The organism is Mesorhizobium sp. CA14 (assembly GCF_020165195.1).
GTDB lineage: Bacteria > Pseudomonadota > Alphaproteobacteria > Rhizobiales > Rhizobiaceae > Mesorhizobium.
Genome location: NZ_JAIUHR010000012.1, coordinates 1 through 54,708, shown reverse-complemented (window position 1 = coordinate 54,708; position 54,708 = coordinate 1). Strand labels below are relative to the sequence as shown.

Genomic DNA, 54,708 nt, shown 5'->3' with positions numbered 1-54,708 from the left:
CACGATCGAGGTTTCGCCCACGCCGCGCACGCCATAGGGGTGGTTGGGGTTGGGTATTTCCAGGATCTGCGTGTCGATCATCGGCAGGTCGGAGCAGACCGGGATGCGGTAGTCCAGGAAGCCCGGATTCTGCAGCCGCCCGTCCTTGCCGTAGATATACTCCTCGTTGAGCGCCCAGCCGATGCCTTGCGCCGCACCGCCCTGGTACTGGCCCTCGACATAGGTCGGGTGCACCGCCTTGCCGGCATCCTGCACCACCGTGTAGCGGATCACGCGGGTCGAGCCTGTCTCGGGGTCCACCTCGACGTCGCAGATATGCGTGGCGAAGGAGACACCTGCGCCGTCGGCGACGAGCTCGCTATGGCCGGCGATCGGGCCGCCGGTCTTGCCGGAAGCGGCCGCGATGTCCTTCAGCGACAGCGGCGAGAGATTGCCGTATTTCTCGCCCTTGGCGATGGCATGGCCCTTTTCCCACGTCACGTCCTCCACCGGGATGTCCCACATCTGCGCGGCGCGATCCTTCAGGATCTTGATCGCGTTGCGGGCGGCCGAGATCGTCGCCATCGAGGAGGAGAAGGTGCCGCGGCTGCCGTCGGTCATGTCGTTATAGCCGAGGGAAGACGTGTCGGCGACGACCGCCTTGACCTGGCTGTAGTCGATGCCGAGCTCTTCCGCCGCCACCAGCGACAGCGAGGCGCGAGACCCGCCGACATCGACCGTGCCGACGGCCAGCGACACCGTACCGTCCATGCCGATGTTCAGGTCCGTGCAGGTCTGGCCGCCGAAATTGAACCAGAAGCCGCAGGCCATGCCGCGTCCCTGGTTGGCTTTCAGCGGCGCCTTCATATGCGGATGGCTCTTCACCGCCTCCAGCGTCGGCCCGATGCCGATCGGCCCGTAGACCGGGCCGTAGGACGAGCGCGTGCCTTCCTGCGCGGCGTTCTTGATGCGGAACTCCACCGCATCCATGCCGAGCTCCTTGGCGAGCTCGTCCACGACGCTTTCCACGGCAAAGGCCGCCATCGGTGCGGAGGGCGCGCGATAGGCCGCGGTCTTCGGCCGGTTGACCAGCACTTCGTAGCCGACCGTCTTGACGTTCTCGAGCTTGTAGCAGGCAAACGCTGTCATCGCGCCGATCTCGGCCCAGGAGCCGGGGTAGGGGCCGCAGCTGTAGCGCAGCGTCGCTTCCGCGGCGGTGATGGTGCCGTCCTTCTTCGCACCGATCTTGACGTCGATCGAAGTGGCGCTGGTCGGGCCCGACGCGCGGAAAACCTCGTCGCGCGTCATCACCAGCTTTACGGGACGGCCGGCCTTGCGCGACAGGGCAAGCGCCACCGGCTCGGCCCAGACATGGGTCTTGCCGCCAAAACCGCCGCCGATCTCGGAGGAGGTGACGCGCAGCTTCGAGGCCTCCAGCCCAAGCAACTGGGCGCAATGCTGGCGGTAGACGAAATGGCCTTGCGTGCAGACCCACAGGTCCGCCGTGCCGTCCGGGTTGACGCTCGCCACGCAGGCATGCGGCTCGATATAGCCCTGATGCGTCTGCTCGGTCTTGAAGGAGCGCTCGATCACGAAATCGGCCTGGGCAAAGCCCTTATGGACATCGCCATGGCCGAACTGCGTGCGCTTGGTGACGTTGGAGGGCTTGGCCGGCTTTTCCTCGAGGCCCTCGGTGAAGACCTGGTCGTTGATCAACGGCGCGTGGTGCTGGGCCGCCTCGTCGACATCGGTGACATGCGGCAGCACCTCATAGTCGACCTCGATCAGCTTCAGCGCCTGGCGGGCGGTGCGGGCATCGATCGCCGCCACCGCGGCCACCGCATGGCCGTCATAGAGCGCCTTCTTGCGCGCCATCGAATTGTCGAGGATGTCGTACATGGCGGCATCGCCGTCGGTGAGGTCCGGCAGGTCCTTCGCCGTGATCACCGCCTTCACGCCCGCGAGCTTTTCCGCCTTCGACGTGTCGATGCTCTTGATCAGCGCATGCGCGTGCGGGCTGCGCAGCACGCGGCCCACCAGCTGGCCGGCCATGTTGAAGTCGGCGCCGTAGCGGGCGCGCCCGGTCACCTTGTCGATGCCGTCGGGGCGGATCGGCCGCGTGCCGACCGAGGAGAAATTGCGTCCGGAGTAGCGCGGATCGAAATTCATGATCAGGCTCCCTTCATCACGTTAGCCGCGTCCTGGACGGCGCGCACGATCTTGTCATAGCCGGTGCAGCGGCAGAGATTGCCGGCGAGGCCAAAGCGGATTTCCTCCTCGGTGGGCGAGGGGTTCTTCTCCAGCAGGTCCTTCGCCGCGATCAGGAAACCTGGCGTGCAGATGCCGCATTGCAAGGCCGCATGCTCCAGGAATTTCTGCTGCAGTGGGTGCAGCTGGTCGCCATGCGCCATGCCTTCGATGGTTTCGACCTTCCGGCCCTCGGCTTCCGCGCCAAGCACGAGGCACGAGCAGACCAGCCTTCCGTCGACGATGACGCTGCAGGCGCCGCAGTCGCCGGTGCCGCAGCCTTCCTTGGCGCCGGTCAGGCCCAGCCGATCGCGCAGCACGTCCAGCAGCGTCTCGTCGGGCTGGCACAGATATTCGACGGCATCGCCGTTAATCGTGGTTGATACAGCTACACCGGCCATTATTTGCCTCCCGCACGCTTGTAAGCGGTCGTTGCGGCTCTCTGTGCCAGCACGCCCGCGACTTTCCGTCTGAATTCGATGGTGCCGCGCTTGTCGTCGATCGGGCGGCAGGCGCCGGAGCAGATCTTCGCCAGCCGCTCCAGCGTCGCTTCGTCGAGCTTCGAGCCGACCAGCACTTGCCCGGCTTCCTCGACCAGAAGCACCGTCGGCGCCGCGGCACCCAGCGCCACGCGCGCGGTCTTGATCGCGCCCTTCTCGTCCAGCGTCAGGTTGACGCCGGCGCTCACCACCGCGATGTCCATCTCGGTGCGCGGAATGAAGCGCAGATAGGCGTCGCCCGCATGGTCAGGCCGCTTGTCGAGCAGGATCGCCTCGATGATCTCGCCCTTGGCCAGAGATGTGCGACCGGGTCCGGTCGGTACGGCTTCCACGGCAATGGTGCGCTTGCCCGAAGGCCCAGCGACAACCGCCCTGGCGCCGGCCGCCGCCAGCGCCGGCACGCTGTCGGCGGCGGGCGAGGCGTTGCACAGATTGCCGGTAATGGTGCAGCGGCCCTGCACCTGCTTGGAGCCGATCAGGTTGGCCGCCTCGACGACGCCAGGCCATGCCTTGCGGAGCGCCTTGTTCTCGCCCAGCACCGCGCAGGGCACCGCGGCGCCGATGCGAAAACCGTCGGCCGTTTCGGTGATGTCGGCCAGGCCGCCGATTGCCTTGATATCGACGATCAGCTCGGGCTCGATGAAGCCGCCCTTCATCCGGACCAGAAGGTCGCTGCCCCCAGCCAGAATCGCGGCCGGGCCTACCGCCTTGGCGAGTTCGCCAACGGCATCTTCTATTGAAAGCGGACGTATGTAACGCATCGTCTCCCCTTGGTGATCGCTTTGTCAGCGACCGTTATAAAGCGTCTGGTTATAATGGCCATCCCGTTCGTGCATTGCACCATCCAAGTCAGGTAGGTTGGCCCTAATTCCTGGCCCAATTTTCCAGACCTGGGCCCGGAACCACTCGCCTGCGTTGAGCCGGGCGTCCGCGCCACTACAGAGGAGCTTCAAATTCAGTGATCAGTACCGGTCAAGCCAACAGCGAGGATCTGGTCCGCCGCGCCGTCGCCGCCTTCAACTCCGGCGACCACGCCCAGGCGATGGACCTGTGCGAGCTTGGCCTGAAGCGGCACCCTGACGATTCCGCGCTTTCCCATCTTCTGGCGGCCATATTGTTCGCCAGGGCGGACTTGCCGGCAGCCCGGGCGCGCATCGAGGCGAGCCTCGCTACGCGCCCGGGCAATGTTCCCGCCCTGATCCTGGCAGGCAGGATCGCCCGTGCCGAGGGACGGTTCGACGCCGCGTTGCAGTTCCTGGATCACGCCGCGAGGCGGTCGTCCCATCCGGAAATCCTTCTCGAGCGGGCGCGCACCCTCGATCAGGCGGGCGATGCTTCCGCCGCGGGCGCAGCCTGGACAAAAATCCTGCAAAGCGATCCGAAATCCGTGGAGGCGATGGCGCGGCTCGGACGCCTGGCCTGGCAACGCGGCGCGCCTGCCGAAGCGGAAGGCTTCCTCGAACGCGCCGTCGCCGGCGGCGGGCATCCGGCGCAATGGTTCGACCTCGGGCTGGTGCGCCAGGACATGCGCAAGTTCGACGCCGCCGCCGAGGCCTACCGGCATGTGCTGGAGATGAGCCCGGATGCTGCGGAAGCCGCGGTCAATCTCGGCGTCGTCCTGCAGGAGACGGGCGATCTCGAGGGGGCGATGGCGGCCTATTCGCGAGCCTATCGTCTCGCCCCGTCCACCTTCGGCGTCATCGCCATGGCGCTCACCTCCGCGCCATGCGGCCGGCTCTGGCTCGACGAGAATGCGCTGCGTCTTTCACTCGCCGGTGGAGCGTCCGCGCCTGGCGCGGAACCGCTTGCGGTAGACGCCCGGCGTTGACAGGACATCCGCGACCGTCCGCGCATAGGCGGCCTGGCGTTTTTCGTCGAACACTTCGTATTCCAGCCGCGGCGCGGCCCGCGGAACCGCGAAGCATTGCGCGACCGGAGTTCCTTTGCGGAGCACGCCGCAGAATTCGGGCTCCTTCCAGATCGCCGGGAAATTGATGCCGCTATCGCTGAACCGGTCCGAATCCACCAGGCCGGTCACCAGCCTGAAGGGAAGGTCCTCGCGATTGACCGGGTGCGTCGCGTAAAGCGACCAGCCATCCTCGACCTCAATGGTCCAGAAGCTGTTGAATTTGAGCGCGGCCTGGCCAGCCCCGGCGAACGGGCTGCCGGCGAGCTGCCCCGGCGTGTGGAAGCTCAGCGGCGCTCGCGGGTGGTTTCCGGTGGCGGGTTCCGGAACCTTCCAGTCCCAGGAAAATTTGCCCCGGTCGACGATGACGTCGCAGGGCAGCAGGATCATGAAGCCGTAGGTCATCGCGTCGACCACCGGCGGGCATTGCTTGAGCGTGCGAATATCGCGGCCGTGGATCGCCGAATAGGCGGTGGCGGGCATCGCGCGCAGCCAGTCCGGCAACACGCCGCGCGCCGGCACCGGGCGCGGCAAATGCTCCGCCAGCATCGGATCACATCGGAAAATCACACGCATCGCCGCCTCCCGGCATTGCGATACCATGCCTGCCCGCCGCGCTCCAAGCAGGGCCTGGTCAATCAGGTGTCAACCTGCCGTGACCGATGACGACGCCGTGCCGGATTGCGACGCCTGGGGGTCGCCGAAAGCGCGCACGAGGAATCATGCAACGGTTCAAAACGCTATTCAAGGCCACGCTATCCAGTTCGCTCGCCGGTAGATAAACCTCACGGCCGGCGCTCCAGTGTGGCGCCTGGTTCGGAAAGGTCGGCTCGCGAATGGCCAAGAAGTTCGCATTTCTTTTGGTGCGCGATTTCACTTTGTCGCCGCTGTCGCTGTTCATCGACACGCTCAGGCTGGCGGGCGACGAGGGCGACCGCAGCCGCAGGATCGAGTTCGACTGGGAGATCGTCGGCGAGCGCGGCTTGCCGATCCGCGCCAGCTGCGGCGTCGAATTGCTGCCGACCCGGGCGATGGGCAATCCGGAGGATTTCGACAATGTCGTGGTGGTCGGCGGCCTGCTCGATACCAACCGCAAGCTGAGCTCGGAAAAGGAAGCGTTCCTTTTGCGCGCGGCCGAAAAGGGCGTGCCGCTCACCGCGCTCTGCACCGGCAGCTTCGTGCTGGCGCGTTATGGCCTGCTCGACGGCTACAGTGCCGCGGTCAGCTGGTTCCACATCAAGGATTTCCGCGCCGAGTTCCCCGATGTGAACGCCCATGCCGACAGCCTCTATTCCGTCGACCGCAGCCGCGCCACCTGTGCCGGCGGCACGGGCGCGGCCGATCTCGCCGGCTATTTCGTCTCGCAATTCATCGGCCAGAAGGCGGCGGAGAAGGCGGCCAAGATCCTGGTGCTCGACCGTATCCGCTCCAGCCGCGACGTGCAGCCGGTCGGCGACCTTTTTCCCGCGGCCGCCAGCCGCGCGGTGAAGCGGGCGCTGCTCCTGATGGAAAGCAATCTTCAGGAGACGCTCTCGGTCGCCGAGATCGCCGCCAGGCAGAACTGCTCGCGCCGCCAGCTGGAGCGCCTGTTCGGCGCCGAGCTCGGCATCGGCCCGATGGCCGCCTATCTGGCGCTGAGGGTGCATTACGCCAAGTCGCTGCTGGAAGGCAGTGACCTGGCCATTGGCGAGATCGCCTATCGCTGCGGCTTCCCCAATGCCGGCCATTTCAGCCGCGTCTTCCGCCAGCAGACCGGCATCACGCCGACCCATCTCAGGCACCCGAATCGGGTTTTGGCGAATGACGTTGCAAAGGAGCGGTCCCTGGACACGGCTCGGTAAGCTGGGACCTGTGTACAGGCCAATGACAGCCGGCTGCTACGTTACAGCGATGACCTTTCCCGTCGCACCGAGGCGACACAGGACTTTCGCTTGTCGCACTTGGATGCGACCTCGAAGCGCATAGTTTATTCGCACCTCGATCGGCGCCGCCGGACCGGCTTTGCGTTGGCGCATCGGGCCGGCGCTGACCGCGTCTACGCGCACAGCCCCAAGCGGCGTCGCCGCCGACATGATCGCCGCGCGGCATGCGCTCACGACTTTGCGCGGGGTGCCCGGCTTCGATTTCAGCGACAAAAGGGGCGCAAAAGGATAGCCCGCTCTAAACCGCCCGAACTCCCCGCCACCTGTGCTGGAAGGTTTGAGAATGGATGGTATGCTGATCGCGGTTCTTGCGCTTTTGGCAGAGGAAACGGGCGGGTTGTCAGGGGGCGCGGTGCCCACGGTGCCGGACGTTGCCGTGCCGGTACTTGTCGAAACGCCCGCGCTTGCGCTGTCCGGAGCGTCACCAGCCGAAACGCCCGCGCCGACTGACCCGGTGCCGGCGTTCGCGGACGCGCCAATACTTGCCCCACCTGCGCCTACTGAAGCGCCAACGCCGACGCCGCCCGCGCCCGCTGATGTCCCAACGTTTGCGCCGACCGAGCCGCCGACACTTGCCCCCACGCCCGCGGAAACGCCTTTTGATCCTGCGCTCACTCCAGCGGCAACGCCAAGGCCGCCGACTTTGCCGCCACCACCGACATCAAGCGCCGCCGCTGGCCCGGTGGCGGCAGCGATCATCAAGGCGACCGCCAGGTATTTGCCCATTTCAGGACCCCTCCTGCGGCATGCGTCCGTGCCAATCCAAATGCACTCCTGGCCATCATCATCGAGGCGGGGACGGAAGCAAGGCGTCGGGGAGAGTGATCGTCGTCGCCACCAGAACCCGTTTCGGTGATCTTGAAACCTTCGCTCTGTTTTTGTCCTGCAAGCCTCGTTGGCGGACAGCTTGGCCATTCTGGCTGGCAAGTGAAACTGCGGCGGGACGCGCCCTGGCTGCGCGCTCCATCTGCGCTGTGCGGCGCGCGCTTTGCGCCTTGACCAGGTCGATCGCCTTTCGCGCAGCGGTAAGGGACACGGACATGTCGGTCAGCTTTTGACGCTCTTGCTCCAACGCTGCGCTCAAGTCGGCAGATGCCTGCTTTGCCGCATCTCTTTCCCGACGGGCGCCATCGGCATCGCTTGCGGCCGAAACCGCGCGCGCACGTTCCAGATCCAATGCTTCGTTGGCATGCTTTGCGGCAGCAACCGCCAGCTGGAGGTCCTTTAGGGCGGTGGCCCGCTCGGCCGCAGCCAGATCTGCGCGTTTCTCATCGGCCTCGCCGGCCTGGCGGGCCATCGCGAGTTCGTGCTCGGATTGTTCGACCTTGAGCCGCTCTTCGGCAAGCGATTGATTTGCCTCGGCCAATGACGCTTCCCCAGCGTTGCGTGCTTCGTTCGAAGAAATCAATTGTGCCTTCAAGCCTTTGATGGCGCGCTGCGCCGCCTCCAGGTCGAGTTTGAGGGCTTCCTCGCTTTGGTTCGCCTCTCTCAGGGCCTTTATTTGCTCTGCGGAGGTGCTGGCCAACAGCTTTGCCTGCGCGCTTGCCGTGTGCTCGGCATCCTGACTCAGGCCCAGTTGCGCTTTTGTCGACGCCAGTTCACCTCGCGCCGCCGCGATCTGTTGCTGCATTTCGGCGCCATTGTCTGCTGGAGATATCAGCGCCAAGAGGAGGATGCATATGGGAACAGCGCTCCACCTCCAGTGGCGCATGCCGAAGCGTACCCATGCCGGGCGCGGCTCGCCCTCGAACTCCTCGTAGGATTCATGCATGAATGTCACTGGCCACGGTCCTCTGTCTGACGGCATCCTTCGCGATGCTCAAGAAACACGTCGTAGCGGCTGCGCGTGCGCAAAATTAAGATTCTCGGTCTTAGCGGTTCGCTCCGTGTTGAATTTTATCTACAGCTTGGACAACTTGTATTTTGGACAGTTGACGGGCTGCTTATACCAGGTACGCCTTTAGGCGCAGGATGCATCATTCAAATGGACTAGATGTCATGACTGATCGTCTCGGAGCAGAACTTCTCGATGACGGCTGACCAATGTCGGGCGGTCTAAGCGCGCGGTTGCTGCCGCCGCGAAATGATGATGACCGGAATGAACCCTGGTCGGGTCGCATGGCCGGTCTGGCCGATTGTGCCGGCACGCAAACGAACCGTAGCTTCGTGACGAGCGGCTCGCCGCTGTTTCAACAGTCGAATTCGCCTTCGGAGAGCCATGCCGCATTATCCCGACGCCATGCCTGGATCGAAAACCCTGTTCGAGCGCGCCAGGAAGGTGATGCCGGGCGGCAACACGCGTACCACGGTCTTTGTCGATCCGTTTCCGATCTACGCCGCGCGCGGCGAGGGGTGCAGGGTCTGGGACGTCGACGGCAATGCCTATTACGACTGCATCAACAATTTCACCGCGATGATCCACGGCTATGCGCATCCCGATGTCACCGCGGCGGTGGTCGAGCAGCTGCCCTTCGGCACCGCTTTCGGCGCCCCGACGCTGAGCGAGATCGAGCTTGCCGAGCTGCTGGTCGAGCGGCTGCCCTCGGTCGACCAGATCCGCTTCACCAACTCCGGCACCGAGGGCGTGATGATGGCGATCAAGGCCGCGCGCGCCTTCACCGCGCGGCCGAAGATCGTCAAGATCGAGGGCGCCTATCACGGATCCTACGATTTCGCCGAAGTGAGCCTGGACTCCTCACCGGCGAACTGGGGCGACCTGCCCAGGTCGACGCCCTACGCCAAGGGCACGCCGCGCGGCGTGCTGCAGGACGTGATCGCCGTGCCCTTCAACGACACCGAGGCGCTGCGCGCCGTCTTCGCCGCCGAGGGCGACAATATCGCGGCCGTGCTGATCGACCCGATGCCCAACCGTGCCGGCCTTATACCGGCGCGCCGGGATTACCTCCACGCCATGGTTGACATCGCCCATGCCGTAGATGCGCTCGTCATCTTCGACGAGGTGATCTCGTTTCGGCTGGGCTGGTCTGGCGCGCAAGGCCTGTGGGGCATCGAGCCCGACCTGACGGCGCTGGGCAAGATCATCGGCGGCGGCTTTCCGGTCGGCGCCGTCGGCGGGCGCGCCGATATCATGGCGGTGTTCGATCCGACCGGAGGCAAGCCCGCGCTGCCGCATGGCGGCACATTCACGGCCAATCCGGTGACCATGCGCGCCGGCCTTGCCTCGATGCGGGCGCTGACGAAAGAAAGCTTTGCCCATCTCGATCGGCTCGGCGCATCCTTGCGCGAAGGGATTACCGCCTCATTCGAAAAGCATGGACTAGCCGGCCAATGCGTCGGCCTCGGCTCGCTGTTCAAGATTCATTTCACGTCGCATCCGGTGACGGATTACCGCTCGATCTATCCAGGTCCGGCCGAGCACAGGAAATTCGATACCTTCCACAAGGGTTTGCTTGGCCGCGGCGTCCTGTCCGCCAGCTACGGCCTGTTCGCGCTGTCGACGCCGATGACCAAGGAAGATGCCAGCGCCATTCTTCAAGCGATCGACGAGACCTTGGGCGACGTCGCCGCGCAGTCGTGAAAGCAGGCGGACCACAGATGACGGCTTCTCCTCATGTCGTGGTGATCGGCGCGGGCACGCTGGGCATGTGCACCGCGCTCAACCTCGTCGAGCAGGGCGCGCGCGTCACCGTGCTCGAAGCGCACTCGATTGCCTCGGGGTCGAGCGGCCGGTCCGTCGGCGTCGTCGGATCGCAACTGACCGACCCGTTCGAGATCATGCTGCGCGTCCATTCGCTGCGCCGGTTCCGCCAATGGGAAGGCGAGGGGCTTCGTTTCAATCATATCGGCTACCTGCGGCTGGCCCGCACGCCCGCCCAGATGGAGCTCTTCGCCAAATCGGTCGAGATCCAGGGCGAGGCGGGGCTGAGATCGCGCCTGATCCGCGCCAACGAGCTCAGGGATCTTATTCCGCACATCAACCCGGACGGGTTCGAAGGCGGATTGTTCGGGCCCGACAACGGCTTCCTCGATCCGCACGAGATGTGCAATTTCCTGGCCGGCATCGTCCGCGCCAAGGGCGGCGAGATCCGTCAGTACCGCAAACTGGTCGGGGTGCAACGGCGCCCGGGCGGCTATACGCTGGAAACCAATGGCGGCCCGATCGATCGCGAGCGACGACTGATCGACTGCGATGCCGTGGTCAATGCGGGCGGCGCCTGGGCGCCGCAGGTCGCCGCGCTTTTCGGCCAGCGCCTGCACATCTGGCCCGAGCGCCACGAGGCCGTCGTCATCCATCTTGACGAGCCGCTCGGCTACACGATGCCGATGGTGATGGACCTCGTGAACGGCGAAGGCAGCGGGCTCAACTTCCGCCACGAAAAGCCAGGCGAGCTGATCGCCGAAATCCACAAGGTGAATTCGATCGCGCCGGAGGACCCCGACAATTACAACGACCAGTGCGAGGAGCAGTCGAAGGTCGATCTGGCGGAGCTGCTTTTGGAACGCCTGCCCGACCTGCCGGGCGCGCGGCTCGGCCGGGGCTGGGCGGGCCTTTATCCCGCCACCGCCGACCATCGCCCCTTCGTCGGACCGATCGATGCCTCGGAACCCACGCTGATCATCGCCGCCGGCGCCGGCGGTTACGGCATCCAGCTCGCCCCGGTGATCGGCCAGATCGCAGCCGACTGGGTGCTTCAGGGTGCGCCGGTTTCGGTGCATGGTTCGCGAAGCCTGGCGCCGTCGGCCGAACGCAACGTCCTCGGTCGCTGACGGATGCGTCAAGCCGGCCCCGGACGCGTAAGATTCGAACGTTCCCGTTAACCATCAATTAACTATCCGGTCGCCTTTAATACGGTTCTGGAGGATACTGATTTTGGTCGCGGGCGAAGAGTTCACGACGGCCGAAATGAGAAAAGAAGCGACTGACACCGTCGCCATTCTGCCGGGGAGGCGCCCAGCATCTTTTGATGAGGAGCGCCGGAATGAATATCGAGGAAGCAGTCACTGCAGCAACGGCAGGGTCAGGCGCGCTCCTGTCCTGTCTCGGCCAGCCTGTCGTCGCCTATCACGTCACGGTCATCCTGCGCGAAACCGACAAAAGGCACGCGCGCCAAATGCAGCTTGCCTTGCTGCGGCGAAGCATTGAGGCTCTTGTCGATGAGGGCCTCGAAGAGATTGAGGCCGAACGCTGCGCATCGCAGTTCCACGGTCGCGTCGGCTCGGCATGGGATCTTTTGCATGTGGCCGGCGACACGTCGCATTGATCCCTGCCGAGTGGGCTTTGCCGGGCCAACTATGTAACGCCCCCGTCATGAGGTAGACTGTCGGCTGCGACTGGGCTGATCTTCATGAAGCGGGGGAACATGCGATGCAGGCGATACCGATAGCGCATCCGGCGGAAGCGCCGGCCGCCCGGGCGATACCGTCGCTGGCTGGTTATCCCGCCGCCGTGCTGTGCTGGCTGCTTTCGGCCGGCGTCTACATCGCGGCAAAGTGGGTGGCGCCGGAAATGCCGCCCTGGGGGCTGTGCTTCTGGCGGCTCTTGCTCGCCTGCGGCATCCTGTTGCCGATCGTGCACCGCCATCACGGCGCCATGCTGGCGCTTCTCAAATCCCGGCCGCTGGAGATCGTCGCCGTTGGCGCCATCGGCCTGACGCTTTGCCAGGGCATGATCTACCATGGCCTGAACGATACCGATGCGACCACGGCCGGCATCATCATGGCAATGTCGCCGATCATGACCATGGTGCTCGCGCGCCTCGTGCTGGGCGAACCGCTCGGCCTCTGGAAGTCGCTCGGCGCGGTTTCGGCACTTGCCGGCATGCTGATCATCGTCGCCCATGGCAAGCTGGACGCGCTGGTGCAACTGCGCTTCAACATCGGAGAATTGTGGATCGTCGGCAGTGCCTTCTGCTGGGCGCTCTATACCGTGCTGCTGCGCCGCTCCAAATTCGGCCTCGATCCCCTGCCGCTGGTGGTCCTTCTGCTTGGCGCCGGCGCGCTGGTGGCGCTGCCGTTCGATCTGTGGGAAATCGTCAACGACGAGCGCTCCGCCCTGAACGGCAACGGCCTGCTCGCGCTCGCCTATCTGGCCGGCCCCGGCGGCGCGCTGATGTATTATCTCTACAACAAAAGTGTCGAGACGCTGGGCGCAAGCCGGGCAAGCATGCTGCTCTATCTTCAGACTTTGTTCGTCGCCGTGCTCGCCTATCTGCTGCTTGGCGAGAGCCTGCATGACTACGATCTGCTCGGCGCAGCCTTCATTGTGGCCGGGGTCGTTCTGGCTACAGCGGTCAAGTCGCGGCCGGTTCCGGCAAAGGCGTGACGAGCGGCCAATTGCCTTGATTGACAGTGTAATGATCGATTTCAGAACGGGCGATACCCAAGTCGCGATCTTCAGGAAATCCGCCGACCGGCCTCGTCCAACAAGACGCAATCGTCCGCGTCGAAGCCGAGCTCGATCACTTCGCCTTCGCGCAGAACGCGGCCGGCGATCGGGGCGTTGGCGCGGATGTTCGCCTTGTCGCCTATGTCGACCTCATAGATCGCGCTGCCGCCGAGATAGGAGGCCGACACGATCCGGCCGGGCAACCGGTTGGCGCTCGCTCCACCGATCGACAGTTTCTGCGGCCGCACCACGACGGTGACGGGGCTTCCCTGCGGCAACGCCTTGGGTGAAAGCACATTGATCGTCTGGCCGCCGGCGAGCGTGACAATGGTCGGCCCGTCGGACCTGCTCACCGCGCCCGAAAGCATGTTGGCCTTGCCGAGGAAGTCGGCGACGAAGGCGGTGGCCGGCCGCTCATAGACCTCTTCCGGCGTGCCGATCTGCTCGGCCGAGCCGGCATTCATCACCACGATGCGATCCGACATCGACAGCGCTTCTTCCTGGTCGTGCGTGACGAAGATGGCGGTGATGCCTGTTTCCTTCTGGATCTTCTTGATCTCGACGCGCATCTCCTCGCGCATATTGGCGTCGAGGGCCGAGAGCGGCTCGTCGAGTAGAAGCACCTGCGGCTCGAAGACGATGGCGCGCGCTAGCGCGATGCGCTGCTGCTGGCCGCCGGACAATTGCGAGGGCAGTTTCTTCTCGCTGCCCGGCAGCCGCACCATGTCCAGCGCCTGGCCGACCTTGCGCTTGATCTCGGGCTTGGCGACGTTGCGATATTTCAGGCCGAAGGCGACATTGTCGAACACGCTCTTGTGGGGAAAGAGCGCATAGCTCTGGAACACCAGCCCGATGTTGCGCTTGTAGATCGGCACGTCGTCGACCCGCCGGCCGCCGATCATGATCTGGCCGGCCGAAATGTCGACCAGGCCGGCGATGGAGCGCAGGATCGTCGTCTTGCCGCAGCCCGAAGGGCCGAGCAGCGTGACGAAGCTGCCCTTGCCGATCGACAGCGAGAAATCGCGCACCGCGACGAACTTGCCATAGGCGATGTCGATGTTGCGGAACTCGACCGCGGGGCTGTTCGCCGCGGCGGCCGCGCTCACGCCTTCTGCCCCGGCCGAGGCCGGCCGGGGATTGAGTGTCGTGCCCTGGCTGTCAGGCACCTTTCGATATCCTGTTCCACTGCTTGGTCCAGGCGTCCTCGTTGGTCGCCCAATAGACCGGATCGGCAAAGGTCAATGACTTCATGGTGCCCGTTTTATCGAAGGCCGGCAGCTTCTCGATCTTCTCGGTGAGCTTGACCTTGTTCGGGTCGAGCGACGGCGGATAGCTCTGGCCCTCGGCCACCGCGATCGAGGTCGCCGGGTCGAGCATGAAGTTGATCAATTCCTCGCATTCGGCCATCGGCGACCCTTTCAGGATCAGCATATCCTCCATCCAGGCATAGGAGCCGGCCGGATCGAGATAGCCGATCGGATGACCCTGGTCCTGCAGCGCCGCGACGCGGCCCGACCAGGCGTCGGTCACCACGATCTCTCCCTTGGAGAGCAGGTCCATCAGCTCCGCGCCGGAGCTCCAGAACTTCTTGGCGAGGTCGCGCGTCTCGCGCACCTTGGCCCAGATCGTGTCCATGTCCTTGAGGTTGTTGGGATCCTGGCCGGTGGCGAGAGCTGCGTACCAGACGCGCGTGGTCATGTCCGAATAGCCGCCGACCTTGCCGGCATATTTCTTGTCGAGCAGAAGTGCGGCGCCCTTTTCCTTGGCCTCTTCCGGTGAGATCACCTTGGTGTTGTAGGCGATGCCGGTGGTGCCATAGTCGTAGGGCACGGCCGAGAGCTTCGGCGTCAGCTTGCGGAACGGCTCGATCATCGGCTGCAGCACATTCACCATGTTGGGAATGTTGGCCTCGTTGATCTCCGAGGTCAGGCCGCCATTGACGTATTTGATGTAGTAGTTGACGCCCGAGGAATGGATCACCTGGTAGTCGCCTGGCTTGGCGGTCTTGATCTTGGTGATGATCTCGTCCTCGTCGCCGAACGTGCCCTGGACCACCTTGATCTTTGTCTTGGCCGTGTAGGGCTGGAAGGCGAACTTGTCGATCGCGTCCTGCACCGTGCCGCCCCAGCCGTCGAAGCGGACCTGCTCGACCGCGGCGAGCGCTCGTCCCATCCACGGCATCGAGAGGCCGGCCGAGGCCGCGGCAGCCGCTGTCAGGCTCAGGAACGTCCGTCGGTTGAGATCGCCGTTGATATAGCGGTCGTGCAGCCGCTCCAGCCGCTTGGTGGTGGTCAGTTTCATCGTGCTTCCTCCTTGGGTTCGCCACGTTTTCTCAGTTTTGTCAGGCTTTGCAGGATCAGGCCGCCAACAAGCGGAATGCCGACGGTCACCAGGATCATCACGGTGCCGAGCGCATTGATTTCCGGGCTGATCGAAATCTTGAGCATGGAAAGGATCTGGGTGGGCATGGTCTCCACGCCCGCCGGCCGCCAGAACAGGCTGGCCGAGGTGTTGTCGAACGAAATGGTGAAGGCGAGCAGCGCGCCGCCGACGACCGCCGGGATGAGCAGCGGCAGCGTGATCTCGCGGAAGGACGAGAAGCGCGAGGCGCCCAGCGAGAGCGCCGCCTCCTCATAGACGCGCCTTATGCCGACCATACGCGCCTGCGCGATCAGCACCACATAGGGCACCGCAAGCAGGATGTGGCCGAGCACCAGAAGCAGCATGGTGCGCGGCTGGTCGATCGCCTTGATCAGCACCAGAAGGCCGACGCCGAGAATGGTTTCCGGCACCAGCGCCGGCAGGATCACCAGCGTGCTCAGCGCCTGCTTGCCGCGGAAGTCGAAGCGCGTAAGCGCGAATGCCGTGACGACGCCGATGGCCGTGGTGACGGCCGCCGTCACCAGCGCGATCCACAGCGAGGTGCGGAAGGCCGTCAGCACCGCGTCATTGTTCATCAGCTTGGCGTACCATTGCAGCGAAAAGCCGGTCATCGGGAAGCCGCCGAACATCGAGGCGTTGAACGACAGGATGACGGTCGCAGCGATCGGCGCGAACATGAAGACGTAGACGCAGAGCGTGACGAAGCCGGTCAGCCGCCAGGCCCATTTGCCTTCCTTGTTCGGCCGCACGGCCTTCATCCGCCCAACCCCTTCACGATCTGCGACATACCCATGTAGCGGGTGTAGATGGCGGCGAAGAAGCCGAGCACGAGGAACAGCACGATCGACAGCGTTGCGCCCATCGGCCAGTTCAATTCGCTCATGATGGTGTCGTAGATCAAATTGCCGAACAGCGCGTCGCGGCCCGAGCCGAGCAGCTGCGGCGTCACATAGCTGCCGGCCGCCAGCACGAAGCACAGCAGCAGCCCGGCCGCCAGGCCCGGCAGCGACAGCGGCAGGGTCACCTCGCGGAACGCCTGCGCGCTGGTGCAGCCCATCGAGCGGGCCGCCGAGATCAGCGTGCGGTCGATGCCCTCGAGGCTCACATAAACGTTGAGGATCATGTACGGCAGGAGGAAGTGCAGCAGCCCGAGGATCACCGCGCCCTCGTTATAAAGCATCGGCAGCGGCTCGTTGATGATGCCTATCTTGAGCAGCGTGACGTTGATGACGCCCTGTTCGCCCAGGATGTTGATCCACGAAAAGGTGCGGATGGTGAAGCTGATCCAGAACGGCACGATGAGCAGGAGCAAGAGCAGCCATTTGTGCCTGAAGCTCGTCGCCCAGATGAAATAGGCCGGGAAATAGCCGAGCACACCGCATAGCAGCGCGGTGATCGCGCCGACCCTCAGCGTCTTCAGCAGGAAGCCGGAATAATAGCTGTCGGTGAAGAATTCCTGCCAGTTGGCGGTGGTCAGCGCGCTGGTTTCGACGCCTGCGGTGACGAAGGTGAAGAACGTATAGGCCGCCATCACCGCGATCGGCAGCACCAGGAAGAGGATCAGCAGCAGAAGCACCGGTGCAACGAGCATCCAGGCCAGGCGCGGATCGTACAAAGTCCAGCGATTGTTCATGCGCACCCGAAGGTAGGCGCCTTCTTCGTGGCGCTTATGTTCCCGCAATGAAGATTGTTTCATCGCCGCCGCGATGTCTACAGGCGCTGGCCCAAATTCGATTCAGCCAGGGAAGGGGGACGCATTTCCAGTTCAGTCATCGGTCCGCATTGCCGTTACCTTCCACGAGCTGGAGCCCACCATCACGCCGCCGGACGCCCGAAACGGCGCGAATTCAGCCTTAGCGCTTGACTATTGGTGCGCTTGCGGGCGGCTCCATTTCTGCCTCCATGAGGACTTGGCTAGCCGTTCCAAGCGCAAGCTGAGTGGTTCTCGGTCGATTGCCTGGAGTGCGAGCCGGCGTTTGGCACCGGCTCGATCCGAATTGATCTTCGAAGATGCGCGATCAGTTCTTGGCCGGCTTCGGTTCAGCGACGAAAGCGAGCGTCAGGTAAGCGATGTGGCCGTCCCGGACTACGAAGGTGTCGGCACCGAAGGGATAACGGTCGGATGGCGTGTCGCCTTGCCAGAGGAAATAGGCCACGGAGCCGTTTGCCGTGAACTGGCCGGGCGTGAACGTCGCGCCCGGCGCCGAGAAGCTCTTCACGAAAGCCGTCAGCAGTCCACGCAGGTTTTGCGTCCCGCTGATCGGCGCCTGGGCGGGCAGTATCACGACGGCGTCGTCGGTGAATGTCTTTAGCATCGCCTCGACGTCGCGGGCATCCCAGGCCTTCAGATACTGCCTGACCGGCGCTTCGCTGGCGGCTTCATCCGCCATCGCACGGCTGGCACACCAGCAGCCGTTGCGACGAGCACGGTGGCGGCGACAAGCATTTGCTTCAATCTGGTCATCGTTCTTCTCCTTGCGTAGTGAATTTGCTTCTTGGATATTGCCGTGGCAGGAGCGATTGCCGCGGTTTCAGGGGCGCGCCTCGAGGATCATGTTGAAAGGCGTCTCGGTGGCGCGGCGCAAATGGCTGAAGCCGGCGGCCTTCGCCACCTCGCGCAGCCTTGCCTCGCCGGCCTGGGCACCGAGCGCGAGGCCGACTTCCTGGTCGAGCGACGTCGGCGTGCAGACCATGGTCGAGCCGGCGTAGTAAATGCGGCCGACCGGGTTGAGGTTGTCCTCCAGCCGATCGCCGGCGAACGGCTCGATGATCATCAGGGAGCCGTCCGGCGCGATCGTCTTGCGCACATGCTTCAAGGCGCCAACGGGATCGCCCATGTCGTGCAGGCAATCGAAGAAGCAGACGAGATCGTAGCCATCGCCGGTGAAGGATTTGGCGCTCTGAACTTCGAACGTCGCACGGTCGGCGACACCGGCCGCGTCGGCGGCCTTGCGTGCAGCTTCGATCGAGCCGGGATGGGCGTCGAAGCCGAAGAAGCGCGAGTTGGGAAAGGCTTCCGCCATCAGCAATGTCGAGACGCCGTGCCCGCAGCCGACATCGGCAACGATCGCTCCGCGTTCGAGCTTCTCAACGACGCCGTCGAGCGCCGGCAGCCATTCCTGCACCAGGTGATGCAGATAGCTGGTACGGAAGAAGCGCGCAGTGCCGCAGAACAGGCAAGGATGGCGCTTGTTCCAGGCGACGCCGCGGCCGGTGCGGAAGGCGTCCTCGACCTTATCGCAGTCGAGCACCGTAGCGGCGACGATGTCGCCGAGCGCGGCCATGAAGACAGGGCTGTCGTCGTCGGCGAAAACGGTTGCCTGTTCCGGCGCCATCGAAAACCTGCCGGAGGCGGCGTCGTATGTGACGTATCCTGACGCCGCCTGGGCCGCCAGCCACTCGCGGATGTAGCGTTCGGCGGTGCCCGTCCGTCCGGCGAGTTCCGACGGGGTCATCGGCCCGCCGGCGGCGAGCGCCTTGTAGAGACCGAGCTTGTCGCCCAATTGCACCAGCGACGCGTTCATCGCGGCGCCGATGTCGTCAAGCATCTTGCCGAGGAAGGCGTTGAGTTTGTCCTGATCGATTTGCATTTTCATCCTCCTTGGTGAGTCAGCCGGTGATCGCTGGCGTCTTGGGAGGATGGTTTAGCGGGGTGCCGTCAAAGAACGTCGCGGCGAGCGTCAAAGCTTCGTCAAAAAAGAAAACTGCCATCTTTTGTCCGCCCGTTGGCGCCTCTATCCTGCACCAGTGGGGCGAAGCGCGATGGCGAAGATCCGGCTCAGCACCTTCGGAGGTCTTCAGGTCTTCTCACCGGAAGGCCGGCAGATCGCGGTTGCCTCGCGCAAGGCGCAAGCGCTGCTCGTGTACCTCGCCATGGCTGGAGGTCGCCCGCAGTCGCGCGACAAGCTGGCCGCGTTGCTGTGGGAGGATCGTGGCGAGGTCCAGGCGCGGGCGAGCCTGCGCCAGGAACTTCTCGTGCTGCGCAAGGTCCTCGGATTGAAAGGGTCGGAATTGGCGGGAGCCTCGGGGGAGGGGATCGTTCTCGCCCCTGATTGCCTCGACGTCGACGCGCTCCAGTTCGAGCAACTGATGGCGGCCCGAACACCGCAAGCGGACGGTCAGGCAGCAGCGCTCTACCAGGGGCCGTTCATGGAAGCCTTCAATCCGAAGGCGCCGGCTTTCGAAAATTGGCTCGCGGCTACGCGCCAGCATCTGAACGAAATGGCCGTCAAGGCGCTGACGGCTTTATTGAGAAACCAGATGGCGTCCGGCTCGTCCGCAACGGCGCTCGAACTGGCGCTCCGCCTGCTGCCGCTCGACCCGCTGCAGGAAAATGTCCATCGGGCGTTGATGCAGCTTTATGTCCGTCAGGGCCGGATCGGCGCGGCTCTTCGGCAGTTTCACGTCTGTCGCGAGATCCTGCAGCGCGAGCTCGGCGTGCTGCCCGAACCGGAAACCGAGCAGATCTATCAAGAGATTCAGCAAAGGCGGCGCGAGCGGGACCGGCCCGTCGCTGCCGCCCCTGCCGAAGCGGCAAGGTCTTCACATCAGGAGCCTCAGACCCCCGGCCCGAAATCTGCCACCGGGCCGGAGCCGACCGGACCGGCATCGGAGCTGCGTCAGCTCGTCGTCATGTTCGTCGAGATGGGCGACTTGTCGGTTCTCGCCGACGAAGACGATCCTGAGCGAGAGCGGGACCTCTCTGCTCGCTTCGCAGACATCGTTCACAGGGCCGTCGTGGACCACGCGGGGATGGTCGACAGGCAGCTCGGCGGCACCACGATTGCCTTCTTCGGTTTGCCGGTTGCCCACAGCAACGATGCGCAACGCGCATTGCAGGCTGGTCTCGAGATCGTGAGGGCGGTTCGGGCGGAAGACCGCATCCCCCCGGCCCGGATTGGATTGGCGAGCGGCCGAATGCTGGTCACGAGGCTCGATCGAGATGGCGCGGGCGCGTTCAACGTAACCGGCGTTGCCATCCATCTGGCCGGCGCACTCGCCGGAGCGGCGGATGCTGGGGAGGTACTGCTCTCGGACGCTGTGCACCGGTCGGTCGCGCACCTCGTAGACCGCGCCGAACTCCGCACAATCGTCGCCCGGGGCTCGGAAAAGCCGATCGGGGCTTGGCGGCCTGCTGGCCTCTCCTTCGAGGGTGTCGCCAGAACCGCCTTCGTCGGCCGGCAGGTCGAACTGGCGCAGTTTGCCGGCGCTCTGAAGACGTGCCTCGATACCGGGCGGGGGCTCGTCGTGCATGTCCGCGGCGAAGCCGGAATCGGCAAGACCCGCCTGGTCGAGGAATTTCAGAAGCTCGCCGTCGAGCAGGGATTCGAGTGCCACACCGGCCTCGTTCTCGACTTCGGCGCGGGCGCCAAGCGCAATGCAATCCGGGCTCTCGTCGAAGGTCTCGCGATCGAGCCGCGCATCGGCGTTGACAGCGGCCTCGTCGACGCCGATCTGGAAATCCACCTTCACCGATTGATGCAGCATTCCTTGCCCGAGGACCAGCGGGCGCTCTATGACGCGATGGATAATGCGACGCGCGCCAAGGGGCTGGAACAGACGCTGTTGCAACTGGTCGGGCGCGCAAGCGCCCGCCGGCCGCTCGTCCTGATCGTTGAGGACGTGCAGTGGGCGGACGCCGAGACATTGGCGCAGGTGGATGCGCTTGCCGCCTCGGCAACCACGGGTCCGGTACTCGTCGTCACTACTGCCCGAACAGAAGAGGAACGTTCCGACCCGCCCCGGCAAATGCGAGCCGGCGATGGGCCGAGGCTTACGCTGGATCTCGCACCGCTTTACCGCCAGGAGGCCTTGGCCATGGCGGGCAAGTTCCTTGCGCCAACCGATGTCTTCGCCATTAATTGCGTCGAGCGCGCTGGAGGCAATCCTCTCTTTCTCGAACAACTGCTTCGCGGCGGCGACCGGGGGCCGGACCGGTTGCCCGACACCATCCACAGCGTCGTGCTTGCCCGGCTGGACATGCTGCCGCCCGGCGACCGCCAGATGCTGCGCATTGCCGCTGTGCTCGGCCAGCTTTTTGCCCCCGATGCCCTCGGTCATCTGCTGGAAAATCCCGGGCAAGACTGCAACGCCCTGATCCGGCGCGGATTTCTGAAACCCGCCGGCAACGACCTTCTGTTCGCGCATGCGCTCGTGCGCGATGGCGCATACCTGTCCTTGCCGCGGATGGAACGCCAAGCGCTGCACCGCCGCGCCGCGCAGTGGTTTGCCGAGCGCGATCCGATCATGCGCGCCGAGCATCTGGAACGGGCCGAAGACCAGGCCGCACCTCGGGCTTTCCTCGACGCTGCCTGCCGCGAGAACCGCGCGTACCGCTATGGGCGAGCGTTGGAGATGGTGGAGCGCGGCCTGCGGCTTGCCGGGAATGACGAAACCCGCTCCGCGCTCTTCTCATGTCGCGGCGACATTTTGCTAAGCCTCGGTCGCACCGGCGAAGCCGGCGCCGCATACAGCGAGGCGCTGGCCCTGGCGGATGGCGAGCGCGGACGCTGCCGGGCGCTGCTCGGTGCTGCAGCGGTCAAGCGCATAGCCGACGATGTTGACGGTGCCTTGGCGGACGTGCGGGCCGTGGAAGACATTTCCGAACGTTCCGGACTGGACGAGGAAGCCGCCCGCGCCCACTTCCTCCATGGCAATCTGCTATTTCCGCGCGGGGACATCGACGGCTGCCTGGAACAACATCGGTCGAGCCTAAAACTCGCGCGACGGGTAGGGCTTACCGAGATCGAGGCTGCATCGTTGGGCGGCATCGGCGACGCCCAATATATGCGCGGCCGGATGGTCAGCGCGCATCGGCAGTATCGGTCATGCGTAGAAATTGCCGAACGCAATGGCTTCGGCCGAATCGCGGTAGCGAACCGCTCGATGGTCGTGGCGACCAGCCTCTACATCGGCGACATCAACAGCCTGCTCAGTGAGGCGCTGGCGGCAATCGAAGCGTCGAGGAAGATCGTCCACCAACGCGCCGAACTGATCGCGCATATGAACGCCTACCTCGCCTGGTCATCGTTGACGGAGTTCGATAGGGCGTTGGAAAGCGCTGAAGCGTCCCTCCGCCTCGCCCGCGAGATCCAGGCGCCGCGTTTCGAGGCGGAGGCTCTGGCGTTTCGTGGCGACGTGCACCGGCTGGCCGGCCGAAAGGGGCAAGGCGTCGCCGACCTGGAAGAAGCGTTGCGCGTCAGCCGCCGCACCGGGATGGCCTATCTCGGCCCTTGGTATCTCGGCCTCCTAGCCGTGGCCACTGACGATCCCGAGATACGCGCCGCTGCCCTGGAGGAGGGCGAAGCGATCCTGGCTTCAAATGCGGTGAGCCACAATCATCTCCAGTTCCGCCGTTACGCGATCGATGCTTGCCTCGCCTGCGAGAACTGGGCGGGAGCCAGCCGTCACGTGGATCGCCTCGAGGCGTTCACCGCAGCCGAACCCTTGCCCTGGGCAAATTTTTTTACGGCACGCGGCCGTGCGCTGGTAGCATTTGGCTTGAAGCAAATTTCTCCTTCCTTGCAAACGGAGCTTCGAAGGTTGTCCGGAGCGGGACGGCGGCTCGGCTTTATCGAAGCTATCCGACCGATAAATGCCGCCGTCGAAGCGTCCGACTGACTGCGTGGCGAGAAGCGGGACGCGGCTTGCCGCCCGCAATAGTTGCCTGAAGCCTCCCTCTCAAACGGCGGCAGGCAGGCTTGCGGTCAGGAAGCGATGCCAGGCGCCGCCGAGCACAAGGGAGGTTTGCGCCTTGTCGAAGCCCGCCCAAAGGAGGCCTTCGGAAAGGCTGGCCCTGCCGCCGGGAAATTGTCGGGCTGGAAGAGCCGGGTGTGGAACTCACCCCTTGGTTGGCTCTTCGTAGATGCCGACGATGAGGAGCCATGCGCCCGAAATGAGGAAGGCGAACAAAACGATGGTTCCAATCGCTGCGATGTAAAGTCCTACGCCGCGCCCGAGAATAAGCAAGACAGCGCCTAGAACCTCGGCAAGGTAACACAATGTGCCGCCCGCAAGCCGCGGCGCGGTCAATCCGATGGAGCTCATCCCCGATATGATGGCCACGACATAACCCCTAACAAAAATGAATGTTGCTATGAGCCAGAGGAAAAGCCATTCGAAGCCGAGCGCCGGAAGATACTGGTTTCCCAGCAGCGCAAGGCCGCATGCCATGAAGATTGCGCTGAAGCCCGACAACATATTGATCGCCCGGTTCTTATGTGTCGTGTTTCGGACGATGCGTTCGGGATTGATCGAGATCGCGACGAAGATCAATCCGGCAAGACCTGCCGCGCCGCCGCCTACCATGACAAAGAAATTATCCCATTGCTCCAACATGATTTGCCCCTCGGGTCCCGAGCTTCGGCCGGCTCGATGGACGCTTGGGCCAAGCTAGCATAGCTGCGTTCCCGAACTCCACGGGGCCAGACAAGCGATCGTGCAACACCTTCCCTTCGAGACGGCCCAGTGTCTCCACCCGCAACGTTCCAATACTCGAAAAGCCGAGCCCTTGGCGGGCGATGCCCTACCTTTCCCGGAACGCCCGTGCGAACGAATCCAACATCGGGCGCACCAGATATTCGAAAAAGGTCCGGTTGCCGGTGCTGATGAAGGTGTCGACCGGGGTGCCGGGATAGAGCTGGTCCGCCTTCACGCCGGGGGGCAGGGCATCAGTGATCTTCAGCCTAGCGCGGAAATAGGGTTCGTGGGTGGCTTGGTCGATCAGCCGGTCGGCGGAAATCTCGCTCACCGTGGCCGGCACTTCCGGCGTGAGTCGCGTGTTGAGCGCCGACAGCCTGAGCTTTGCCGGCTGTCCGACATGCACCTGGTCGATGTCCTTCGGCCGCAGCCTGGCGTCAACCACCAGGCCCGAGGTCGTGGGCAGGATCTCCATGATCTTTTCACCGGGCGCGACCACGCTGCCTTGCGAATTGTACATCGAGGAGATGACGATGCCCGTCGCCGGCGCGATGATCGTCGTGCGCGTGAGCACCGCTTGCGCGGCGCGCATCCGCTCCTCGGTGTCGGCGAGATTGGTGCGCACGTCATCGAGCTTCGTCAGCGCCTCCTCGACCCGCTGCGTGGTCGCGCGCTCGGTCTGCGCCTCCGCTTCCACGATCTGCGTGTTGGCCGAGGCGAGGTCCGCCTCCAGCGCCCCGGCCTGGCCGACGAGGTCGGCCTCGGAGCGCAAGAGCTGCGAATATTCGGTGCGATTGGTGAGGCCCTTGTCGAGGAGGTCGGTCTTGATGCCGAGTTCCTTCTTCACCACCTCGGCCTGCTGTTCGATTGCCGTCTTCTGCGCGTTCAGCCCTTTGACAGACTCGCGATGCATGGCGACGCGCTGCGCCAGGATCGACTGCTCCGAGCGGAACCGTGCAAGCCTGGCGTCGAACTCCTTCTGCTGTTCGCGGATGAGGTTTTCGAATTCCTGCTGGAACGGCGCCGGCGCGGGCTCGGCGATCGGCGCCAGCGTGGCGAGGCCGTCGCGCTCGGCCTCCAGCCGCGCCGCGCTGGCCTTGAGCGCGATCCATTGTCTTGTCAGCCGGTTGAGATCGGCTTCCGCCGCGGTCCGGTCGAGCAGGATGAGGTCCTGGCCTTCCTGAACGCGGTCGCCTTCATGCACCAGCAATTGCCTGATGATGCCGCCCTCGCGATGCTGGATCAGGATGTTGCCGCCGGTCGCCGCGATCGTGCCTTGCGTGATCACCGCGCCCGCCAGCGGCGCACTCGCCGCCCAATAGCCGAAGCCGCCGACCATCAGCGCGATCGCCGCGTAGCCGGCGAAGGCGGTGCGCCGGAAGTCGGTGCGCGGGCGGCCTTCGAAAGTGAGACTCTGCGTCATCATTCAGGACCCATGGCGGATGGTCGGCGCGGCACGGATGGTCGGCGCGAACGATCCGGTTACCACCGTGCTCCGCTGCGCGGCTTTACCCGGCTGCCGCAGCACTTCCGCGCTCGGCCCGAACGCCTCGATGACGCCCCCGCGCAAGACCATCACGCGGTCGCAAGCCGAGGCGATCGAAGGGCGATGCGTGATCACGATCGTGGTGGCGCCCGCAGCGCGGGCCGCCGCGAGCACCGCTTCCAGTGCCGTCTCTCCGGCGCCGTCGAGATGCGTGCTCGGCTCATCCAGCACCAGGATGCGCGGATTGCCGTAGAAGGCGCGCGCCAGCCCGATCCGCTGCCGCTCGCCGCCCGACAGCGTGCCGGCGATCGTCGTCTGATAGCCGTCGCGCAGCGAAAGGATCAGTTCATGCGCTTCGGCGCGCTTTGCCGCTTCGACGATCGCGGCGTCGTTGGCCTGCGCGTCGAAGCGGGCGATGTTGTCGGCAATCGAGCCGGGGAAAAGCTCGACCTCCTGCGCCAGATAGCCGATATGCCGGCCGAGCTGGTTTTCGTCCCAGGTCCTGAGTTCGGCGCCGTCGATCCTGACCGAGCCGCCGCTCGGTTGCGCGGCGCCGACAAGCAGCCTCGCCAGCGTCGATTTGCCGGCACCGCTCGGGCCGACGATCGCCACCGCTTCGCCAGCGGCTATCGCGAAACTCAACCGCTTCAGGATCGGCTCGGCGCCGAAAGTGGCATTCGGCGCGATGAAGAAAAGATCCTGCGCGGAGATCGCGCCCGTCGGGTCGGGCAAGATGAACTTGTGTGCTTCTCCCGGTTGCGCCGCAAGTGCGGTTCCCAGCCGCGTCCAGGCACGCCTCGCCTCACCGAGCTGCCGCCAGGAGCCGATCAACTGGTCGAGCGGCTGCAGCGCGCGCGACGACACCAGCGAAGAAGCGAAGATCATGCCGGCCGTCATCTGGCCCTTGAGCACCAGCCAGGCGCCGCTGCCGAGGATCGCCAGCTGCAGCATCATGCGCAGCGCCCTGGAAGCGCCGCTGAAGATGGCGTTGGCGCCGGCCGAACGGTCATGCAGGACAAGTGCCTCCGATACATGCCGGCCCCATGCGCGCGCAGCGTTCTCCACCATGCCCATAGCGTGCAGCGTGTCGGCATTGCGGGCAAAGGCCTGCTCGGCCCGGCTGGCCAAAGCCGAACGCTCCGCCGACAGCGCATCGTTCCTGCCGATCGCGAGCTGGTTGGCGAAGACCAGCACGACGAGCAGCGCCGCGCCGCCGAGCGTGACCCAGAACAGCAGCGGATGGATCAGGTAGAGCAGGCCGAGGAAGACCGGCGCGAAGGGCAGGTCGAACAGCACCGAAACACCGCGCGAGCGGATGAAGGCGCAGACCGAGGCAAGGTCGGTGAGCGGCGACGGCGCGTTCCTGGAACCGAGCGAAGCGGCGAAAATTCTTGCGCCCAGCCTCTCATTGACCGTCGCCGCGACGCGCTGCGTGTAGACGGCGCGGACGGCGTCGAGGAAGCCGAGGAAGCCAAGCGCCGCGACCGCGATGACCGACAGATAGACAAGCGTCTCGAGACTGGAGGAGGGCAGCACCCGGTCATAGACCTGGAGCAGGTAGAGCGGGATCACCAGCAGCAGGAGATTGATGAGCAGCGAGAACAACCCGACATCGGCGATGGCGCGACGCAGGACGGGCCGCAGTCCCGATTGTCCAGTCATTCCCGCACTCCCTCTCGAAGCCCGATCATGGGCCGCCGCCTAAACGTCCGAGTCAGGCATGCTCGTTTGTCGTATCGAGATGGTGCTGCGTGCTGCTTGTAGTGTGACTGGACAGCGCCAGCGCCTGGCTTGGCAGGTCGTTCAGCGTATAGGCCCGGATATAGTCGATCTTCATCTCGGCCGGCGTGGCGAGATGGTCCGGCGGCGCGCCGGCCTGGCCGCCGATCGCGAGGTCCACCAGCATGTACATCGGCTTGTTCATGTCGGACGGTGTCGCCGCTTCGGCGACCTGCACGCCGTCATAGGTCCACACCAGCTTGTCCGGGGTCCACAGCAGGCCATAGGTATGGAAGCCGGCGGTGTCCATGACGTTCACCGTGGATCCGACCGTCGTGTGCTGGCCCGTCTGGTTGGTGTGCGCGGTCATCAGCAGCGAATTCGGTTTCTGTCCGTACATCTCCACCACGTCCAGCTCCGGCGGCCAGGAGCCGTCTTCCGGCAGCAGCCAGAAGGCCGGCCAGGCGCCGGCGTGTTCCGGCAAGTCGGCCTTCATTTCGAAATAGCCATAGGTCTGCGAGAAGGAGTCATGCGTGGTCAGGATGCCGGAGGTGTATTCGTAATTGTTGATCAGCGGCTTGATGTCGGCCGGCGCCTGCGCCGCGGTGATGGTGAGGACCCCGTTCTGCACGCTGAACGGATGCACCGAGCTGGTCGGGGCGTAATTGGCGTCGATATACCACTGCAACTCGCCATTGCGGGTGAGCGTGCTGCCGTTCGGCGCACCCCACCAGAAGTTGGTGTCCCAAGTGCCGCCCTGGCTGTTGTGCAGGTTCAGCGTGTTGAACTCGTCGCTGAAGGACAGCGTCATGCCGGACTTGTCGATCGGCAGCTGGAAATTGTTGGGCTGCAGTTTGTCGATCGTGGTGTTCTTGAATTCGAGGATTTCGCCCGATCCGAGGTTCAGCACCACATTAGGCCCCGCCTGGATCATGGCGTTGTGGACGGCGGCGAACGACGTGAATCCGTAGCCGTCGAGCCGCACGGCATCGTTCGAGGCGAAATTGACGATCGAGTCGCTGCCGTTGCCCTTGGCGATGATGAAAATATCGGCGCCGCCGCCGCCATCGATCAGCACATCGTTGCCCGCCCCGCCGTCGATCGTCTGGCCGCCCGCCGTGGCGGTGATGATGTTGTCCAGCGCGTTGCCGAAGGCGTAGTTGTGGGCGTTGGTGACGACGAGGTTCTCGACATTGTCCGGCAGCGTGTAGCTCATCCATGTGTTGATCGTGTCGATGCCCTGTCCGGCGTACTCGACCACCTTGTTGCCCGCCGAATAGAGGTAATAGATGTCGTCGCCTTGGCCGCCATACATGGTGACGTTGACGCCGCTGGAGGCCCAGATTGAGTCGTTGCCGCTGCTGCCGTTAAATGTCGGTCCGGACGTTGCCGAAAACCAATGGTTGGAAGCGCCGCTATAATAAAGAGGAACGCCTACCGCGTTGACGACGAAACTCATCGGACACTCCTTCCGCGCTGCCCCGCCCGGATGGCTTGTTGCAAGTTCAAGTGCCTGATCCGAACCAACTTGCAGCACGGGCTATCGTTCCCGAAAATAAGCATTTAGTACAGAGAAAATTACCGCTATTTTTGTCGATATTTTATGCCGATAGAATAAGTGAGGACTAATACAATTATGGCGCGAGCCATTCTCAATTTTACTTAATTTTGCAAGGTTTTCTTCCGCTCACGTCTCGCCCATAGCCGCCGCGCAAAAAATTTGACAGCCTCTGTCGGATAGGCTGGGGGCCCGTCCTTGGGTCATCGATCAACAAAGGAAGGATATCGAGATATGCCGAGCACCATCCAACTGCACCGCGTCCTGGCGACCAAGCCGGAGAAGGTCTACCGCGCGTTCGTCGAAGCCGATGCGCTGGCGAAGTGGCTGCCGCCGAACGGCTTCACCTGCACGGTGCACCAGTTCGAGGGCAAGGTCGGCGGCACCTACAAGATGTCCTTCCGCAACTTCACCACCGGCGACAGCCACGCCTTTGGCGGCGAATTTGTCGAGTTGGTTCCGAGCGAGCGCCTGCGCTACACCGACCGCTTCGACGATCCCAACCTGCCGGGCCAGATCGAGGTGACCGTGATCCTGAAGAAGGTTTCGGTGGGCACCGAGATCAACATCACCCAGGCCGGCATTCCGGACGCCATCCCCGCCGAGGCCTGCTATCTCGGCTGGCAGGAATCGCTGCGCAACCTGGCCAAGCTCGTCGAGCCCGAGATCAACCAGTAAGCCGGAGCATTCCAGGAAAAGTGCGTAGCGGTTAGGTTCGGCGCCTTCGCCGCAACCCTTCTCTGGAATTGCGTCAGGATAAGAGCAGGCGGCGGCCGATCATCCGGCCGCCGTCTTACCCAAGGTAAGCAAAATTTCACCAAGCGCTGTTAAAAGCCCCTTCCCATGGATCGCAACAAGAACAACGACCTCGTTGTCCTGATGGCGGCGCTCGCTGCGCTGGCGATCTACAACATTGCCTGCGGCATCCAGACAGGCGAAGTCCGGGGCAAGTTGCATTGGGTCGCTCTGGCGGACGATCCGACACGCTTTTGGAACATCGTGGTCGGCAATTCGATCGTCCTGGTCGCCTCGATAGCCTTTTTGTGGGTGCTCAATTCCCGCAGGCCCGGATGATCTGGGGCGGCGTCCTCTTTGCCTCACACCGCTCCTTTCACACCGCCCTTGTGATGCCGCCGTCGACGCGGATGTTCTGTCCGGTGATGTAGGCGGCCCCGTCCGAAGCCAGGAACGAGATCGTCGCGGCGATCTCTTCCGACGTGCCGTAGCGCTTCAGCGGCACGCTGTCGCGACGCTCGTTCGTCGTCGGCAGGCTATCGATCCAGCCGGGCAGCACATTGTTCATGCGGATGTTATCGGCGGCATAAGTGTCGGCGAAGATCTTGGTGTAGGCGGCAAGCCCGGCGCGCGCCACGGCCGAGGTCGGGAACATCGCGCTCGGCTCGAACGCCCAGGCGGTCGAGATGTTGATGATGACGCCGCCCTTCTGCTTCTGCATCACCGGCGTCACCAGCCGGGTCGGGCGCACGGCGTTGAGGAAATAAGTGTCGATGCCCTTGTGCCAGTCCTCGTCGCTGATCTCGATGATCTGCGCGCGCGGCCCATGGCCGGCGCTGTTGACCAGCACGTCGATGCGGCCCCAGCGTTCCACCGCGCCATCGGTAAGGCGCTTCAGATCCTCATTCGACTGGTTGGAGCCGGTGACGCCGAAGCCGCCGAGCTCCTTGCCCAGCGCCTCGCCCTTGCCCGAGGAGGAGAGCACGCCGACTTTGAACCCATCCACCGCCAGGCGCTTGGCTGCCGCGGCCCCCATACCGCTGCCGCCCGCCGTCACCAAAGCTACTTTTTCTATCGCCATGCCGCTGTCCATCCCGGGTGTTCAGGTTGAAAGCGATCCTGTTAGCATGCGGAGCGCCCGGGATGAACCGGATTGGATTGCGCCAACGGCATCGGCGGTTAACGAAGCTGCCAATCCCCCAACGGCGGAAATCAGCAGCTTCGGCGGCCTACGGCCCTTCCACCACGTGCCTTCTCTCCTCCCACGCAATCCGCGTCGGCGCGGATCGCCGAAGCAGCCCACCGCGACCGCCTCCGGCTTGCGCTCCGGCTCGCCTTTCTACAGCTCCTTCTCCGCCAGCTCCCTGAACCCGTCAGGCACCGAGCGCGTACCTTCCAGCGCCACCGTGCCATAGCCGACGGCCTCCTTGCCGAAGCGCTGGCGGATCTTATCGATGGCGCGGTCGGCGCCGAAGCGGGCGAGGCCCTTGCGGCTGCCGGGTTTCAGCTTCTCGTCGGCAAGGCCGAGCGGCAGTTCGAGCTGCAGCTCGGCTCCTTCCTCCAGATGCGTGACCGAGATCGCCAGCAGCGAGATGTCCCTCTCGCCCGGGTGGGCGGCAAGCACGCCGCGAACCAGCTCCTCGGCGATCTCGGCGAGCATCGTGGTGGCCTGGATCGGTTGCTCCAGCGTGACGGAGCGGGTGACGGCGCGCATGTCGGCAAAGCGCACACGCACCGTGACCGTGCGCCCGGGCCGGTCCTTGGCGCGCAAACGGCTGGCGACGCGGTCGGCCAGATGCAAGAGCGTCGGTACGAAGACGCGCGGCAGCGCGGGCCTGCGGCCAAGCGCCGATTGCGCGCCGGCCGAATGCGCGCGGCGCTGCGTCTCGAGCTTGCGCGGGTCTTGGTTCCAGGCGAGCGCGGCGAGCTTCTGGCCGGCGGCATGGCCGATCAGCCGCTCCAGCGCGCCGCCATGGGTGCGCGCCAGCTGCCCGATCGTCTCGACGCCGATTTCGGCGAGCCTGGCCTTGGTCGCGGGGCCGACACCCCACATCAGCGTGACGGGCAGGTCGTGCAGGAAGGTGAGCTCGGTGCCGGGCTGGACCACCACCAGCCCGTCCGGCTTGGCCACCTGCGAGGCGATCTTGGCGAGGTGCTTTGTGCGCGCCACACCGATCGAGATCGGCAGGCCGAGCTCGGCCTTCACCCGCTCGCGGATTTTTCGCGCGATCTCTTGCGGCGATCCGAACAGATGCGTGCAGCCGGCGACATCGGCAAAAGCCTCGTCGATCGAGATGCGCTCGACCAGCGGGGTGAAATCGCCGAGCACCTTGATCGCCGCGTCGCCGAGGCGCTGATACTCGCTGAAACGGCCACCCACGAAGATAAGCTGCGGGCAGAGCTCGTGCGCCTTGCGGCCGGGCATGCCGCCGCGCACGCCGAAGATCTTGGCCTCATAGGAAGCCGCCAGCACCACGCCGCCGCCGACGGCGATCGGCTTGCCGCGCAATGATGGATCGAGCAGCTGCTCGACGGAGGCGTAGAAGGCGTCGAGATCGGCATGCAGGATGGTGGCGGCCGCAGCGGCGTTCGTGGCGAGCATCCTGCGCTCTCATGGTCATTTGTGTGGCGTTGCAGCATTAGCTGCGTCTGTTGCAAGGGGAATTGGTAGAACATAAAGAGAACAAAAGCAGATTCTTGTCAAGCCTCCACGCCGTAACATGCAAGTTTCAACAACCTGACGATACAGCCAGAGATAGAGCGCAGGTGGCGCGGCAATTCTCAGCTCTGAGGGGATGTCATGGGCCACAGAGGAGGCGCCTGGCATGAAGTGGCGACGACCGTTCTTCGCGTTGCAAGCCGTCGCGCTCCACGCGCCAGAACCTCCTCTGCGCCTTCGGCCACATTTCCCCTTGAGGGGCGATCGCTTGCGCTATGCCGGCTTGGCGTATTGCTCGGCGCTCAAGACCTCAATGCATTGGAACGGCTGGTTGCCTTCCACCCAGGCGTCGTGGCCGGGCGGGATGGTGTAGGAAGAGCCGGCCTCGAAGGTCTTTTGCGTGCCGTCGGTCATCCGCACGGTGATCGAGCCGGACACGACATAGCCGACATGCGAGACCTGGCAGCTCTCGGTCTTGACCACCGGCTTGACGCATTCGGACCATTTCCAGCCCGGCTGCATGTTCATGCGCGCCAGCGAGTAACCCGGCAGTCGCACGATCTCGACACGCGTCTTGGCGGGCGCGCGGACCTCGTCTGGATTGTTGTGCGATTTGGATTCGAGTTTCGTCACCTTCATTGCAACTTCGGCCATGGTAATCCTCCCATGCGTGAAGCGGCGCCTGACGTTGCGATCGTCGGCGACCGCCGTCTCATTCATACGCCTTAGTATAATGGATTGCTAATGTAATCGGGACGACCGGGAGCCCGGCCAAGCGCCTGGCGCGTTGTCGTGGAAGGGTGTTCCAGGTCTCCGGCCGACGGTCCGAGGCCATGTTAGGACCGAAGTCTCACCGCACGAACGCAGAGGCCCGAGGTGGCAATTTCCAGGAAACAACAGCAGCCCCATTTCATTGGCTAGCAAGCCGCCGGACAAAGTCCCTTCATCGGCGGTTGACCACGGAGTGTCCGCCATTCCTGCGATATGGCGGGCACTCCTTCGTGGGGGCCGCTTTGGAGTTGCTGGCCATGCAACCCGGCAAGATCATTGCGAACCTGTTTGCTACGCTGCTTTTCGCCGGCCTGGTCGGCAGCGTCTTCCTCCTCTTCGGAAGACCGCTCTGGCCACAACGCCATGCCCAGATGGTGGTCCGTCTTCCAATCGACATGATGGCCACCGGATCGGTGCGCAGGGCCTGTGTCGAGCCATGCCTGCCCGCCCGCTTCGATCTCAAGCTCGCGCCCGTCAGGCCACCGGATGAAAGCACGCGGGGGAACCAGTCCGCGGCTCATGCCGTTGAATGAGCGAAGGGATGGCGCTGGCGGAGGCCGCCATGGATAATTTCGAACTCATCGATCTTCTGTGCGTCATCGACGCTTGCGCGAGCGATCGTTTGGCCGGGCGTGTCGTACCGATGTCGAAGGCAGTCGAGGAATTGCGCGTCCTGACCGGCGATTTCGTCTCGTCTGATGAGGACGCGACCAACGCCTTGACACAGGTCGCGCTCGAGCGCGGCTGCGCGGTGCTCTTCGACGAGCAAGCGGGCGCGGATATCGTGGCCTAGGCTAATCTCCTCCTGGAGGAGGAGACTGGTGTTCATTTCGCCAGGGTGATCATCCGGCCCGCATACGCCGCCCGGCCCCCGAGTTCAGCCGTGCAATCCGACTTTACGGCTGAGTTCCCTATCATCGCGACAGTATCGCCGACCAGCCGCAAGCAGCTGCCCTGGGCGTTCATGTCCGAATTTCCGGTGTAGGTGATGGCGGCGTCGGGGGCGTAGATGAAACCGCTGACCACCGATCCGGATCCGCCGTTGAGCGTCAGCGGCTGGGTGTTGCCATGGGCCTGGAAGATGGTGATGCCGGCGTAAGGGCCGCTCCCCGGCGGCGAGAGGCTCACCTGCTCGTTGGCGTTGATGATAAGCTGCGAGTTCTCCATCAGGAAGATCGTCACGCCCTGGCCGCTCAGGCTGCCGTTGCCGCCCGGCTTTATGGTGACGTTGCGCATGATGTAGGTGCCCGGATTGAGGGTGATCTTTCCGGACAAGCTCTTGTCGCAATAGGTGCCCGGCGAGAGCGTCACCGTTTTGCCATTGGGCACCGGCAGGCAGAGCGTGTAGGCAGGCGGAACGACATCGGCCAGCGGATCGAACGAAGCATACTGGTTCTCCAGCGGCGCGCCGCAGGAAAGCGTGGCGTTTGGCGGAGTGAGCCCTTGCGTGCCGCCGACCGTCGACACGCAGCCGGCGCTGACGATCGCCGAGCCGCCGCGATTGACGGCGTCGGGCGCGTCCGAATTGGCCGCGATCACGCAGCCGTTCATCGTCACATTGGTCGAGCCCTGCAGGCTGACCGCGCTGTCGGCGTGCTGATCGAGCGCGAGCACGCAGGCTTGCGCACCGGGTTTGAGCTTGACCGAGGCGGTGCGCGTCGCCTGCCAGGCCGGCATGCCGCTGATGAAGGCCGGCCGGCTGATGCTCGACGACAGCGAAATGAAATAGGCGCCCGGATCGCGGCTTGCACTGGCCTGAAAGGCGGCGAGGCTGCCCGATAGTTCCTGCGTGTCGGCCGCGCTCATATTGGCCGCGAAGAAGGTCTGGCCGAGTTGCTGCACGTCGCTTGCGGACATGCTCGGCAGGTATTTCGTGCCGATCGCCAAGCCAGCCGCGTCCAGCGAGTTCTGCAACTGCGCGGCGTCGTCGCTCGTGCCTATCAGATCGACGGATGCCGCCACGCCAAGCATAAGCGGCACCATGGCGACCGCGGTCGCAATCGCAAAGTTGCCGCGCCTCGATGCCAAAAAACGTCCCAACATGGAGCCCATCCTCGCAGACCTGCCAGATGTGATATGCGCGCCGTCTCAACGAGCGATTTGCAAAAAAGGTAAAATGCAAGAGATGCTAAAATAGCATATTTTCCCGGTACTTATGCCTTAAGTCCTAAGGGAGTTAGGCCTTAGGTCTTAGTCGGTGCGGCGCAAGGTGGGGACGGCGGCGCTCTGGGGTCCCACCGGCGCAAATCGAGCGAAATAATTAGGCCTTCGTTCATATCGCAATGATGACGTGACGGCTGGGATAGCTTAGGCGCGCTTGGCCATGGCCTTTTCGGCTCGTTTCTTCGGACATTTTTTTTCTCGACTTTTTTTTCGACGCTTTTGCGAAGGCAAGGGCGGCAATGTCGCGACCATCTTCGCGCTCACCCTGCCGGTCGTCGTCGGCGGAGCGGGGCTCGGCGTCGAGACCTCCTACTGGTATTATTCGAGCCTGAAGCTGCAGGCGATCGCCGACGCCGCCGCTTATGCCGGCGCGTTGGAGAAGATCGCCGGATCCAACACGGATGCCATCACCACCGCCGCCACGTCATCGGCCGCTTCGAATGGCCTTGGTGCGGGCACCATCGTCGTCAATACGCCGCCCACTTCGGGACCGAACACGGCCAAGAAGGCGGTGGAGGTCATCCTCAACCAGGATCTCGACCGGATCTTCACCTCCATCTTCACGCAGACAAAGGTGCCGGAGCGGGCGAGGGCGGTGGCGCTGATCACCGATGCCTCCAAAGCTTGCATCGAGGCGCTCAATCCCTCGGCCTCCCAAGCAGCACTTTTTTCAGGCAGCACCAGCGTCAAACTGACCGGCTGCGTCATCATGGCGAATTCGATCGCCAACGACGCCATCAAGGTGCAGGGATCGGCGGGTCTTCAGGCTGATTGCCTAATCTCGGGGGGAGGCGTCGTGCTGAACAATCCGGTGCCGATGGTCTGCAAGGCCCCGATCACTCAGGCGCTGCCGGCGGCCGACCCGTTCGCCAGCTTGCCGGCCCCCGCGACCTCGAACTCATGCCAGAAGATCAATGGCAACAAGACGACGCAGACGATCCAGCCCGGGACCTACTGCAGCGGCATGAACCTAAACGGCAATATCACGCTTTCTCCCGGTGTCTATGTCGTCCAGGGCGATTTAAAGATCAATGCGGGTGCCGTCATCCAAGGCAGCGACGTCACGATCTACATGGCCGGCAGCAACACTGTCAGTATGAATGGCAACGCCACAGTGACGCTGGCCGCCCCCACCACGGGCACCTATTCCGGCGTGCTGTTCTACGGCGACCGGACCGGGACGGCGGCGCAAAGCACATTCAACGGCACCGCGACCTCGCTTTTGACCGGCGCCATCTATTTTCCCAGGCAGCAGGTCAACTATCTCGGCAATTTTTCGGGTAAGAACGGCTGCACGCAGATCGTTGCCGATACCATCCAGTGGTCGGGCAATTCGACCATCAACCAGGACTGCTCGAGCCTTGGGATGAAGGACATCCCGGCCGCCCAGTCAGTCGCGGTGGTCGAGTGAAATCCGCTGCCCGCCGATTGATGCCGGCCATTCGCGATGAAGCGGGCATCGCCGCGGTGGAACTCGCGCTTGTCTTGCCTGTCCTATGCGCTGTGTTGCTCGGAATCATGGACGGTTGGTCCTATGTCACGGGTTCGCTGTCGATGCGCGCCGGCGTGAAAACGGCGGCCAACCTCGTGATGGCTGGCTCCGCTGACGACGGCGCGATCCAGGCTGCCGCCCTGGCGAGCTGGGAAAACAAGCCTTCCGACGCGCAAGTCGCGATTAGCCGCATCTACCAATGTGGAACCACCATAGTCGACGCTTCGACCTTATGCAGCGGGCCGAAAGCGCCATCCGTCTATGTCCAGATCCAGGCATCTGGCACCTGGATTCCGCCCTTCACCTTCGGCCCCTACCCGGACAACACCGCTCTCGGTCTGCTGCAGGTGATCCGTGTTCGCTAAAGGAAGATCCGGGGCATTTGAGCTTAGGGCATTTGGGGCCAATGTCTCGGGCGGCGCCGGTCTCGAATTCGCGCTGGTCGTGCCTTTTCTCATCATGCTCCTGTTCGGCATCTTCGCCTTTGGCTGGTCGATGAACAGCATATCCAGCGTGCGCTACGCGCTCGAAGCCTCGGCGCGCTCCCTGCAGCTCAACAACACGCTGACGCAAGCCGACATCCAGGCGGTCGCGACGCAGAAGCTGCAGGCGCTGGGCCTGCAGAATGTGAATGTCACAATCACCACCGACCCGGCGAGCGGTGGCTTTCGCATGGCGCATGTCAACGCCAGCTATGCTTTCGTCATCAGCTTCCCCTATTTCAGCAATTTCCCGATCAGCTACACCACCTCGGTGACCGTGCCGTTGGTCGGCAGCTAGGCAGTGCTCGCTCTATCAATGGCGACCGCGTGCCACGAAGCTCGCGCCCATCATGACCGACAACGAGAACGTTGACCCCGACATGGTGGAGTGGATCATCCGCAAGTAGCTACCTCCCGTTTCGCCGTTTCTGTGGCAACGGAGGTAGTAGCTGATCGCTCAGGGCTAGCAGCCTTGCATTGTCGTTTTCATCTGGCCGGGAGCGTTCGATTTGGCGCTGGTGTCCTGCTGGCCGGGCGCGGCCTGCTTTGCGCTGCCGGTTTGCTGCCCAGGCGCGCAATCCTTCGCGGAATTCGAGTTGGTTGAATTCGTCGTGGTCTGATCCGTGTCCTGGCTGCTGGGCATCGTCGTCGTGGCCGACGACGATGAAGAGGCGCCCGACGACGTGCCCGATTGGGCCGTGGCCAGACCACAGGACAAAGCAACAAAGGCGGCAGTGAGAAGAATTCGGTTCATGATGACTGTCCTTGTTAGGCAATGTCCCCTCGCTTGTTTAACCTTGACCTCCCGACAGGGTTCCGATGGTCCACATATTCCCGATTGCGGGCGATTTTCGCGGCCGCAATTACCTCTTGGGACCATGGTCTGGCACGACAAGGGCCCTCATTGTTCCAAACGGCCCTAGCAGGTTCGGCCCTTTGTATTTGCATTAAATTTCAATGGGTTAAAGGGAATTTTCGCGAGAATGGCCGGGCGGCGGCGGCCATGCTCTCATTTCGCGACCGCAATTGCTTAAAGTTTATCCGACGCCATTAGGAAATTCTCATATGAGGCTGTCTAGCGGTTGGGCCAAGCGACGATTCATCTGCGGAGAAGCACAATGACATTGCGAAAGACACTCCTGGCATCCCTTGCCATTCTTGCGCTCGCGGCCGCCCCCGCGCTTGCCGGCGCCGGCGGTAACGGCGGCGGCCACGGCAATGGCGGCAGCCATGGCGGCGGCAACGGAAACGGCGGCGGCAACGGAAACGGTGGCGGCAATGGAAATGGCGGGGGCAACGGCAAGAGCGGCGCCTCGCACGGCAAGTCGGCTTCGGGCCACAACAAGAGCGCCGACGCCAGCGCGTCGGATGACAGCTCGACCGATGACACCACGACAGACGATACGACCACGTCTGCCACGCCCAAGGACAAGAACATTCACGCCAAGCTCGGCCGGCTGAACTCACTGCAGCGCAACATCAACGCCTATATGAATTCCAAGAGCAAGAAGTTCGCCGGCATTCAGGCCTATGTGACGCAGGCCGCGGCGGCGCAGAATGCGCAGGCCGCGCTCGACGCGGCAAACGCCCAACTGGCCGCCGATCAGAGCAAGCTCACCGGCCTCACTCAGCAGCTCGCTGATCTCAATGCGACCGACACAACGGGCTTCACGCCCGAACAGCAGGCGGCTCTCGATGCGCAGATTGCTGACGTTCAGGGGCAGATCGACGCCCAGAACGCGGCAATCACGGCCGACAACCAGGCGGTCACCGATGCCCAGACTGCGGCTGACAACGCGCCCGCCCCCACTGATGCCTCGTTGGATGCAGCCCTTGGCGACATGGCCAACAAGCCGGTCGACGCCGATGTCACCGCCTGGGCCAAGGATACGCTGGCGGGCAAGATCGACGCCGCTGCTGCCGCCACGGCGACGACGACCACATCGACGACAACCACCCCATAAGGCCGGCCGAACCGACCAGAGGGCGAACGAAGACGCCGCCGGGCCTCGCCCGGCGGCTTTTCGTTTGGGAGCGATGGCAACTCGTTCGCGGTCTCGGAAGAAAATGGTTCGCCTCGGAGTTTTCGCTCCTATCGGCTTTGGTTTGGTGAGGCGGGCCAAATGCGGCGGCCCGTCGGACCTCAGTCACCTGTATCGGTGAGACGAGCCCGCCCCTGGTTCAGGCGCCAGTAGGCGGGCTTTCGATGATCGGCCTAATCGGCGTGATTGAGCAGGCGGGTGGCGTCAGGGCGATCCCGGCCCTGCTTGACCCCGGCGTGATCTATACCTTCCACGGTGATCGCGAATGTTCCGTTCTCGGTTCTGCCGATGAAGCCCTTCGCCTTGAGATACCACAGATGGAATTCCAGGTGCTCGCGAGGGCAGCCTGACAGGCGCTCGAGCTCCTCGTCGCCGATGCCTGGATTGTTGACGTCGCGCCGGCGCCTCACATAGAGAAGCGACAGCAGATTGGCCTGGATGACGCTATCCCTCTCCATGCCGCCGCCATCGCGCGCTTCTTCCGTGAGCTCGTGACGAAGACCGAGATGTTGGCGATAAAGGATGTCGTACTGTGCCCGTTTGACCGGATCGCGAAGCGTATTGTGGGCTTCCACGATCTCGCTGAAACGCGATTCATTGCCGGTTTCCCGATTGTCGGGATGGTAGCGCATGGCAAAGTAGCGGAAGATCCGCTCGATGGTCTCCGAATTGGCGTTCGGGCTTATTTCCAGAAGTTCGTAGTAGTCGATGAACATGTAATCGTGCTTCCGAAATTACGGAAACCACTCCCCCGAGCCGAAGCATTGCGCAAACGCCGCGCGCTTGCAAGGTGCCAGGCTGGTCTCGAACCGCCATGGCCGGCGCGAATGCCCGCCATACGAAAATGTAAGAGTGCGGCCACAATTGCGGGAACTTTCGAGCCGAATTCGGCCAACCTCATTTCAACTATTAAGCAACGTGAAGGCGTGGGGCGCCTTGTACTCAGGGGAATGCAATGGAAACCAGACGTGGATATTCAATTTTTCAGATCGGCCTGCATTGGTTGATCGCAGTGCTGGTGTTATTTCAGCTCTTCTTCGGTGAGAGCATGACGGCTGTCGTGGACGCTGCTGAAGGCGGACAGCCGGTATCGGCGACGGACCAGGCGCTCGGCTCCGCTCACTACTGGGTCGGCCTGGCCATCCTTGCGCTTGTGCTTGTTCGATTGATCGTCAGACTGGTATCCGGCGCGCCGGCTCCCGCCGGCCGGGCACCGAAATGGATGCAGCTTGCCGCGCATGCATCCCACGGTCTGTTCTATGTGCTGTTGCTGGTGGTGCCCGCAATAGGCCTTCTTGCGTTCTATCTGGGCGACCCTTGGGGTGACATCCACTCGCTTGCCAAGCCGGCGTTCATCGCGCTGATCGCAATCCACGCCGTGGCGGCGCTCTACCATCAGTTCTGGCTGAAGGACGGGACGCTGAAGCGCATGCTTTCGCCCGCCGGCTAGAAGGGAAGGGACGCCCCCGGTTGGCGAAAGGCTTTCTCCGCCACCGGGAAGCTTACCGGATCAACCCGCTATCGCGGTGGAATAAATCCTGCATTCTGCTACGTTGGCCATCTTCGAAATTCAGGTGGCAACCTGGATGGAGCCGACCTCAAGCCCGGCTCTTTTTTCGGCTCGCCTCGAAAGAGGCGAGCCTTTTTTTGCGGGGCCCTCTGCCGGATGACCGAACCAACCTCGCTGCTCTCGCCCGATGGCCACACCGACCTAAGTGTGTGATGGCTAGCTAATATGACTTAAGCGATGTAGACTGGGCTCGGGTTCACAGAGGCATTGGGAGGAAAACAAAATGCCACGGGTTTCGGAGCTTTTCTTCAAGACGGCCATCATCTTTCTCATCCTGGGCATCGCCGCCGGGCTGCAGATGGCGATTTCGGGCGATCACGGCGCCTTTCCGGCGCATGCCCACATCAACCTTCTCGGCTGGGTAACCAGCGCCATCTTCGGCGGCTATTATGCGCTCAACCCGGCCAAGGCCGAGCGCCGCATCGCCATGATCCATTACGGCCTCTATACGGTCGGTATCGTGATCATGCTGCCGGCCCTCTACTGGATGCTGGCGGCAGGCCATCCTGAGATCGAGCCCGTCGTGGCAATCGGTTCGCTGATCGTCGCCGCCGCAGTCCTGGTCTTTGGCTTCGTCGTCTTCTCGTCGACAGAAACGGTGCGCTCGGCCTCACCGGCCACCGCGCGCTAGCTGGGCGAATCGAGCAGGGATTTCGGCGGGCGCAGGCTGCGGCTCCGATCAAGGAGGGCCGCAGCCGGCGTTTGGTTGCGCCGCATCGACTTTGTTGATGACGGCCCATTGGCGCCGATGCAAAGTGAATGGCGGTCTATCGGCTCCGATGCAATTGATGGCGCCTCGGCCCTGCCGAGGGTGCAGCCCGGCCCCTGCATTCGAACTGAGGAAGCAGCGAGCCGGGCTATTGCGGCGTGGATGCCTGTCGACCAGGAATAGATGATCGGTCTGCGGCCCGATCGAGCGCAAAGCGATTAGGGAAGCAGTTTCGGGAACAGCCGCAAGATGAGAGCGTGGATGATGCCGTCGCGCTCGAACGGGCCGGGGATCTTGGCGGGTGCCGCGCTTGCGTCCGCTTTGCCTTCGTCGGTTACGCGGGTCTCACCATGCACGAGCCAGAGCACCGCCACGAAATAGCCGGCCTGCAGAACCACGGCCGCCAGGAATGTCCAGCCGATCGCCGTCCAGACAGATCCCGTGGACATGAAGGTCCAGCCGAGGATGACCAGAAGCGTGCCCACCATTCCCACAAGAAACTGCGGAAAATACATTTGCCCAACCGAGCGCCGCGACCACATTCGACCATCAGCGATCTCGCCCATATCTCTACCCATCGTGACCCATGCACCTTTTCCGGGTGGACCGCAAGCTTGAACGATTTGCCGGCGGCCCCATTGCCCTTTCGTCCGGCCCTGACAGGGACGACGGACGCAGGACTTCCGTCGTGACAACTGGCAATTGCGCCGGATCGTTCCCGAGGCGGCGACATTCAAGTCCTGCCTAATGGACCGCGATGCATGCGGGCGACTGCCTGCCGGGTTTAGATGCCTCTCCACGCAAAAAGGCCCGCCACGTGGCGGGCCCTTATCCGCTATGCTGACCGGATCAGCTCAGGATCACTACGATCTTGTAGGTGTCCGGGTCGACGATGACGATGCGTCCATCGGCCAAGACGAAATACTCATAGTTCTCATAAGCCGGAACGATCTTGACGATCCGGGCCGGCAGACGGTGCAGCCGCACCTTGTGGCGCGGCACCTCGACGCCGACCGAGATGTCGAAGCTGACGTCGCGAACCGGCTCGACATGGCTCTCATGAATGACCTGCGTGATCTGCGTCTTCTGTTCCACCGTCACGTTGTTGATCGACGCTGTCTTGTTCTGGTCGGTCTCGACGTTGGTGTTGCCCTGGGCATTTTGCTCTGTGGTGGTGCCGGTCTTGCCCTGGGCGTTCTGCTCGGTCTTCATCTTGGTGTTGCCGCCCTGAGCGTTCTGCTCGGTGGTTGTGCCAGTCTTACCCTGAGCCTGCTGATCGGTCTGGATCTTCGTCTTGTTCTGGGCATTCTGCTGGGTGGTCGTACCGGTCTTGCCCTGCGCGTTCTGCTCAGTCTGCATCTTGGTGGTGCCTTGAGCGTTCTGCTCGGTGCTGGTACCGGTCTTGCCCTGTGCCTGCTGCTTCTTCTTCAGCTGTGTGTTGTCCTGGGCGTTCTGGTCGGTATTGGCGCCTGACTGACCCTGGGCCTGCTCGTCCGTCTTCATCTTGGTCTTGCCTTGAGCCTGCTCTTCGGTGTTGGCGCCGGCCTTGCCCTGGGCGTTCTGCTGTGTCTTCGACTTCATCTCGCCCTGGGCCTGGCCGCCGGCCTTACCGCCCTTTTGGCAATCGGCCGTGCCGGCCGCGCAATTGTTGTTGTCGCCGCTCGGCTGTGCGGATTCGGTCTGCGCCATCGCGGCGCCGCAACCGACGCCAAGCGCGATCATGCTTGTGATCAGCAGATGTTTCATTGGATTTTCTCCTCGGAAAGTCGGTCCCTTCGTATGGGTAACCCCACCCGAAACGCATTGTTCCGAAATTGTTGCGACCGGTCGGAGGCGATGGTTCGCGGAATATGGCGGCAGTTGTTTTTGCAGGCGCCGGTCCAATTTTTGCAGGAACAAGGGTAGGCAAACGGCGTTACGACAATGCCGACCCGCTGTGGAAAATCGCAGGCGCAGCATCAAGGCGTTCAAATCCACATAGGAGAGACCACCAATGAAAATGCACCTCACCTCCGCCGCCGCTGGCTTCCTGCTGCTTGCTGGTATTGGCGCGGCTGCCGCGCAGGATGTCGTGATCGCGCCGGAGCAGGAAACCGTCATCAAGGAATATGTGCATAAGCAGCCGCTGGCCTCGGTTAAGATTCCGGGCGTCGAGCTGAATATCGGCAGCACGCTTCCCGACACGGTCGAATTACACGAAGTGCCGAACGTCAAATACCGTTACGTCGTCGTCGATAACCGGACGGTGATCGTCGATCCCAGCACCCGCAAGATCGTCAAAGTCCTCGATTGATCGATAGCGCGCCAAATCGGATGGCCCGCCGCCCGGTTACGGCGGCGGGCCGTTAACCGATTATTATTTTGTTACCATATGCTAACGGAACCTTCCTCCTGCGCTTGAGTTAGCGGCTCTGGTTCACGCTGTCTCATAGACAACACAAACCGATGGCAGGGTGAAGATTCGGGCGGTGGCGACAGATACGGGCGGGGCGAGGAGGAGTTTACCAACATGTCGAAACGAGAAATCGGAACATCCCGTTCGCTCGGGCTGCGTGTCGCCGATCTCAAGGCTAGGATACGGGACGCCCGGATCACCGAACATGAGATGAAGGCCTTCCAGAAGGTCGCGGCCATCATGGGGGGCGGCGAGGGCTCCCTACGTATTGAGGCGGACGATCTGATCGCCGCGTCCTTCGTCACCGAGGCGCTGGGCGAATCGACGCCGACCTGACAGCGGCTACCCAGCCCGAAAATCCCGGCAGTCGAGTCAGCCGGCGAGACGCCGGTTTGCAAGCGAACAGCTGCGCAGCGTGCGGTTTGGGTGCTGCCCCAACCCGCATGGCTACCCCGCGCGTGCAATCCAACTGGGCTCGGCCTGTGCCGAGCCGGTGTCGAAGCGGCCTTGCGCCGCCTCGCCACCCGGGCCTACCCAGGCACGTGGCGGTTCTGCGCCCGGCTTTCGCGCGCCCGGCTGCGCCTGATCTTTGCTTCGCGCAGCACCGCGACCGGATCGGCGCCGGTCCACTCGATCCTCGCCTTCTTCGCAAACATCAGGAATGCCTGCCGCGCCTTGTCGAGGTCGATCTCTCCGCCCCGCGCCGCCTCGCAGGAGCGCAGCGCCGTGACGTAGCTAGCGTCCCGCGCAGCCGGCGGCCACTCTTTGAGGAAATTCTGCATCGCGGTCAGTGAGGTGATCTCGCGCTTGAAGCCGGCGCCGACGGCGATCGCCACCGGGGCCCGAAGTTCGATGTCGCTTCTGATGGAACCTTCTCGCATACCTCCGCCCTATGAATTTCAAAGTCTTGGGGAGTTTCAATACCTTCCAATGCGGGGCAGATGCGAAGGTTCCGCCAAACCAATTAGTCGTCGCTGACGGAACAACACCTTGCCGAGGGCGTTGCCCCGGGAGCTCCAACGTTCGATCTGCCGGTGTTTCCGCTCCCGCGGAGGCAGAGCGGAGCTCGCCAACGCAACAGGAGAGAAACGATGAAAACCACCCTCATTCCCGCTGTCGCCGGCCTGGCTCTGATGGCCGGCATCGGCATCGCGGCCGCGGACGACGTGATCGTCACCCCCGAGCAGCAGACCGTGGTCAAGGAATATGTCCACAAGCATCCGATCGCCTCGGTCAACGTGCTTGGCCTCGAGCTTGGTGTCGGTTCCACGGTACCTGACACTGTCGAGCTGCAGCAGGTACCGGACGTCCGGTACCGCTATGCGGTCGTCAATGACCATACGGTGCTGATCGATCCGGGCACGCGCCGCGTTGTTCAGGTGATCGAGTAGATCAGCCCTGAAAGAGCCCGATCCCTCACCATTGGGGAAGGCTCGGGCTCTTTTCGCATCCGGGCATAAGGCCTAAGATAGCAGCGGTTTGGGAGGCAACGAAGCGCGGAAGGAGTCGTTGCCATGCACCATCCACACGTCGAATCACCTGACATCGCACGCCAAGTCGACAAGCTTTTGGCCGAGCATAGGACTGGCCTGCTGTCGATGCGTGAAGCAATTACCCTGTTGCGGAAACGCACGGGAACCGACCGTTCTGATGCGGATTTGGCCGGATTGATTACAAAGAAGGCAGCGCATCTGGGCATCGCGGTCGTCACCGACGGGCACTGAGCGAAATTGCCGCTCAAGTCGGTCGCTTATTTCGTGATACCGAAGACGCCACGCGAAAATTCGGCTAATGTTCGCGCCGGGGAACCGTCCCAACATCAGGAGGCGACAGTGACGGACGACAGGCACGAACGCATTCGCCAGCGGGCACATGAGATCTGGGAGCAGGCCGGCCGGCCCGAAGGCGCTCACATGGAGCACTGGGACCAGGCGGTTGCCGAGGTAGACGGGGCCAGCAAGTCGGCGGCAAAAAGCCCGAAGAAGGCTGCCGCCAAGGCCGACAAGCCGAAAGCCGCCAAGGCGGAGAAGCCGGCCAAGGGCCCTGCCAAGGCGAAGTCTCCCGCCAAGAAGACCAAGGGCTGACCGCCAGCCAAGGCCTGTACCCTTTCCACCGGGTCATGTGACGGTGCGCTCGACGCCCCGTGCGAGACCTGTGTCCGAAGGCTATGCGCATGCGAAAAGTCGTCTTGATCATGACCATGCCGATCGACGGATATGTCGTAGGGCCGGTAGGAATGTCGACGGGCGGTTTTCCTGAACCGACAGAGCTCAAGCGTTGGAAACTCGATCGCATCAGTCGCGCTGGCACACACATCATGGCCGCGTGAGCTACGAGGAAATGGGGCCGTACTGGCAAAAATCCGAGGATGCCTATGCCGCGCCGATGAACGACATCCCTAAGGTCGTGTTTTCGAAAACGCTGAAGGAGGCGACTTGGCCAGAGTCCTCCATAGCGAAAGGTGATCTACACGAGGAAATCGCCAAATTGAAAAAACAAGCCGGCGGCGAAATCATTGCTTGGGGCGGCGCGGGATTCGCCTAGTCGTTGTCGAAGGCAGGGCTGATTGATGAGTACGTCATCCTGACTCGGCCGATCGCCTATGGCAGCGGCAAACCCCTATTCAGCGGTTTGGCGGACGCGCTCAAGCTAAACGTCCTCGTCACGGCGGCTTACGATAACGGCACCATGCTTCGCATCTACGCCCCCCGCTGAACCAGCGCGGACTTCTTCGGCGCGGCGCTGGCAACCTTGTTCAAGATGCGGGCGAAGTTCGGTGCCGACTTCTCTTAAAGCCATGGCAAATTGACCCCGCATCAGCGCTGAAATCGCAAGACCTGGAAGCAAATCTCCGACCGAGTGTGGGTCGCCCCTTCGTTCCCGGCAAGACGGCGTTGGCCGCCCACGTCGACGACGTCGACAACCGCATCACCCGCGCCTTTGAGAACGCCTCGATCTCGGCCGCGCCCCAACCTCGTTCACGGCGAGCATTTCGGCCTGCGCCTCAACGGGGCAATGCCGGCGATGCCCAATGCCTTCGGCATCACCGCAGTGCTGAGCGAAGGCTTCGAGCATGGCGGCCGACTGACCGGCGCGCTCGGCATTGCTTTTGTTGAGACAACGCGCGGCTGCAGTTCAACTGATAGGGGAGGCTACCGCCTCCCTTGATTTCCGGCGTATCGCGCGACTGCGCAGAGGAAGGCAAGCGCGGCCGTATCGCAAGCGGCCCGCGACGGCGACGGACCCTTGGCGAAAAGGACCGCGTCCGCGACGGGGATCGTCAGGCCGTGCTTCCGGGCGAATGAGGTGACTTCGTAGGGCTGATCGTCGGGTTGTATGCTGATGTCGATGCGCTGGTCCATCAAAACGAATTCCTCCCTGATATGCAGGCTTACCCTCCTTCGCCTGAGAGGAATTAACCACCGGCCGCTCACGCGCGTCCACCAATTGGCAATTGTGTGAAACGATGCATTTTTCGAGCCGCAGAGCCAAGGGTTGCAGCGACATGATTGTTCGCTTCTCGGGCGGTTCTTTCCCTTCTCCAAAACGGAAGAGGTGAGAACGCTCCTCACCACGCGTCGCTCGACCGGGCAAACCTTACCCCCGCCGTGATCATCGCGCTTTCGCATTCGCTGATCAGCCTGAGATTCCGCAGATACCGCGCCACTGTCTCCGGCAGCCAGGCCGCACAGGCCTCGACATAGGCGCTGCCGTGCAGCAGCGTGCCGGTCGAAAGCCGCTCGTCCTTCTCGGCGATCACTTTCAGATATTGCCGGATGAAGCGGATGTCGTCGGCGATGTCCTGGCTGGCCATGCGCCAGGCGCCGGCAAGGCGTTCGCGCTCGGCGAGCGGCAGTGGCGACAACAAGGGGCGGGAGAGGTCGGCGAAAGCGGCGTGGTTCGCGGTATCCAAGCAAATTCCCTCAAAAGAAGGAAATATCGTACTTTATGTACGAAAAGCAATCAAGCGGGATTCGTACAGTTTGAACGATAAAGCGGCTATAGGAAATCGGGAAAATCTTTATAACCAGGTGGCGCTCGACTGGGCGGTCAACACCACGTTCAACTATCCGCCTTTTTCCTGCTGAACAGCCTTCTCAGCCACATCAGTGGCACCAGCAAGATGAAAGCGCCCTTCTTCAGCACCACGAGGGCGAGCGCGATCAGGCCGGCGCTGGCAGCCCCGCCATATTTGACGCCGAGCGTTGCCGCCAGCACGCCCAGCGCACCGTAGCCGTTCATCTTGTCGCCGCTGGAGAATTCAAAATAGGACGAGCCGGCCTGCGGCTTGTAGGCGGCCGCCGATGCCGCGACGATCTTGTGCACGTCATCGCTGGTGACGTTGCCGTTCACCGGCACGATCTTGATCGGGACATAGCCCTGACGGTCGAAGATCGAGACCGAGATGTTGATCGTCCTCTCGCCGCTCCAGTTCAGGATGTTGGCGTAGTAGAGAATGTTCTTGCCCTTGTCGATTTGCGGATAGACGAGCCAGCCGTCGAAGCGGATTTCCTGTCCGGACCGCTCCGATTGCGCTTTCACCGATTCCTTGAAGCTGTCCTCGATCGAGCTGATTTCCTGGTTGCGGTCACTGGAATCCCAGTCCGCCAGGCTCACATAGCCGTCCGACACCGGCTTCTCGATGGTCAGATTGTCGATCTCCGGGGTCAAGCCGAAGATCAATTGATCGATCGTGCCGCACTGGTCGTGGTCCCAGCCAAACTCCTTCACCACCAGATTGCAGCGGTCCTCCGGCTTCAGATAGAAAGCCCCGCCGCCAGCCGGACTGATCGTGCCTCTTGCTACACTCAAAGGCTGGGCAAAATTCTGCGGATGATAGTTCGCGTCTTCGGCATGCGCGATGACCGGCTGACCGACAGAGCAGACAAACGCCAGCAGAATGGAAACCAGATCTTCCCTGACAGATTTGCGCACAACCCCTCCCACTAATGAGACCCCAACCTCACGCAGCCACGATCTAACGGGATTTCAACGACAGGCACAAGACGGGAAGGTTCTTTTTTTGTTCTTGATGCCGGAGAATATTCCGTAATCCTTCTGCCAGTTCTTATCTGACCTGCAAGTCCGGCTTTCACTCGGATATCTGCCTGTAAGCGGCCGGAGCCGCCGACGGTTTTCGCGGTACACCGCGCGCCAGACCTTCCATCACACGATCAGTGCAGCGCCTTGTCACCGGCACCTAATTCTTCACGATGGCATAGAGCAGGGCGGTTTTGACATGTCGTCCAGATTCGCCCGGCAGCGACAGGGCCGCCCCATACAGTTTCGCCATTGCGGGGCACAGGCCCGCGAAATCCTGGTTGGCGTTCGCTATGGCGTCCATCTCTGCCGGCGTGCCGCCGCTTTTGGTGAAGGCGTCGGCGAGCAGCGACCAGTCCTGATCCTCAGGTTCGGCAGCCGGCAAACCGCTTCTTTTGGCAGCGCCAAAGGCACGGAAAAGTGTTGCGCCCACCTTGTCCAGATGCGCCAGAAATTCACTGTCGGGCGCGCTGACTGCGTCCGGCCCATTGCGCAGGTAATTGTTGCAGATGTCTGGCGTTTCTCGCGCCATCAGATGGTCGAGCATGGCAAGCTGGGCCGAGAGCGCCTGCGAGGCTTCGTTATCCGGAGCGGAAGGCAAAAGCGGCGCTACCTGCGCCGCAGTTCGGCGACCGCAACCCGGCTGGTGTTTCGCACCGCCTGTTTGCCACTCAAGCGGGCCACGACCATGACCTTATCGATCAACGCGCTGTAGTCGTCCGGGAACTCCTCGGCGATTGCCTTCAATATCTGCGAGTCCTGCTTCTGAACCTCGGCGTTGATGTCGGCACTGGTCAACGCTTGGGGCGCGGGCGTCTGCTTGCCGGCTTGACTGGCGAGCTTGCCTGACGTCTTCGAGGCAAGAGCCTTTTTCTTGGCAGCTATTGCCAATTTTCGACCCGGACGGGCCATGTCGGATTTAGGATCGAGCTTGAGCGCCCGGTCGAGATCGGCGGTCGCGCGGTCGAACTCGCCCATGGAGTACCAAGTGCTGCCGCGTCCGAAATAAAACGGGGCATAGTCCGGCTTCATTTCGATCGCACGGTCGAGATCGGCGATGGCCTTTTCCGGCTCGCGCTTCTTCGCCAGTATAAGAGCGCGGGCGTGATAGCCTGTAATATAGGATGGATCGATCTCAAGCGCTCGGTTGACGTCGGCCAAAGCCCCGTCATAGTCGCCCTGTCGCATGCGTGCCCTGGCGCGCGCCGAATAAGTCGACGGTTCGTTTGGCGCGAGCGTCAGGGCGCGGCTGTACTCAGCCTCAGCGCGGTCGTATTTGCGTTTTGCATAGAAGGCATCGCCGCGTTTCAACAGTGGCATGACAGCCCGCAGGTCCGCCCCATCGGCAGCATCGGCCCCATCGCTTTGTCCGTTCGCCGCCACCGCAGCCTTGCGGGCAATGGCATAGTCACCATTGCCGGGATCGAGCTTGAGCGCCTGGTCGAAATCGGCGATGGCGCCGGCGTAGTCTTTCCGATCCGCTCGGGCCATGCCGCGCGCGTAATAGCTGGCGTCGTGCTTGGCATCGATCCCGATCGCCATCGTGTATGCGGCGATCGCGCGACCGGCGTTCCCCTTGGCGTGCCAGGCCATGCCTTTGCAATAGTGGGCGTCGCGCGCCTTGGGCTCGAGTGTCGCTGCTCGCTCGCAGTCGGCAAGGGCGCCCTCGACATCGCCGGACGTCACCTTGGCGAGGCCCCGGCGAGAATATGCCGGAGCAAAATTGGGGGCGAGCTGAATGACCCTGTCGAAATCGGCGATCGCTTGGCTGTAGTCGCGTTTGGCGGCCCTAGCCCTGCCGCGGCCGAAATAGCCGAAGCGGTTGTCGGGATCGAGAACGATCACTTGGTCATAAGCGCCGATCGCCTCGTCGTATTTGCCCATGTCCAGCCAGGCATCGCCGCCCAGGATAGCTTCCAGGGCGCGCGGATCTTTTGTCTCCAGCAACTTTGCAGCCAGCGTGTCGTCCGTCGCCGTCAAATTCGGACGAACGGCTTGCGGCTTTGAAACGGCGGTTGCCGGTTTAGACTGCTCCAAGTCCGGTGCCGGCGCAGGGTTGCCCTCATTGCCGGCCACCTGTTCGCTACAGCTTCCCGACCGCGCGGGATCGAGTTCGACGGCATGCCGGCAATCCGCCGCCGCGCCGGCCTGGTCGCCCTTGAGCGTCCTGGCGCGGCTGCGGCCCAGATAGGCGTCGGCATTTTTGGGATCGAGGCTGATTGCCTTGTCGAAATCGAGCAGCGCGCCGTCCACACCGTATTTCGCCAGACGCGCGCCTGCGCGTTCGACCAATATTCTGGCGGCGACCTGATCCTGTGTCTCGGCGGCCTGAACAGGTTGCTGGCCGGCCGTGAGCGCGGCGCACGTGCCGGCGCGTTGCGGATCGAGTTCGACGGCGCGCCGACAGTCGCTGGCGGCAAGGGCGTCATCCCCGTTTGAGGCAGCTGCCACCGCTCTGTCGTAAACCGCGTCGGCGTTGTCAGGGTCCTCTCCGATAGCCATGCTGAAGGAGTTGATCGCCCCTGCAACGTCGCCCCGTATCTGCTGCTCCAGCCCTTGTTCGATGTACTGGGCAACAAGCTTTGACCGAATTTCATTGGCTTTTGCCTGCAGCATCGCGTTCGAAGGGGGCTGCGCTAGCCCGGCGGCCTGCGTTGCGGCCGGCGCTTTGGCGCTGGCATCTCTCGTTTCGCAATCACCTGTCTTTTTGGGGTCGATCTCGATGGCTTTGCGGCAGTCGGCGGCCGCGCCGGCGCTGTCTCCTTTGCGTGCCCGCGTCAGCGACCGGCCGAACCACGCCCTGGCATCGGTTGCATCGAGTGCGATCGCCTTGTCGAAATCGGCGACGGCGCGATCATTGTCGCCTTTGTTGGTCCAAGCGACGCCTCGCGCGTAGTAACCGTCGACGATCCCGGCATCGAGCTCGATCGCCTTGCTGGCGTCGGCGATGGCGCGGGCCCAATCGTTCTCGCCGAGCCAGGCGGCGCTGCGATTGACATAGGCGTCGGCGCTCCCGGGATCGATGCCCAGCGCGGCGTCGTAATCGGCAATGGCGCGATCGAATTCGTTCTTGGCAGCGTAGGCGATCCCGCGATTCACCAGCGCAATGAAATCGGCCGAATCGATGCGGATTGCCTTGTCATACTCCGCGATCGCCCTTTCCCTTTCGCCAATCTTGCTCAAGGCGGTGCCGAGGCCCGTATGGGCGTTGCCATTTTGCGGATCGGCCTCGATCGCTTGCTGGAAATCAAGCATGGCCGCCTCGATCTTGCCCTTGCGAAGGAAGGCCGAGCCACGGCTGGAATAGGCGTCGCTGGCGGACGGCTCGAGGCTGATCACGATGTTGAAGTCCGCGATCGCCCGGTCGTGGTCGCCCTTGTTGAACCAGTCGGTGCCGCGGTTGAAATGGGCCGAAGTCCGCTTGGGATCGAGCGCGATTGCCTCGCCGTAGTCGGCAATCGCACCGTCCCAGTCTTGCTTGTCGTCCCGGGCGGCGCCCCGATAGAAATAGGCTTTGATGCGCAGGCGCAAGGCCTCCGCATTGTCCTCGACAATCACCGTGCAGGCAGCGATGCGTTGCTCGACTGCCAACTTGTCGAGGCTCGCTCCCTTTTTGTTGTCACTATCCAAGCCTTGGCCGTGGCTTTCGTCGCCGAAGCAAAGAGCATAGTCCTTCGCAACGGCGGACGCGGGCGTGGCCAGAGTGCCAAGCACCACCATCCCACCCAGCGCAAGGAGAGGCCCGCGCGGAAGCCAGACAACAAACGCACGCGTCAGCGCGCCGGTGCGGCGTGACATGATTGATCCTCCCCCGGAGTTATCGCGGCAGCCGCCGCGGCTGCTTATATAGTTCCTCTTTTGTTCCGGAATGCAAGCAGAAATTGCAATGCCTGCATAGCCTTTCCCTAGGAGGAAGATTGTCCCTCACATATCGATCATCGACCGCTTCACCCGCCCGATGATGGTGATCGCGCCCTCCAGCTCCGGCGGCGGGATGTCCAGATAGGATGCCGGCTGGAACGGCGGATTGTCGTTCGGGCGGTAGCGCTTGTAGGTGGCGCGCCCCGTCTCGTCGGCGATCACGTAGCAGCCATTGGTCACCAGCCGCTTGTCGCGCAGGTTGACGAAGATGATCGAATCCGGCGGCGAGATCTTGTTCATCGACGGACCGTCGACGCGCAGCGCGATCCATTCGCCTTCCTCGAGATCGGCGGTGGGGATGGTCGGATAGTCGGAGAGGTTGACCACGCTGTCCTGGCTGCCGAGCTCGCCGGCGCTGATCCAGGACACGATCGGCACGTCGACGGTGACGGGTGAAGAGGCAAGGCTGACCGGCGCCGCTTCCGCGCCATCAGCGTTGAACAGCAGCCAGCCGGGATCGACGCCGAACAGCCGGCCGTACTTCTCCGCCGCTTTCCGCGACAATGGCCGGTTGCCGTTCTCGTGGCTGATCAGCGTGTTCTTGTTGATGTCGCGCAAGGCGCGGGCCGCATCGCTGGGCGAGGCATAGCCGGCCTGGGCGCGCGCCTGCTGCAATCTGTGCCGGGAATCCATCATCGTACAAAATGCCTGAAAATAATCGTCCAATATGTACGATTCCGCTTGCGCGGCATTCGTACATAACGTACGCTTAGCGCATGAATGAACATCCCGCAAGCATTTCCGCACTGCCGGTGATTCCGGCGCCGCCCACGAGCATCTCAGGGCTTGTGCAGCGCATCGACGCTTTCGCCGCCGAGCAAGGGGAGGCGGCATGAACGCGTTGCCCCCGTCTTTCCAGTTCGAACCGTCTTGCCCGTTCGAATCGCCTGTCGAATTCCAATCGTCCGGACTGTCCCCGGTCCGGACGCATTCCGGGGCGCTTGCCCCGGATCCGGTCGAACCGCCCGCACCCCGGTTCACCGGAACGGCCGGAGCCGCTCCTCCCCCGGCTCCGGCCCCCATTTCGGGCACAAGCTGCATCCGCACCGAGGACGGCACCGTCATCCTGTTCGACAGGGTGACGGGCCGGGCGGTGTCGGGCCTGACGCGGACCGCCGCCGAGGCTGCGCTCCTTCGCTTGAACGCTCCAGGCGCCGTCTGACCTTCAACGCTTTCGCTGACCTGATCCCCAGACGGCCTTTCGGCCGAAACCCTGGCGCTTGGCCTGAAGCCTGGCGCTTCGCACTAGCGCTTCGCAATCAATGGAATGAGACTATGGCAGCCACCTACACCGAAAAGGAAATCGACGAGATCGCCGCGTTGCTGAAGGAGGGGCTGTCGGCCTCGCGCATCGCCGGCCGCTTCAGCGCGCTGCGCGGCAGCCCGGTCTCGCGCAACGCCATCATCGGCATCGTCCACCGCAACGCCGGCCTGAGCGCCATCGGCTTCGCCAATCCCAAAGGTGGCCGCGCCGGCGGCAGACCGAGAAAGCACGCCCGGCCCGATCGTCCTGGCCGGCGGGGCAGGGCGGTGGCCGCAGGGATGGCACTGTCGGAGCCGGCCGTGCTTTCGAGATACGCCGAGCTGGCAGAGGGCGCCGCCGCGGAAGCTGCCAATCTCCCCCCAAGCGGGGGAGATGGCCGGCAGGCCAGAGGGGCGCGCAGTCCCGCCGACGTGTCGGTCTATTCGGTTCCCGTGAAACCGGACGCCATTAGCGCCCGCACCAACCGCGCCCCCAAAAAGACTAAGCTGCGCAAACCCGCGCGCACGCTTCCGCCCGCCTGGCTCGCACCTGGCACCCGCGAAAAATCAGAAGCGCATCTCTATAAGCTGCCGGCGCCGCCGCCTCCGGTGAATCCCGGCCGCCAGCCGCATGTCGCGGCCATGCGCTTCCTCGACTGCCTGTTCGGCCGCTGCCGCGCACCGCTCGATCTCGCGCTGCGCGAGGATGCGGAAGCGGACCCGCAAGGCGCGCGCCCAGGACTGGACATGCTCTGCTGCGGTCTACCGACATCCGCCACGCGCTCCTACTGCGCCCATCACCATGCAAGGTTTCACGGTCGTCGCGGGGGCGGGGTGTGAGAGGCGTCCCGGCAAGATCAAGGTTCCTCGCCCCACGAAGTGGGGAGAGGTGGCTCGGCGAAGCCGAGACGGAGAGGGGAGCGCCCTAAAGGCCCCCCGCTCCGTCCGCTTCGCGGACACCTCTCCCCCGCTTTTGGCGGGCGAGAGGAACCCAGGTTCTGACACGTCCCACCCAACCCAAGGA

At 63.4% G+C, this 54,708-nt stretch carries 56 protein-coding genes (1 of these 56 only partly in view); 25 read left to right on the top strand and 31 right to left on the bottom strand.

The genetic code is table 11. The features are described 5' to 3' along the window. The 3 genes in view from LB565_RS15000 to LB565_RS14990 are tightly spaced (at most 2 nt apart) and all read right to left on the bottom strand, a layout consistent with a single transcriptional unit that may run on beyond the window. Nucleotides 1-2,148, bottom strand: the 5' portion of a protein-coding gene (locus tag LB565_RS15000; RefSeq protein ID WP_224585237.1) for a xanthine dehydrogenase family protein molybdopterin-binding subunit. It extends 117 nt beyond the left edge of the window; 2,148 of the gene's 2,265 nt are visible here — the first part of the coding sequence; it begins with the start codon at nt 2,146-2,148; its stop codon lies beyond the left edge, outside the window. A 2-nt stretch (nt 2,149-2,150) separates the two neighbouring features. Continuing rightward, a complete protein-coding gene (locus LB565_RS14995) occupies nt 2,151-2,627 on the bottom strand; it encodes a (2Fe-2S)-binding protein (protein ID WP_224513363.1) in 477 nt (158 codons plus the stop codon). Then, entirely contained in the window at nt 2,627-3,487 is an 861-nt protein-coding gene (locus LB565_RS14990) for an FAD binding domain-containing protein (RefSeq protein WP_224585235.1), read from the bottom strand. Before LB565_RS14990 ends, LB565_RS14995 begins: the two co-directional genes overlap by 1 nt. 197 nt (nt 3,488-3,684) lie before the next feature. Between LB565_RS14990 and LB565_RS14985 the strand changes: the two genes are divergently transcribed. After that, complete coding sequence (locus LB565_RS14985) at nt 3,685-4,554, top strand: tetratricopeptide repeat protein (RefSeq protein ID WP_224585233.1); 870 nt, start codon at nt 3,685-3,687, stop codon at nt 4,552-4,554. Here the strand turns inward: LB565_RS14985 and LB565_RS14980 are convergent. Then, nucleotides 4,492-5,208, bottom strand: a complete 717-nt coding sequence (locus LB565_RS14980) for a hypothetical protein (RefSeq protein ID WP_224585231.1) — start codon at nt 5,206-5,208, stop codon at nt 4,492-4,494. The two genes, LB565_RS14985 and LB565_RS14980, sit on opposite strands and share 63 nt — an antisense overlap. Nucleotides 5,209-5,468: 260 nt before the next feature. Here LB565_RS14980 and LB565_RS14975 point away from each other — a divergent pair, with 260 nt between their 5' ends. After that, nucleotides 5,469-6,473, top strand: coding sequence for a GlxA family transcriptional regulator (locus LB565_RS14975; protein ID WP_224585230.1), 1,005 nt, complete (start codon nt 5,469-5,471; stop codon nt 6,471-6,473). Nucleotides 6,474-6,509: 36 nt separating this feature from the next. Here the strand turns inward: LB565_RS14975 and LB565_RS14970 are convergent, their stop codons facing one another. After that, nucleotides 6,510-7,280, bottom strand: a complete 771-nt coding sequence (locus tag LB565_RS14970; RefSeq protein ID WP_224585228.1) for a hypothetical protein — start codon at nt 7,278-7,280, stop codon at nt 6,510-6,512. Between the two features lie 58 nt (nt 7,281-7,338). Then, nucleotides 7,339-8,325, bottom strand: a complete 987-nt coding sequence (locus LB565_RS14965) for a hypothetical protein (protein WP_224585226.1) — start codon at nt 8,323-8,325, stop codon at nt 7,339-7,341. Between the two features lie 447 nt (nt 8,326-8,772). On the opposite strand from LB565_RS14965, the gene LB565_RS14960 reads away from it, so the two are divergent. The 4 genes from LB565_RS14960 to LB565_RS14945 all read left to right on the top strand — a co-directional run bounded on the left by LB565_RS14960 (nt 8,773) and on the right by LB565_RS14945 (nt 12,837). Beyond that, nucleotides 8,773-10,092 carry an aspartate aminotransferase family protein gene (locus LB565_RS14960; protein ID WP_224585224.1) on the top strand — a complete coding sequence of 440 codons (1,320 nt, stop codon included), beginning with the start codon at nt 8,773-8,775 and terminating at the stop codon, nt 10,090-10,092. A gap of 17 nt (nt 10,093-10,109) precedes the next feature. After that, on the top strand, nt 10,110-11,282 hold the full coding sequence (locus tag LB565_RS14955) for an NAD(P)/FAD-dependent oxidoreductase (RefSeq protein ID WP_224585222.1): 1,173 nt from the start codon (nt 10,110-10,112) through the stop codon (nt 11,280-11,282). A gap of 212 nt (nt 11,283-11,494) precedes the next feature. Next, a complete protein-coding gene (locus tag LB565_RS14950) occupies nt 11,495-11,776 on the top strand; it encodes a hypothetical protein (RefSeq protein ID WP_224585220.1) in 282 nt (93 codons plus the stop codon). 104 nt (nt 11,777-11,880) lie between these two features. Further along, nucleotides 11,881-12,837 (top strand): DMT family transporter, encoded by a 957-nt coding sequence (locus LB565_RS14945; RefSeq protein ID WP_224585217.1) that lies wholly within the window; start codon nt 11,881-11,883, stop codon nt 12,835-12,837. Nucleotides 12,838-12,908: 71 nt separating this feature from the next. Here LB565_RS14945 and LB565_RS14940 read toward each other — a convergent pair whose 3' ends face one another. The 6 genes from LB565_RS14940 to LB565_RS14915 form a co-directional block, all read right to left on the bottom strand. Then, nucleotides 12,909-14,066 carry an ABC transporter ATP-binding protein gene (locus LB565_RS14940; protein WP_224585216.1) on the bottom strand — a complete coding sequence of 386 codons (1,158 nt, stop codon included), beginning with the start codon at nt 14,064-14,066 and terminating at the stop codon, nt 12,909-12,911. After that, nucleotides 14,059-15,201 (bottom strand): ABC transporter substrate-binding protein, encoded by a 1,143-nt coding sequence (locus LB565_RS14935; protein ID WP_224585213.1) that lies wholly within the window; start codon nt 15,199-15,201, stop codon nt 14,059-14,061. Before LB565_RS14935 ends, LB565_RS14940 begins: the two co-directional genes overlap by 8 nt. After that, nucleotides 15,198-16,040, bottom strand: coding sequence for an ABC transporter permease (locus LB565_RS14930; protein ID WP_224585211.1), 843 nt, complete (start codon nt 16,038-16,040; stop codon nt 15,198-15,200). Before LB565_RS14930 ends, LB565_RS14935 begins: the two co-directional genes overlap by 4 nt. After that, nucleotides 16,037-16,915, bottom strand: a complete 879-nt coding sequence (locus LB565_RS14925; RefSeq protein WP_224585459.1) for an ABC transporter permease — start codon at nt 16,913-16,915, stop codon at nt 16,037-16,039. Before LB565_RS14925 ends, LB565_RS14930 begins: the two co-directional genes overlap by 4 nt. Before the next feature lie 385 nt (nt 16,916-17,300). After that, a complete protein-coding gene (locus tag LB565_RS14920; protein WP_224585210.1) occupies nt 17,301-17,672 on the bottom strand; it encodes a nuclear transport factor 2 family protein in 372 nt (123 codons plus the stop codon). Nucleotides 17,673-17,813: 141 nt separating this feature from the next. After that, nucleotides 17,814-18,872: a class I SAM-dependent methyltransferase gene (locus LB565_RS14915; RefSeq protein WP_224585207.1), complete on the bottom strand. Its 1,059-nt coding sequence runs from the start codon at nt 18,870-18,872 to the stop codon at nt 17,814-17,816. Between the two features lie 172 nt (nt 18,873-19,044). On the opposite strand from LB565_RS14915, the gene LB565_RS14910 reads away from it, so the two are divergent. Beyond that, entirely contained in the window at nt 19,045-22,902 is a 3,858-nt protein-coding gene (locus LB565_RS14910; protein ID WP_224585206.1) for a BTAD domain-containing putative transcriptional regulator, read from the top strand. Between the two features lie 219 nt (nt 22,903-23,121). Here the strand turns inward: LB565_RS14910 and LB565_RS14905 are convergent, their stop codons facing one another. The 4 genes from LB565_RS14905 to LB565_RS14890 form a co-directional block, all read right to left on the bottom strand. Next, nucleotides 23,122-23,619 (bottom strand): hypothetical protein, encoded by a 498-nt coding sequence (locus LB565_RS14905; RefSeq protein WP_224585195.1) that lies wholly within the window; start codon nt 23,617-23,619, stop codon nt 23,122-23,124. A 187-nt stretch (nt 23,620-23,806) separates the two neighbouring features. Next, nucleotides 23,807-25,123 (bottom strand): HlyD family type I secretion periplasmic adaptor subunit, encoded by a 1,317-nt coding sequence (locus tag LB565_RS14900; protein WP_224585192.1) that lies wholly within the window; start codon nt 25,121-25,123, stop codon nt 23,807-23,809. A 3-nt stretch (nt 25,124-25,126) separates the two neighbouring features. After that, entirely contained in the window at nt 25,127-26,848 is a 1,722-nt protein-coding gene (locus LB565_RS14895) for a type I secretion system permease/ATPase (RefSeq protein WP_224585189.1), read from the bottom strand. 52 nt (nt 26,849-26,900) lie between these two features. Further along, nucleotides 26,901-28,364 carry a family 16 glycosylhydrolase gene (locus LB565_RS14890; RefSeq protein ID WP_224585187.1) on the bottom strand — a complete coding sequence of 488 codons (1,464 nt, stop codon included), beginning with the start codon at nt 28,362-28,364 and terminating at the stop codon, nt 26,901-26,903. 333 nt (nt 28,365-28,697) lie between these two features. On the opposite strand from LB565_RS14890, the gene LB565_RS14885 reads away from it, so the two are divergent. Both LB565_RS14885 and LB565_RS14880 read left to right on the top strand, forming a co-directional pair. Further along, nucleotides 28,698-29,141, top strand: coding sequence for an SRPBCC family protein (locus tag LB565_RS14885; protein ID WP_224513399.1), 444 nt, complete (start codon nt 28,698-28,700; stop codon nt 29,139-29,141). Nucleotides 29,142-29,306: 165 nt separating this feature from the next. Next, entirely contained in the window at nt 29,307-29,537 is a 231-nt protein-coding gene (locus LB565_RS14880; protein ID WP_224585185.1) for a hypothetical protein, read from the top strand. Nucleotides 29,538-29,574: 37 nt separating this feature from the next. On the opposite strand, the gene LB565_RS14875 is transcribed toward LB565_RS14880, so the two are convergent. The 3 genes from LB565_RS14875 to LB565_RS14865 form a co-directional block, all read right to left on the bottom strand. After that, the gene (locus LB565_RS14875) at nt 29,575-30,279 is read right to left on the bottom strand and encodes an SDR family oxidoreductase (protein WP_224585184.1); all 705 of its coding nucleotides are present in this window, start codon (nt 30,277-30,279) and stop codon (nt 29,575-29,577) included. Between the two features lie 258 nt (nt 30,280-30,537). Next, nucleotides 30,538-31,800, bottom strand: coding sequence for a DNA polymerase IV (dinB, locus tag LB565_RS14870; protein ID WP_224585181.1), 1,263 nt, complete (start codon nt 31,798-31,800; stop codon nt 30,538-30,540). Nucleotides 31,801-32,130: 330 nt separating this feature from the next. After that, nucleotides 32,131-32,511 (bottom strand): cupin domain-containing protein, encoded by a 381-nt coding sequence (locus LB565_RS14865; protein WP_224585179.1) that lies wholly within the window; start codon nt 32,509-32,511, stop codon nt 32,131-32,133. A 374-nt stretch (nt 32,512-32,885) separates the two neighbouring features. Here LB565_RS14865 and LB565_RS14860 point away from each other — a divergent pair, with 374 nt between their 5' ends. Beyond that, complete coding sequence (locus tag LB565_RS14860) at nt 32,886-33,161, top strand: polymerase (RefSeq protein WP_224585178.1); 276 nt, start codon at nt 32,886-32,888, stop codon at nt 33,159-33,161. Nucleotides 33,162-33,190: 29 nt separating this feature from the next. Then, nucleotides 33,191-33,421, top strand: a complete 231-nt coding sequence (locus LB565_RS14855; protein ID WP_224513409.1) for a hypothetical protein — start codon at nt 33,191-33,193, stop codon at nt 33,419-33,421. A gap of 32 nt (nt 33,422-33,453) precedes the next feature. On the opposite strand, the gene LB565_RS14850 is transcribed toward LB565_RS14855, so the two are convergent. Continuing rightward, a complete protein-coding gene (locus tag LB565_RS14850; protein WP_318012158.1) occupies nt 33,454-34,671 on the bottom strand; it encodes a TadE/TadG family type IV pilus assembly protein in 1,218 nt (405 codons plus the stop codon). Between the two features lie 280 nt (nt 34,672-34,951). Here LB565_RS14850 and LB565_RS14845 point away from each other — a divergent pair, with 280 nt between their 5' ends. The 3 genes from LB565_RS14845 to LB565_RS14835 are packed head-to-tail and all read left to right on the top strand — an operon-like array spanning nt 34,952 to nt 37,063. After that, nucleotides 34,952-36,202 (top strand): pilus assembly protein TadG-related protein, encoded by a 1,251-nt coding sequence (locus LB565_RS14845; protein ID WP_224585176.1) that lies wholly within the window; start codon nt 34,952-34,954, stop codon nt 36,200-36,202. Then, entirely contained in the window at nt 36,199-36,648 is a 450-nt protein-coding gene (locus LB565_RS14840) for a TadE/TadG family type IV pilus assembly protein (RefSeq protein ID WP_224585175.1), read from the top strand. Before LB565_RS14845 ends, LB565_RS14840 begins: the two co-directional genes overlap by 4 nt. Next, nucleotides 36,638-37,063, top strand: a complete 426-nt coding sequence (locus tag LB565_RS14835) for a TadE/TadG family type IV pilus assembly protein (protein WP_224585173.1) — start codon at nt 36,638-36,640, stop codon at nt 37,061-37,063. The genes LB565_RS14840 and LB565_RS14835 overlap by 11 nt, the downstream gene beginning before the upstream one ends. A gap of 165 nt (nt 37,064-37,228) precedes the next feature. Here the strand turns inward: LB565_RS14835 and LB565_RS14830 are convergent, their stop codons facing one another. Next, on the bottom strand, nt 37,229-37,519 hold the full coding sequence (locus LB565_RS14830) for a hypothetical protein (RefSeq protein ID WP_224585171.1): 291 nt from the start codon (nt 37,517-37,519) through the stop codon (nt 37,229-37,231). 364 nt (nt 37,520-37,883) lie between these two features. Here LB565_RS14830 and LB565_RS14825 point away from each other — a divergent pair, with 364 nt between their 5' ends. Beyond that, nucleotides 37,884-38,729 carry a hypothetical protein gene (locus tag LB565_RS14825; RefSeq protein WP_224585169.1) on the top strand — a complete coding sequence of 282 codons (846 nt, stop codon included), beginning with the start codon at nt 37,884-37,886 and terminating at the stop codon, nt 38,727-38,729. Nucleotides 38,730-38,980: 251 nt separating this feature from the next. Here the strand turns inward: LB565_RS14825 and LB565_RS14820 are convergent, their stop codons facing one another. Continuing rightward, nucleotides 38,981-39,523: a J domain-containing protein gene (locus LB565_RS14820; protein WP_224585168.1), complete on the bottom strand. Its 543-nt coding sequence runs from the start codon at nt 39,521-39,523 to the stop codon at nt 38,981-38,983. 239 nt (nt 39,524-39,762) lie between these two features. Between LB565_RS14820 and LB565_RS14815 the strand changes: the two genes are divergently transcribed. Both LB565_RS14815 and LB565_RS14810 read left to right on the top strand, forming a co-directional pair. Next, entirely contained in the window at nt 39,763-40,257 is a 495-nt protein-coding gene (locus tag LB565_RS14815) for a cytochrome b (RefSeq protein WP_224585167.1), read from the top strand. A 343-nt stretch (nt 40,258-40,600) separates the two neighbouring features. Next, a complete protein-coding gene (locus tag LB565_RS14810; protein WP_224585166.1) occupies nt 40,601-41,008 on the top strand; it encodes a hypothetical protein in 408 nt (135 codons plus the stop codon). 296 nt (nt 41,009-41,304) lie between these two features. Here LB565_RS14810 and LB565_RS14805 read toward each other — a convergent pair whose 3' ends face one another. Together LB565_RS14805 and LB565_RS14800 are read right to left on the bottom strand one after the other, a co-directional pair. Then, nucleotides 41,305-41,601, bottom strand: a complete 297-nt coding sequence (locus LB565_RS14805) for an exopolysaccharide production repressor protein (RefSeq protein ID WP_224585165.1) — start codon at nt 41,599-41,601, stop codon at nt 41,305-41,307. Nucleotides 41,602-41,935: 334 nt separating this feature from the next. After that, on the bottom strand, nt 41,936-42,832 hold the full coding sequence (locus LB565_RS14800) for a DUF1236 domain-containing protein (RefSeq protein WP_224585164.1): 897 nt from the start codon (nt 42,830-42,832) through the stop codon (nt 41,936-41,938). Between the two features lie 247 nt (nt 42,833-43,079). On the opposite strand from LB565_RS14800, the gene LB565_RS14795 reads away from it, so the two are divergent. Next, nucleotides 43,080-43,379 carry a DUF1236 domain-containing protein gene (locus tag LB565_RS14795; protein WP_224585163.1) on the top strand — a complete coding sequence of 100 codons (300 nt, stop codon included), beginning with the start codon at nt 43,080-43,082 and terminating at the stop codon, nt 43,377-43,379. A gap of 216 nt (nt 43,380-43,595) precedes the next feature. Next, nucleotides 43,596-43,817, top strand: coding sequence for a hypothetical protein (locus tag LB565_RS14790; protein ID WP_224585162.1), 222 nt, complete (start codon nt 43,596-43,598; stop codon nt 43,815-43,817). A gap of 194 nt (nt 43,818-44,011) precedes the next feature. On the opposite strand, the gene LB565_RS14785 is transcribed toward LB565_RS14790, so the two are convergent. Next, nucleotides 44,012-44,362 (bottom strand): DUF982 domain-containing protein, encoded by a 351-nt coding sequence (locus LB565_RS14785; protein ID WP_224585160.1) that lies wholly within the window; start codon nt 44,360-44,362, stop codon nt 44,012-44,014. Between the two features lie 210 nt (nt 44,363-44,572). On the opposite strand from LB565_RS14785, the gene LB565_RS14780 reads away from it, so the two are divergent. The 5 genes from LB565_RS14780 (at nt 44,573) to LB565_RS14760 (ending at nt 46,196) form a co-directional block, all read left to right on the top strand. Continuing rightward, nucleotides 44,573-44,872, top strand: coding sequence for a DUF1236 domain-containing protein (locus tag LB565_RS14780; protein WP_224585158.1), 300 nt, complete (start codon nt 44,573-44,575; stop codon nt 44,870-44,872). Between the two features lie 123 nt (nt 44,873-44,995). Beyond that, nucleotides 44,996-45,205 carry a hypothetical protein gene (locus tag LB565_RS14775; RefSeq protein ID WP_224585157.1) on the top strand — a complete coding sequence of 70 codons (210 nt, stop codon included), beginning with the start codon at nt 44,996-44,998 and terminating at the stop codon, nt 45,203-45,205. 108 nt (nt 45,206-45,313) lie between these two features. Beyond that, complete coding sequence (locus LB565_RS14770; RefSeq protein WP_224585154.1) at nt 45,314-45,565, top strand: DUF2934 domain-containing protein; 252 nt, start codon at nt 45,314-45,316, stop codon at nt 45,563-45,565. Nucleotides 45,566-45,806: 241 nt separating this feature from the next. Continuing rightward, a complete protein-coding gene (locus LB565_RS14765; protein ID WP_224585152.1) occupies nt 45,807-46,025 on the top strand; it encodes a dihydrofolate reductase family protein in 219 nt (72 codons plus the stop codon). 3 nt (nt 46,026-46,028) lie between these two features. Beyond that, nucleotides 46,029-46,196: a hypothetical protein gene (locus LB565_RS14760; protein ID WP_224585150.1), complete on the top strand. Its 168-nt coding sequence runs from the start codon at nt 46,029-46,031 to the stop codon at nt 46,194-46,196. Between the two features lie 437 nt (nt 46,197-46,633). On the opposite strand, the gene LB565_RS14755 is transcribed toward LB565_RS14760, so the two are convergent. The 6 genes from LB565_RS14755 to LB565_RS14730 form a co-directional block, all read right to left on the bottom strand. Beyond that, nucleotides 46,634-46,843, bottom strand: coding sequence for a hypothetical protein (locus LB565_RS14755; RefSeq protein WP_224585148.1), 210 nt, complete (start codon nt 46,841-46,843; stop codon nt 46,634-46,636). Nucleotides 46,844-47,049: 206 nt separating this feature from the next. Further along, nucleotides 47,050-47,394, bottom strand: coding sequence for a hypothetical protein (locus LB565_RS14750; RefSeq protein ID WP_224585146.1), 345 nt, complete (start codon nt 47,392-47,394; stop codon nt 47,050-47,052). A 149-nt stretch (nt 47,395-47,543) separates the two neighbouring features. Further along, nucleotides 47,544-48,416, bottom strand: a complete 873-nt coding sequence (locus LB565_RS14745) for a DUF2167 domain-containing protein (protein ID WP_224585144.1) — start codon at nt 48,414-48,416, stop codon at nt 47,544-47,546. 265 nt (nt 48,417-48,681) lie between these two features. Beyond that, nucleotides 48,682-49,068, bottom strand: a complete 387-nt coding sequence (locus LB565_RS14740) for a hypothetical protein (protein WP_224585142.1) — start codon at nt 49,066-49,068, stop codon at nt 48,682-48,684. Nucleotides 49,069-49,130: 62 nt separating this feature from the next. After that, nucleotides 49,131-52,319 (bottom strand): tetratricopeptide repeat protein, encoded by a 3,189-nt coding sequence (locus LB565_RS14735; protein ID WP_224585141.1) that lies wholly within the window; start codon nt 52,317-52,319, stop codon nt 49,131-49,133. 126 nt (nt 52,320-52,445) lie between these two features. Further along, nucleotides 52,446-53,078, bottom strand: a complete 633-nt coding sequence (locus LB565_RS14730) for a helix-turn-helix transcriptional regulator (protein WP_224585127.1) — start codon at nt 53,076-53,078, stop codon at nt 52,446-52,448. 639 nt (nt 53,079-53,717) lie between these two features. Between LB565_RS14730 and LB565_RS14725 the strand changes: the two genes are divergently transcribed. Further along, nucleotides 53,718-54,524 (top strand): GcrA family cell cycle regulator, encoded by an 807-nt coding sequence (locus LB565_RS14725; RefSeq protein ID WP_224585125.1) that lies wholly within the window; start codon nt 53,718-53,720, stop codon nt 54,522-54,524. The last annotated feature ends 184 nt before the right edge of the window (nt 54,525-54,708 follow it).

What these genes read in the sequence shown, in the direction of transcription:
- LB565_RS14735 (WP_224585141.1), bottom strand. Translation starts at nt 52,319, where the DNA reads ATGTCACGCCGCACCGGCGCGCTGACGCGTGCGTTTGTTGTCTGGCTT.
- LB565_RS14825 (WP_224585169.1), top strand. Translation starts at nt 37,884, where the DNA reads ATGACATTGCGAAAGACACTCCTGGCATCCCTTGCCATTCTTGCGCTC.
- LB565_RS14730 (WP_224585127.1), bottom strand. Translation starts at nt 53,078, where the DNA reads ATGATGGATTCCCGGCACAGATTGCAGCAGGCGCGCGCCCAGGCCGGC.
- LB565_RS14950 (WP_224585220.1), top strand. Translation starts at nt 11,495, where the DNA reads ATGAATATCGAGGAAGCAGTCACTGCAGCAACGGCAGGGTCAGGCGCG.
- LB565_RS14815 (WP_224585167.1), top strand. Translation starts at nt 39,763, where the DNA reads ATGGAAACCAGACGTGGATATTCAATTTTTCAGATCGGCCTGCATTGG.
- LB565_RS14845 (WP_224585176.1), top strand. Translation starts at nt 34,952, where the DNA reads ATGGCCTTTTCGGCTCGTTTCTTCGGACATTTTTTTTCTCGACTTTTT.
- LB565_RS14830 (WP_224585171.1), bottom strand. Translation starts at nt 37,519, where the DNA reads ATGAACCGAATTCTTCTCACTGCCGCCTTTGTTGCTTTGTCCTGTGGT.
- LB565_RS14790 (WP_224585162.1), top strand. Translation starts at nt 43,596, where the DNA reads ATGTCGAAACGAGAAATCGGAACATCCCGTTCGCTCGGGCTGCGTGTC.
- LB565_RS14945 (WP_224585217.1), top strand. Translation starts at nt 11,881, where the DNA reads ATGCAGGCGATACCGATAGCGCATCCGGCGGAAGCGCCGGCCGCCCGG.
- LB565_RS14800 (WP_224585164.1), bottom strand. Translation starts at nt 42,832, where the DNA reads ATGAAACATCTGCTGATCACAAGCATGATCGCGCTTGGCGTCGGTTGC.
- LB565_RS14725 (WP_224585125.1), top strand. Translation starts at nt 53,718, where the DNA reads ATGGCAGCCACCTACACCGAAAAGGAAATCGACGAGATCGCCGCGTTG.
- LB565_RS14780 (WP_224585158.1), top strand. Translation starts at nt 44,573, where the DNA reads ATGAAAACCACCCTCATTCCCGCTGTCGCCGGCCTGGCTCTGATGGCC.
- LB565_RS14905 (WP_224585195.1), bottom strand. Translation starts at nt 23,619, where the DNA reads ATGTTGGAGCAATGGGATAATTTCTTTGTCATGGTAGGCGGCGGCGCG.
- LB565_RS14885 (WP_224513399.1), top strand. Translation starts at nt 28,698, where the DNA reads ATGCCGAGCACCATCCAACTGCACCGCGTCCTGGCGACCAAGCCGGAG.
- LB565_RS14860 (WP_224585178.1), top strand. Translation starts at nt 32,886, where the DNA reads ATGCAACCCGGCAAGATCATTGCGAACCTGTTTGCTACGCTGCTTTTC.
- LB565_RS14995 (WP_224513363.1), bottom strand. Translation starts at nt 2,627, where the DNA reads ATGGCCGGTGTAGCTGTATCAACCACGATTAACGGCGATGCCGTCGAA.
- LB565_RS14810 (WP_224585166.1), top strand. Translation starts at nt 40,601, where the DNA reads ATGCCACGGGTTTCGGAGCTTTTCTTCAAGACGGCCATCATCTTTCTC.
- LB565_RS14895 (WP_224585189.1), bottom strand. Translation starts at nt 26,848, where the DNA reads ATGACTGGACAATCGGGACTGCGGCCCGTCCTGCGTCGCGCCATCGCC.
- LB565_RS14965 (WP_224585226.1), bottom strand. Translation starts at nt 8,325, where the DNA reads ATGCATGAATCCTACGAGGAGTTCGAGGGCGAGCCGCGCCCGGCATGG.
- LB565_RS14915 (WP_224585207.1), bottom strand. Translation starts at nt 18,872, where the DNA reads ATGCAAATCGATCAGGACAAACTCAACGCCTTCCTCGGCAAGATGCTT.
- LB565_RS14970 (WP_224585228.1), bottom strand. Translation starts at nt 7,280, where the DNA reads ATGGGCAAATACCTGGCGGTCGCCTTGATGATCGCTGCCGCCACCGGG.
- LB565_RS14880 (WP_224585185.1), top strand. Translation starts at nt 29,307, where the DNA reads ATGGATCGCAACAAGAACAACGACCTCGTTGTCCTGATGGCGGCGCTC.
- LB565_RS14925 (WP_224585459.1), bottom strand. Translation starts at nt 16,915, where the DNA reads ATGAACAATCGCTGGACTTTGTACGATCCGCGCCTGGCCTGGATGCTC.
- LB565_RS14820 (WP_224585168.1), bottom strand. Translation starts at nt 39,523, where the DNA reads ATGTTCATCGACTACTACGAACTTCTGGAAATAAGCCCGAACGCCAAT.
- LB565_RS14785 (WP_224585160.1), bottom strand. Translation starts at nt 44,362, where the DNA reads ATGCGAGAAGGTTCCATCAGAAGCGACATCGAACTTCGGGCCCCGGTG.
- LB565_RS14890 (WP_224585187.1), bottom strand. Translation starts at nt 28,364, where the DNA reads ATGAGTTTCGTCGTCAACGCGGTAGGCGTTCCTCTTTATTATAGCGGC.
- LB565_RS14805 (WP_224585165.1), bottom strand. Translation starts at nt 41,601, where the DNA reads ATGTATTTTCCGCAGTTTCTTGTGGGAATGGTGGGCACGCTTCTGGTC.
- LB565_RS14855 (WP_224513409.1), top strand. Translation starts at nt 33,191, where the DNA reads ATGGATAATTTCGAACTCATCGATCTTCTGTGCGTCATCGACGCTTGC.
- LB565_RS14865 (WP_224585179.1), bottom strand. Translation starts at nt 32,511, where the DNA reads ATGGCCGAAGTTGCAATGAAGGTGACGAAACTCGAATCCAAATCGCAC.
- LB565_RS14990 (WP_224585235.1), bottom strand. Translation starts at nt 3,487, where the DNA reads ATGCGTTACATACGTCCGCTTTCAATAGAAGATGCCGTTGGCGAACTC.
- LB565_RS14910 (WP_224585206.1), top strand. Translation starts at nt 19,045, where the DNA reads ATGGCGAAGATCCGGCTCAGCACCTTCGGAGGTCTTCAGGTCTTCTCA.
- LB565_RS14930 (WP_224585211.1), bottom strand. Translation starts at nt 16,040, where the DNA reads ATGAAGGCCGTGCGGCCGAACAAGGAAGGCAAATGGGCCTGGCGGCTG.
- LB565_RS14850 (WP_318012158.1), bottom strand. Translation starts at nt 34,671, where the DNA reads ATGTTGGGACGTTTTTTGGCATCGAGGCGCGGCAACTTTGCGATTGCG.
- LB565_RS14795 (WP_224585163.1), top strand. Translation starts at nt 43,080, where the DNA reads ATGAAAATGCACCTCACCTCCGCCGCCGCTGGCTTCCTGCTGCTTGCT.
- LB565_RS14775 (WP_224585157.1), top strand. Translation starts at nt 44,996, where the DNA reads ATGCACCATCCACACGTCGAATCACCTGACATCGCACGCCAAGTCGAC.
- LB565_RS14920 (WP_224585210.1), bottom strand. Translation starts at nt 17,672, where the DNA reads ATGGCGGATGAAGCCGCCAGCGAAGCGCCGGTCAGGCAGTATCTGAAG.
- LB565_RS14980 (WP_224585231.1), bottom strand. Translation starts at nt 5,208, where the DNA reads ATGCGTGTGATTTTCCGATGTGATCCGATGCTGGCGGAGCATTTGCCG.
- LB565_RS14875 (WP_224585184.1), bottom strand. Translation starts at nt 30,279, where the DNA reads ATGGCGATAGAAAAAGTAGCTTTGGTGACGGCGGGCGGCAGCGGTATG.
- LB565_RS14935 (WP_224585213.1), bottom strand. Translation starts at nt 15,201, where the DNA reads ATGAAACTGACCACCACCAAGCGGCTGGAGCGGCTGCACGACCGCTAT.
- LB565_RS14975 (WP_224585230.1), top strand. Translation starts at nt 5,469, where the DNA reads ATGGCCAAGAAGTTCGCATTTCTTTTGGTGCGCGATTTCACTTTGTCG.
- dinB (WP_224585181.1), bottom strand. Translation starts at nt 31,800, where the DNA reads ATGCTCGCCACGAACGCCGCTGCGGCCGCCACCATCCTGCATGCCGAT.
- LB565_RS14755 (WP_224585148.1), bottom strand. Translation starts at nt 46,843, where the DNA reads ATGGACCAGCGCATCGACATCAGCATACAACCCGACGATCAGCCCTAC.
- LB565_RS14955 (WP_224585222.1), top strand. Translation starts at nt 10,110, where the DNA reads ATGACGGCTTCTCCTCATGTCGTGGTGATCGGCGCGGGCACGCTGGGC.
- LB565_RS14900 (WP_224585192.1), bottom strand. Translation starts at nt 25,123, where the DNA reads ATGACGCAGAGTCTCACTTTCGAAGGCCGCCCGCGCACCGACTTCCGG.
- LB565_RS14740 (WP_224585142.1), bottom strand. Translation starts at nt 49,068, where the DNA reads ATGCTCGACCATCTGATGGCGCGAGAAACGCCAGACATCTGCAACAAT.
- LB565_RS14960 (WP_224585224.1), top strand. Translation starts at nt 8,773, where the DNA reads ATGCCGCATTATCCCGACGCCATGCCTGGATCGAAAACCCTGTTCGAG.